Source organism: uncultured Roseibium sp. (assembly GCF_947499295.1).
In the GTDB taxonomy this organism is placed as follows: Bacteria; Pseudomonadota; Alphaproteobacteria; order Rhizobiales; family Stappiaceae; genus Roseibium.
Map to the genome: position 1 here is coordinate 1 of NZ_CANMNP010000012.1, position 57,200 is coordinate 57,200.

General features: G+C 54.4%; 53 protein-coding genes and 1 tRNA gene (1 of these 54 running past the window's edge). 28 read left to right on the forward strand and 26 right to left on the reverse strand.

The window, feature by feature from the left end:
* Positions 1–64 precede the first annotated feature (64 nt).
* Positions 65–409 carry a c-type cytochrome gene (locus Q0835_RS17945; protein ID WP_298963543.1) on the reverse strand — a complete coding sequence of 115 codons (345 nt, stop codon included), beginning with the start codon at positions 407–409 and terminating at the stop codon, positions 65–67.
* 179 nt (positions 410–588) lie between these two features.
* Here Q0835_RS17945 and ggt point away from each other — a divergent pair, with 179 nt between their 5' ends.
* Positions 589–2,334 carry a gamma-glutamyltransferase gene (ggt, locus tag Q0835_RS17950; protein ID WP_298963545.1) on the forward strand — a complete coding sequence of 582 codons (1,746 nt, stop codon included), beginning with the start codon at positions 589–591 and terminating at the stop codon, positions 2,332–2,334.
* On the opposite strand, the gene Q0835_RS17955 is transcribed toward ggt, so the two are convergent.
* The 3 genes from Q0835_RS17955 to Q0835_RS17965 form a co-directional block, all read right to left on the reverse strand.
* Positions 2,328–2,837 (reverse strand): hypothetical protein, encoded by a 510-nt coding sequence (locus Q0835_RS17955; protein ID WP_298817415.1) that lies wholly within the window; start codon positions 2,835–2,837, stop codon positions 2,328–2,330. The genes ggt and Q0835_RS17955 overlap by 7 nt on opposite strands.
* Positions 2,838–2,965: 128 nt before the next feature.
* A complete protein-coding gene (locus Q0835_RS17960) occupies positions 2,966–3,535 on the reverse strand; it encodes a TetR/AcrR family transcriptional regulator (RefSeq protein ID WP_298817413.1) in 570 nt (189 codons plus the stop codon).
* Between the two features lie 122 nt (positions 3,536–3,657).
* Positions 3,658–4,032 (reverse strand): hypothetical protein, encoded by a 375-nt coding sequence (locus Q0835_RS17965; RefSeq protein ID WP_298963547.1) that lies wholly within the window; start codon positions 4,030–4,032, stop codon positions 3,658–3,660.
* 223 nt (positions 4,033–4,255) lie between these two features.
* On the opposite strand from Q0835_RS17965, the gene Q0835_RS17970 reads away from it, so the two are divergent.
* Complete coding sequence (locus Q0835_RS17970; RefSeq protein WP_298817407.1) at positions 4,256–5,041, forward strand: ThuA domain-containing protein; 786 nt, start codon at positions 4,256–4,258, stop codon at positions 5,039–5,041.
* Between the two features lie 66 nt (positions 5,042–5,107).
* The gene (locus Q0835_RS17975; protein ID WP_298963549.1) at positions 5,108–6,181 is read left to right on the forward strand and encodes a Gfo/Idh/MocA family oxidoreductase; all 1,074 of its coding nucleotides are present in this window, start codon (positions 5,108–5,110) and stop codon (positions 6,179–6,181) included.
* 739 nt (positions 6,182–6,920) lie between these two features.
* On the opposite strand, the gene Q0835_RS17980 is transcribed toward Q0835_RS17975, so the two are convergent.
* The 6 genes from Q0835_RS17980 to Q0835_RS18005 all read right to left on the reverse strand — a co-directional run bounded on the left by Q0835_RS17980 (position 6,921) and on the right by Q0835_RS18005 (position 11,121).
* Positions 6,921–7,679: a GIY-YIG nuclease family protein gene (locus Q0835_RS17980; RefSeq protein WP_298963551.1), complete on the reverse strand. Its 759-nt coding sequence runs from the start codon at positions 7,677–7,679 to the stop codon at positions 6,921–6,923.
* A gap of 198 nt (positions 7,680–7,877) precedes the next feature.
* The gene (locus Q0835_RS17985) at positions 7,878–8,390 is read right to left on the reverse strand and encodes a hypothetical protein (RefSeq protein WP_298963553.1); all 513 of its coding nucleotides are present in this window, start codon (positions 8,388–8,390) and stop codon (positions 7,878–7,880) included.
* Positions 8,387–8,839, reverse strand: coding sequence for a hypothetical protein (locus Q0835_RS17990; RefSeq protein ID WP_298963555.1), 453 nt, complete (start codon positions 8,837–8,839; stop codon positions 8,387–8,389). Before Q0835_RS17990 ends, Q0835_RS17985 begins: the two co-directional genes overlap by 4 nt.
* Before the next feature lie 143 nt (positions 8,840–8,982).
* Positions 8,983–9,156, reverse strand: a complete 174-nt coding sequence (locus Q0835_RS17995; RefSeq protein ID WP_298963557.1) for a hypothetical protein — start codon at positions 9,154–9,156, stop codon at positions 8,983–8,985.
* 129 nt (positions 9,157–9,285) lie between these two features.
* Entirely contained in the window at positions 9,286–9,792 is a 507-nt protein-coding gene (locus tag Q0835_RS18000) for a hypothetical protein (protein ID WP_298963559.1), read from the reverse strand.
* 324 nt (positions 9,793–10,116) lie between these two features.
* A complete protein-coding gene (locus Q0835_RS18005; protein WP_298963561.1) occupies positions 10,117–11,121 on the reverse strand; it encodes a YaaC family protein in 1,005 nt (334 codons plus the stop codon).
* Between the two features lie 299 nt (positions 11,122–11,420).
* On the opposite strand from Q0835_RS18005, the gene Q0835_RS18010 reads away from it, so the two are divergent.
* The 8 genes from Q0835_RS18010 (at position 11,421) to Q0835_RS18045 (ending at position 24,310) form a co-directional block, all read left to right on the forward strand.
* Positions 11,421–14,309, forward strand: a complete 2,889-nt coding sequence (locus Q0835_RS18010) for an ATP-dependent DNA helicase (protein ID WP_298963563.1) — start codon at positions 11,421–11,423, stop codon at positions 14,307–14,309.
* Between the two features lie 22 nt (positions 14,310–14,331).
* On the forward strand, positions 14,332–16,251 hold the full coding sequence (locus Q0835_RS18015) for a site-specific DNA-methyltransferase (RefSeq protein WP_298963565.1): 1,920 nt from the start codon (positions 14,332–14,334) through the stop codon (positions 16,249–16,251).
* Entirely contained in the window at positions 16,244–18,913 is a 2,670-nt protein-coding gene (locus Q0835_RS18020; protein ID WP_298963566.1) for a DEAD/DEAH box helicase family protein, read from the forward strand. Before Q0835_RS18015 ends, Q0835_RS18020 begins: the two co-directional genes overlap by 8 nt.
* Before the next feature lie 399 nt (positions 18,914–19,312).
* Entirely contained in the window at positions 19,313–19,546 is a 234-nt protein-coding gene (locus Q0835_RS18025; protein ID WP_298963567.1) for a hypothetical protein, read from the forward strand.
* Positions 19,546–21,930 (forward strand): bifunctional DNA primase/polymerase, encoded by a 2,385-nt coding sequence (locus Q0835_RS18030; RefSeq protein ID WP_298963729.1) that lies wholly within the window; start codon positions 19,546–19,548, stop codon positions 21,928–21,930. Before Q0835_RS18025 ends, Q0835_RS18030 begins: the two co-directional genes overlap by 1 nt.
* A 404-nt stretch (positions 21,931–22,334) precedes the next feature.
* Positions 22,335–23,582, forward strand: coding sequence for a site-specific integrase (locus tag Q0835_RS18035; RefSeq protein WP_298963568.1), 1,248 nt, complete (start codon positions 22,335–22,337; stop codon positions 23,580–23,582).
* Positions 23,583–23,594: 12 nt separating this feature from the next.
* Positions 23,595–23,909, forward strand: a complete 315-nt coding sequence (locus Q0835_RS18040) for a DUF3223 domain-containing protein (RefSeq protein WP_298963569.1) — start codon at positions 23,595–23,597, stop codon at positions 23,907–23,909.
* A 236-nt stretch (positions 23,910–24,145) separates the two neighbouring features.
* Complete coding sequence (locus Q0835_RS18045; protein ID WP_298963570.1) at positions 24,146–24,310, forward strand: hypothetical protein; 165 nt, start codon at positions 24,146–24,148, stop codon at positions 24,308–24,310.
* A 197-nt stretch (positions 24,311–24,507) separates the two neighbouring features.
* Here the strand turns inward: Q0835_RS18045 and Q0835_RS18050 are convergent, their stop codons facing one another.
* Positions 24,508–24,927 (reverse strand): hypothetical protein, encoded by a 420-nt coding sequence (locus Q0835_RS18050; protein WP_298963571.1) that lies wholly within the window; start codon positions 24,925–24,927, stop codon positions 24,508–24,510.
* Positions 24,928–25,119: 192 nt separating this feature from the next.
* Positions 25,120–25,839, reverse strand: a complete 720-nt coding sequence (locus Q0835_RS18055) for a hypothetical protein (RefSeq protein ID WP_298963573.1) — start codon at positions 25,837–25,839, stop codon at positions 25,120–25,122.
* A 141-nt stretch (positions 25,840–25,980) separates the two neighbouring features.
* Between Q0835_RS18055 and Q0835_RS18060 the strand changes: the two genes are divergently transcribed.
* The gene (locus Q0835_RS18060; protein ID WP_298963730.1) at positions 25,981–26,187 is read left to right on the forward strand and encodes a helix-turn-helix transcriptional regulator; all 207 of its coding nucleotides are present in this window, start codon (positions 25,981–25,983) and stop codon (positions 26,185–26,187) included.
* Positions 26,188–26,391: 204 nt separating this feature from the next.
* Here Q0835_RS18060 and Q0835_RS18065 read toward each other — a convergent pair.
* A tRNA-Gly gene (locus tag Q0835_RS18065) sits at positions 26,392–26,466 on the reverse strand.
* A 240-nt stretch (positions 26,467–26,706) separates the two neighbouring features.
* On the opposite strand from Q0835_RS18065, the gene Q0835_RS18070 reads away from it, so the two are divergent.
* The 4 genes from Q0835_RS18070 to Q0835_RS18085 all read left to right on the forward strand — a co-directional run bounded on the left by Q0835_RS18070 (position 26,707) and on the right by Q0835_RS18085 (position 29,338).
* A complete protein-coding gene (locus tag Q0835_RS18070; RefSeq protein WP_298963574.1) occupies positions 26,707–27,228 on the forward strand; it encodes a prolyl-tRNA synthetase associated domain-containing protein in 522 nt (173 codons plus the stop codon).
* A 128-nt stretch (positions 27,229–27,356) separates the two neighbouring features.
* Positions 27,357–28,352 (forward strand): thioredoxin, encoded by a 996-nt coding sequence (trxA, locus tag Q0835_RS18075; RefSeq protein ID WP_298963575.1) that lies wholly within the window; start codon positions 27,357–27,359, stop codon positions 28,350–28,352.
* Positions 28,353–28,434: 82 nt separating this feature from the next.
* Entirely contained in the window at positions 28,435–29,112 is a 678-nt protein-coding gene (locus tag Q0835_RS18080; RefSeq protein WP_298817399.1) for an LON peptidase substrate-binding domain-containing protein, read from the forward strand.
* Between the two features lie 34 nt (positions 29,113–29,146).
* Positions 29,147–29,338 carry a Trm112 family protein gene (locus Q0835_RS18085; RefSeq protein ID WP_298817397.1) on the forward strand — a complete coding sequence of 64 codons (192 nt, stop codon included), beginning with the start codon at positions 29,147–29,149 and terminating at the stop codon, positions 29,336–29,338.
* 69 nt (positions 29,339–29,407) lie between these two features.
* On the opposite strand, the gene Q0835_RS18090 is transcribed toward Q0835_RS18085, so the two are convergent.
* A complete protein-coding gene (locus tag Q0835_RS18090) occupies positions 29,408–29,704 on the reverse strand; it encodes a YggT family protein (RefSeq protein WP_265679725.1) in 297 nt (98 codons plus the stop codon).
* Positions 29,705–29,924: 220 nt separating this feature from the next.
* On the opposite strand from Q0835_RS18090, the gene Q0835_RS18095 reads away from it, so the two are divergent.
* From Q0835_RS18095 to Q0835_RS18105, 3 genes are all read left to right on the forward strand, one after another.
* A complete protein-coding gene (locus Q0835_RS18095) occupies positions 29,925–30,728 on the forward strand; it encodes a MipA/OmpV family protein (protein ID WP_298817390.1) in 804 nt (267 codons plus the stop codon).
* A 294-nt stretch (positions 30,729–31,022) separates the two neighbouring features.
* Positions 31,023–32,771, forward strand: coding sequence for a sigma-54-dependent Fis family transcriptional regulator (locus Q0835_RS18100; RefSeq protein WP_298963576.1), 1,749 nt, complete (start codon positions 31,023–31,025; stop codon positions 32,769–32,771).
* A gap of 150 nt (positions 32,772–32,921) precedes the next feature.
* On the forward strand, positions 32,922–34,721 hold the full coding sequence (locus tag Q0835_RS18105; RefSeq protein WP_298963577.1) for an NAD(P)/FAD-dependent oxidoreductase: 1,800 nt from the start codon (positions 32,922–32,924) through the stop codon (positions 34,719–34,721).
* A 153-nt stretch (positions 34,722–34,874) separates the two neighbouring features.
* Here Q0835_RS18105 and Q0835_RS18110 read toward each other — a convergent pair whose 3' ends face one another.
* The 5 genes from Q0835_RS18110 to Q0835_RS18130 form a co-directional block, all read right to left on the reverse strand.
* On the reverse strand, positions 34,875–35,705 hold the full coding sequence (locus Q0835_RS18110) for a pentapeptide repeat-containing protein (RefSeq protein WP_298817382.1): 831 nt from the start codon (positions 35,703–35,705) through the stop codon (positions 34,875–34,877).
* A 429-nt stretch (positions 35,706–36,134) separates the two neighbouring features.
* Positions 36,135–37,148: a patatin-like phospholipase family protein gene (locus tag Q0835_RS18115; RefSeq protein WP_298817379.1), complete on the reverse strand. Its 1,014-nt coding sequence runs from the start codon at positions 37,146–37,148 to the stop codon at positions 36,135–36,137.
* 40 nt (positions 37,149–37,188) lie between these two features.
* Positions 37,189–37,971, reverse strand: coding sequence for a 3-hydroxybutyrate dehydrogenase (locus Q0835_RS18120; RefSeq protein WP_298817376.1), 783 nt, complete (start codon positions 37,969–37,971; stop codon positions 37,189–37,191).
* Positions 37,972–38,107: 136 nt separating this feature from the next.
* Positions 38,108–38,995 carry a 4-hydroxy-3-methylbut-2-en-1-yl diphosphate synthase gene (locus Q0835_RS18125; protein WP_298963578.1) on the reverse strand — a complete coding sequence of 296 codons (888 nt, stop codon included), beginning with the start codon at positions 38,993–38,995 and terminating at the stop codon, positions 38,108–38,110.
* 78 nt (positions 38,996–39,073) lie between these two features.
* On the reverse strand, positions 39,074–39,865 hold the full coding sequence (locus Q0835_RS18130) for a hypothetical protein (RefSeq protein WP_298963580.1): 792 nt from the start codon (positions 39,863–39,865) through the stop codon (positions 39,074–39,076).
* Between the two features lie 215 nt (positions 39,866–40,080).
* Between Q0835_RS18130 and ispG the strand changes: the two genes are divergently transcribed.
* From ispG to Q0835_RS18145, 3 genes are read left to right on the forward strand one after another with little or no spacing between them, the layout of a single operon-like run.
* Positions 40,081–41,340, forward strand: a complete 1,260-nt coding sequence (gene ispG, locus Q0835_RS18135; RefSeq protein ID WP_298963582.1) for a flavodoxin-dependent (E)-4-hydroxy-3-methylbut-2-enyl-diphosphate synthase — start codon at positions 40,081–40,083, stop codon at positions 41,338–41,340.
* 59 nt (positions 41,341–41,399) lie between these two features.
* On the forward strand, positions 41,400–42,296 hold the full coding sequence (gene pdxY / locus Q0835_RS18140; RefSeq protein WP_298963584.1) for a pyridoxal kinase: 897 nt from the start codon (positions 41,400–41,402) through the stop codon (positions 42,294–42,296).
* Positions 42,289–43,026: a DUF429 domain-containing protein gene (locus tag Q0835_RS18145; RefSeq protein WP_298963586.1), complete on the forward strand. Its 738-nt coding sequence runs from the start codon at positions 42,289–42,291 to the stop codon at positions 43,024–43,026. The genes pdxY and Q0835_RS18145 overlap by 8 nt, the downstream gene beginning before the upstream one ends.
* Before the next feature lie 39 nt (positions 43,027–43,065).
* Here Q0835_RS18145 and Q0835_RS18150 read toward each other — a convergent pair whose 3' ends face one another.
* Positions 43,066–43,713: a hypothetical protein gene (locus Q0835_RS18150; RefSeq protein WP_298963588.1), complete on the reverse strand. Its 648-nt coding sequence runs from the start codon at positions 43,711–43,713 to the stop codon at positions 43,066–43,068.
* On the reverse strand, positions 43,710–44,306 hold the full coding sequence (locus Q0835_RS18155) for a TetR/AcrR family transcriptional regulator (protein ID WP_298963589.1): 597 nt from the start codon (positions 44,304–44,306) through the stop codon (positions 43,710–43,712). Before Q0835_RS18155 ends, Q0835_RS18150 begins: the two co-directional genes overlap by 4 nt.
* A gap of 209 nt (positions 44,307–44,515) precedes the next feature.
* Here Q0835_RS18155 and queF point away from each other — a divergent pair, with 209 nt between their 5' ends.
* Positions 44,516–44,983 carry a preQ(1) synthase gene (gene queF, locus Q0835_RS18160; RefSeq protein ID WP_298963591.1) on the forward strand — a complete coding sequence of 156 codons (468 nt, stop codon included), beginning with the start codon at positions 44,516–44,518 and terminating at the stop codon, positions 44,981–44,983.
* Positions 44,984–45,019: 36 nt separating this feature from the next.
* On the opposite strand, the gene Q0835_RS18165 is transcribed toward queF, so the two are convergent.
* Complete coding sequence (locus tag Q0835_RS18165; protein ID WP_298963593.1) at positions 45,020–45,613, reverse strand: hypothetical protein; 594 nt, start codon at positions 45,611–45,613, stop codon at positions 45,020–45,022.
* A gap of 108 nt (positions 45,614–45,721) precedes the next feature.
* Positions 45,722–46,690 carry a hypothetical protein gene (locus tag Q0835_RS18170; protein WP_298963595.1) on the reverse strand — a complete coding sequence of 323 codons (969 nt, stop codon included), beginning with the start codon at positions 46,688–46,690 and terminating at the stop codon, positions 45,722–45,724.
* Between the two features lie 39 nt (positions 46,691–46,729).
* On the opposite strand from Q0835_RS18170, the gene Q0835_RS18175 reads away from it, so the two are divergent.
* Positions 46,730–46,891, forward strand: a complete 162-nt coding sequence (locus tag Q0835_RS18175) for a hypothetical protein (protein ID WP_298963597.1) — start codon at positions 46,730–46,732, stop codon at positions 46,889–46,891.
* Between the two features lie 7 nt (positions 46,892–46,898).
* Here the strand turns inward: Q0835_RS18175 and Q0835_RS18180 are convergent, their stop codons facing one another.
* Positions 46,899–47,288 carry a VOC family protein gene (locus Q0835_RS18180; protein WP_298963600.1) on the reverse strand — a complete coding sequence of 130 codons (390 nt, stop codon included), beginning with the start codon at positions 47,286–47,288 and terminating at the stop codon, positions 46,899–46,901.
* Positions 47,289–47,712: 424 nt separating this feature from the next.
* Between Q0835_RS18180 and Q0835_RS18185 the strand changes: the two genes are divergently transcribed.
* The gene (locus tag Q0835_RS18185) at positions 47,713–48,312 is read left to right on the forward strand and encodes a hypothetical protein (protein ID WP_298963602.1); all 600 of its coding nucleotides are present in this window, start codon (positions 47,713–47,715) and stop codon (positions 48,310–48,312) included.
* A gap of 4 nt (positions 48,313–48,316) precedes the next feature.
* Positions 48,317–48,979 carry a hypothetical protein gene (locus Q0835_RS18190; protein ID WP_298817345.1) on the forward strand — a complete coding sequence of 221 codons (663 nt, stop codon included), beginning with the start codon at positions 48,317–48,319 and terminating at the stop codon, positions 48,977–48,979.
* Between the two features lie 103 nt (positions 48,980–49,082).
* Here the strand turns inward: Q0835_RS18190 and acnA are convergent, their stop codons facing one another.
* A complete protein-coding gene (gene acnA / locus Q0835_RS18195) occupies positions 49,083–51,758 on the reverse strand; it encodes an aconitate hydratase AcnA (protein ID WP_298963604.1) in 2,676 nt (891 codons plus the stop codon).
* 449 nt (positions 51,759–52,207) lie between these two features.
* Here acnA and Q0835_RS18200 point away from each other — a divergent pair, with 449 nt between their 5' ends.
* Entirely contained in the window at positions 52,208–55,000 is a 2,793-nt protein-coding gene (locus Q0835_RS18200) for a bifunctional aconitate hydratase 2/2-methylisocitrate dehydratase (protein ID WP_298963606.1), read from the forward strand.
* A 124-nt stretch (positions 55,001–55,124) separates the two neighbouring features.
* On the opposite strand, the gene typA is transcribed toward Q0835_RS18200, so the two are convergent.
* A complete protein-coding gene (gene typA / locus Q0835_RS18205; protein WP_298817339.1) occupies positions 55,125–56,948 on the reverse strand; it encodes a translational GTPase TypA in 1,824 nt (607 codons plus the stop codon).
* 206 nt (positions 56,949–57,154) lie between these two features.
* On the opposite strand from typA, the gene Q0835_RS18210 reads away from it, so the two are divergent.
* Positions 57,155–57,200, forward strand: the 5' portion of a protein-coding gene (locus Q0835_RS18210) for a MarR family winged helix-turn-helix transcriptional regulator (protein WP_298817337.1). The gene runs 416 nt beyond the window's last position; only the first 46 of its 462 coding nucleotides appear in the window; the start codon lies at positions 57,155–57,157; its stop codon lies beyond the right edge, outside the window.

Below are 57,200 nucleotides of genomic sequence, written 5' to 3' on the forward strand. Positions count from 1 at the left end.
TAAAACCTGTCCCATAGTGCATCCTTCCATTCGGGAGAAAAGACTGCACCATCAAAATCTGGGATCAAACAGCTAGGTCGGCGATTTCCCGTGTCTGCAAAGACATGTTCGGCATTTTCGGGTGCGGATCGGCAAGGAATGTCGTGAGGGTTTCTTCCGTCCAGCCCGGGTCCCCGGCCATGTCGTAAAAGCTGGGAAGAGATACGCTCGAGGCGGTCTTCTGATCTTCTGCGACGAGATGACAGGACGAGCACCATTGCAGCGCCAAGGTCTTTCCTGCAGCCGCGTCGGCTGCCTGCGCTGTTGTGGATGAAGCTGAAAGTCCCAAAACAGCTGCTGCGACAACAGGTAGAGCAAGACATGCATTTCGATATGCGGTTGCCAGGTTACGAACTGAATTGCCGGTCATGCATCCTCCTTGTTTTCGCCAGTCATCGTCATAGCTTCCTACTGACAGACTGAAGATGACCTCCAAACAGTCCATACGCCTTGCGGTGGATCAATCCCTCAACCACAGCGCGTTTTTGAATTGCTACTCGCGTTATCCTCAGCCACAGTGGGTGTTGGTTATTTGTTCCGGAGACGACTATGCCTATGAGTTTCAAGTCAGTCCTGTCAGTGTTTGGCGTTGCGTCCGCACTCGTCGCCTTGCCCGTGCAGCACATTGCGGCACAAGAGACGCCGATTTATTCACTCACTGACCGGTTTCATTCGGTAACGGCGCAAAGCGGAATGGTTGCCAGCCAGGAAGCCGTTGCGACGCAGGTCGGTGTCGATATCCTGAAACAGGGCGGAAATGCTGTCGATGCGGCAATTGCGACAGGTTTTGCCCTTGCGGTGACGTTGCCACGCGCGGGAAATCTGGGCGGCGGCGGATTCATGATGATCCATATGTCTGCCAGCGATGAGACCAAGGCACTGGACTATCGGGAAAAAGCGCCGGCCGCGGCATTCAAGGATATGTTTCTTGGCGATGACGGTGAGCCGGACAAGGACAAGTCAAGATATTCCGGTCTCGCGGTTGGTGTGCCGGGGACCGTCGCCGGATTTGCCGAAGCTTTTGACAAACATGGCAGCGGAAACCTCAGTTGGGCCGATCTTGTTGCGCCGGCCATCAAGCTTGCAGACGAAGGCATCACTGTAACTCCGGGCCTGTCGGGTGCTCTTGCGGCAAGAGTTGAGCGGCTGACGAAAGATCCGGCAACGGCTGAGATTTTCTACAAGGACGGAGGAGTGCCCTATCTGCCGGGTGAAACTCTGGTCCAGAGCGATCTGGCGAACACTTTGCGGATGATTGCCGACAAGGGCGCGGTAGGATTCTACCAAGGGCAAACCGCTGAACGGATTGCAGCAAAGGTCCAACAGGCTGGCGGTGGCATGACCGTTGAAGATCTTGCCGGCTACGAACCGGTCTGGCGCGATGCAGTCACCGGCACCTATCGCGGATATGAAATTGCGTCCATGCCGCCGCCATCTTCCGGCGGTGTTCATATTGTCGAGATTCTCAATATGCTCGAAGCCTTCCCGATTGCGGAGTTCGGTCCGAATTCTGCCGATACGATCCACGTCATGGCGGAAGCCATGCGGCGGGCCTATGCCGACAGGTCGAAGTATCTGGGCGATCCCGATTATGTGGATGTTCCGGTCAAGGGCCTGACGTCACCGGCTTATGCAGCAGAGCTTGTCAAAACAATCGATCTGGAAGTGGCAACACCGTCCGAGCAAATCAAACCGGCTGACCCACTTCCCTATGAGAGCAATGAGACCACGCATTTTTCAGTTGTCGACAAGGACGGGAATGCGGTTTCCAACACCTATACGCTCAACTTTTCCTACGGCGTGGGGATGACGGCCGATGGGACAGGTGTGCTGCTTAACAACGAGCTCGACGACTTTTCGGCAAAACCGGGTGTTCCAAATGCCTATGGATTGATTGGCGGTACCGCCAACGCCGTTGAGGGCGGCAAGCGTCCTTTGTCGTCGATGAGCCCGACACTTGTCTTTAAGGATGGGACGTTTTTTCTGGCGACGGGCTCACCCGGAGGGAGCCGTATCATTACAACCACTCTTCAGATCATCATGAACATTATTGACCACAAGATGAGCATTGCTGAAGCCACTGCTGCCCCACGTATTCACAATCAATGGCTGCCGGACGAAATCAGGATCGAAGAAGGCTTGTCGCCTGATACGATCAAGCTTCTTGAAGCCAGGGGGCACAAAGTCGCGGTCAAGAATGCGATGGGTTCGACCCAGTCGATCATGAAAGTGGGCGATGTTCTCGCCGGAGCCTCTGACCCGAGACGTCCGGGCGCCTTGACGGCCGGCTATTGAGCCTTTGGCGGAAAGTGACGGTTGATCGTGCTCGGGCTGTCCAGGTCACGCAGATGCCGGAAGAAACTTTCCGCCGACACGGCCAGGAACGACATCAGGAGAACACCGATATAGGTCGAGTGCTCAAGCAGTTCGGCCCGGTCACCAACCACGACGTCGAAGATGGTGAAGCCAAGGAACACAACAATTGAGACCGTGATGGCAACGTCTGTGCGGTAAGCAACGCCGGGCTTGTCCTGAACCAGTCTGACCCCGGCCACCACAAAAAATGCCGCGGCAGCAAATTCTACCACGCCAGCAAAGACAAGCGTCGCCTGGATAAAGGCAGGGTCGAGCGAAAGCCTGTCAAAATACATGGTGAACTTTTCGACCCGGTGGTTTCCCCACCAGCGCAGCAAGCCGATGTCCTGACGGGCAAAGAACTTGTCGAGCCCGTTCAGCAACCAAAAACTGAACCAGAAAATGATTACAACGGCGGTGATGGGCTGACGGAGCGCGTGCATTTTGGTCACCTGGCATCTCGATTTGTAGATGCGGATTGCTTAGCGCCAGGTCCTTGCCATTCAGTTACATTCGGTGGGTGGGGGGCGTTTCAGTTTCGAAGCTGGTTAATTAATGGTGAAACGCGACTTCACTCTTTCGTGTTCTTGCCGTCCGCATATTCGTTCGTGACAAGCTTTGCGAATTTGCGGTCAAGTGCCATGCGATCCTGAGCCGGCATGTCGGGCCAGATGATTTGTGCGCCGACAAAGGCCGCATACTCAATCTGAGCGATCTGCATTGCTTCTTCTGCAGGCAGGCCGCTGTCACAATAGAGGCCAGCAACGAAATCGGTTCTCAGCTTGTCGACATCCTCCAGCACCTCGCGTGACGCTTTGTTCGACTGCGCGAACTGACGAACCTTTCGTTCCAGATCATGATCCAGATGATTGGCCAGATCGGACAGTTTCTGACGCCTGTCCTTGACCGCCGGGCCGAGTGTTTGGTCTGCGACATCCAGCGTGTTTTGTTGCTTCCAAGCCTGCATCATTTCCAGGATGAAGGTGCCATGGTCCTGGAAGTGGTGATAAAACGAACCGCGCGTGCGCTCGGCCGCACTACAAAGCGCCTCCACAGTCAGTCCGGCAGGGCCATCTGATTTCAATTGGGAAAGCCCCAGTGACAACCAGTCGGATTTCCCGAAACGCTTGCGTTTAGTCATCCTGTCCGGCTGCTCTTTTCATTTGTCTTCAACCCTGCCCGAGCTCCGATCCGGAGCATTCGGTCTTGCCACGCGATGGCTTTTCAAATGTGACGCCGTGCTCGGCTTCCCGAGACCCTGGCCTAAAGTCCGACCGAGCCCAGAAAGCCAAGTATGAGTATCGGCAAGAACAGCCAGCCTTGCGGCATGTCCTTGTATTTCTGCTTCTTAATCGGTGGAACTGCAAGACCGAGAAGGCAGAATGAAGCTGTAAGGGCGGTCGCGACCCAGGCTAGCTCCAGGCTTTGGGGCCGGAAACCGGCAATAACAAACAAAACCGCAAGCATGGCAAGAACGATCGTGACGATGTGCCAGCAGAAATAGGTCACGTATTTCGGAACCGGATGCAGATCCTGAGCCTCTAAAAGTGGAACGGCAATGGCGCGTCCGCCGGCAAATGTGTGAAGCAGACAGACCAGAAACGAAAGAAAGCTGGCGAAAAGCAGAAGAGAATTCATAGGACCATCCTTACAAACCATAACAAATGGTATGTTATTTTGATTTCAGAACCGTTGCCAATGTGGCGTCCGGTCACAGGCGGGGGGATGCACTTTTTTTGCCTAGAGCGATTGTCTGTTTGACACCTGCAAAAGCCAGTGATAGCCCTATCCAAAGCGCTTTGGAGTTTGGTGATTGCCGAAGTCCGCTCATCCACAAAACCGCACAAACCGGGAGGGCAAGATGCCGATCAGAACCGTTGTCTGGGGCGAAAACGTCCACGAACAGCACAATAAAATCGTTGCGGACACCTACCCGAAAGGGATGCATGAGTGCATTGCGGAAGCTTTGAACGAAGACCCCGAAATCAGCGCCACAACGGCAACACTTCAGGAACCCGAGCATGGTCTGACTGAGGAACGGTTGCGTGAAACCGATGTTCTGTTGTGGTGGGGCCATGCCGCCCATGGCGACGTTTCCGACGTGGTTGTCGATCGGGTCTGTGAAGCTGTCTGGTCAGGCATGGGCATGTTGTTTCTCCATTCCGCTCATTTCGCCAAACCGTTCAAGCGGCTTATGGGTGGGCCTTGCAATCTGACCTGGCGCGAGGCCGGTGAACGCGAAAGGCTTTGGGTAACCAGCCGCAATCACCCGATAACCAAAGATCTGCCGGATAGTTTCGAGCTGGAAATGGAAGAGATGTATGGGGAGCCGTTCGGTGTGCCGGAGCCTCTGGAAACGGTTTTCATCAGCTGGTTCCAGGGCGGCGAGGTGTTCCGGTCGGGTCTGACCTACAAGCGCGGCGCAGGCAGCATCTTTTATTTTAGGCCGGGGCACGAAACCTACCCGACCTACTACAACGACCACGTTCGTCAGGTGTTGAAGAACGGCGTCAAGTGGGCCTTCAACCCGATGGCCCGGCTGACCGACCCGAATGCAGCTCCGAATGTGCCGGTTGATGCGGCACCGGAGAAAATCGAGGAACGCGGCCCGAAACTTCACGCCGAAGGCGAAGAAGGGTATCGCTAGTATTCATTCCTTTTCAAAACCGCAGGTGTGGCCGTGTGTTCGGCCTTCCTGCGGATGGAGAAATTCATGACGACTTCTGAAAAACCGGTCCGGATTCTTGTCCTGGGGACGGGAAATATGGCACGCGTTCATACCGAAGCTTTCCAGAAGATAACTGGCGTCGAGGTTGTTGCCGGCGTCGACAAGCGAGCGGAAGTTCTGGCTGAATTTTGCGATGGATTTGCAATTCCTCACCGGTTTTCGGATCTGGATGAAGCGATTTCCTGGGGCGAATTCGATGCTGTGACCAATGTGACGCCTGACGGCGCGCACCACCCCACGACGATGTCCTTGCTGAAAGCGGGCAAACACGTTCTTTGCGAAAAACCGTTGGCCACCAACGCCCGGCATGCCGACGAAATGGCAGCGCTCGCCCGCACCGCAGGGCTAGTCGGTATGGTCAACCTGTCCTATCGCAACGTGGCCGTCCTTCAGGAGGCGGCCAAGCTGGTCGCAGAGGGTGCAATTGGCTCTCCCCGGCATTTCGAGGCGTCCTACCTGCAGAGTTGGCTGACGCAACCTGCATGGGGCGAGTGGCGCACGGAAAGCCAGTGGCTTTGGCGCCTTTCAACCGAACGTGGTTCGAAAGGCGTGCTCGGCGACGTCGGAATTCACATCATCGATTTCGTGACTTTTGCCGCCGGAAGCCAGGTTCGCGATCTCTCCTGCCGCCTGAAGACCTTTGACAAGGCGGAGGGTGGACGTATTGGCGACTATACCCTTGATGCAAACGACAGTTTCACATTACAGGCCGAGCTGGAGAACGGAGCGCTCGGAACCATCAGTGCGACCCGCTTCGCATCGGGCCATCTGAACGATCTTCGCCTGCGTCTTTATGGCGACAAGGGAGGGTTGGAAGTTCTTTTCGAACAGCGTTCCGAAAGTCTGTGCATCTGCCGCGAACCCGATCTTCAAACTGCCGAATGGCACGAGATTACAGTTCCTCCGGTGACTACAATCTACGAGCGGTTCGTTTCAGCTATCAGAGGTGAAGGCAAGGCCGAGCCGGACTTCGACCATGGTGCGCGGTTGCAACACGCGCTCGACGCTGCCGAGCGTTCTCATGCCGAGGGCAGCTGCTTCCTGAGGCTCTTCGACTAGACGTTCCATAAGAGCTGCAGCGGAGCTTTTGAAATGAGAAGCTCCGCTGCAGAAGTGGGTACTAGAGGCAGGGCAACAACGCGGGATCGATCGCCACAGCGACAGGCTCTTCCGGAAATTGCATTTTCTCTTTTAAAGGTCAGGCCCTGATACTTCGTTCAGAGCCAGCGACAGGTTTTTCTCAATTTTTAGACGAAACGGGTTTTATCCGGCAAAACCGGCGAAAACTCGGGGCGAAACGCACAAAAACTTAGAAGCAAAAATTTAGCATTCTTTAGAAAAACAGGTGCTTGAGTCCTCCGCCTGGAAGCGGATCGGACAAAGTTGCTGGTTGTTGGTCCAGAAACGGCTCAGCAGTTACTGCGCAGAGTGTGAAGGATGCTGAATGTCGAAACCAGGCACGAAAAAAGCCGCCAGATGACGGCTTTTTCAACTCACTGGGGTAAGTGAGGAAAATTTGGAGCGGGCGATGGGATTCGAACCCACGACCCCAACCTTGGCAAGCGAGAAATTATTGTGTTGTAACAATCACATAAATTACCTCCTAGTTCATCTTAGTGCCCAAGACTGGCAGCTAATCCGGCCTCACCAAATGGGCATAATTTGAACCTTGAGACACTCGAGTTTACGTCTGTGGCAGGCAAAGAAATGGGGAGATGGTAACCGCGTTGTAACCTTCTCAAGTCCACGCGGTATTTCTTCGCTGGTTCCCTCCCGATGCACTCCGCAACTGAGTATTTTAGTTATCATTCAGACCGAACGGCGCACGCGTGTGCAATCGGTCTTTCCAAGATGACTCGAGCCGAATGACTTCGTCGGCATCCATATCTGGAGAAACGCGTTGAAGGATCGTGAAACGGAAACTTTTTGGATCACGTGGTCGAAGCAACCGGTTTCCTCCATGTCCAGTCGCCGCGTAATTTTGCCAACGTGCGAGCAGGTTCCCTGTTCCATACGCTGAGCCAACGTAACTCTTGCCATCGGCCTCATCAAAAATGAGATAGATGCCTCGCCATTGAGACAAAGCTTGACGCCATCTGGTGGGGAGGATTGAAAGTTCATCCCAGGTCACATCTAGTTCGTCCCAATCCGGCATGGCTGCATCGAGCAAGTTTTCCTCGTGCACCACTAGGATTGGCATTTCATTTTTGTGAGACCGTCGCCACCATGACCGCTCCGGAGGTGGCCAACCTATGACAAGTTTCCCTTTCCAATCGGCGCAAGCATCCATTGGAAGAAGATCAAACCAACGTATGATTGCTCTACCGTCATCAGCGGTGAACCCTCTTATCCCATATGCCCCCAACTCTTGATACGCTGGGACTTGCCAGTATTGGTCTACAGTCAAAGGTCGTGATGAGGCGATTTTGTAAAGACCGACGAACAGTGCCGCCCCAGCCTCGTGACCTATAAAGGACGCAACATATCCCTCGCTTTCGAGGGCGCTCATAGACTTTTCTAGCTTCGCACCCTGAGTTTGCTGGTAGGCGTTGAACACCTCCGGCTTCTCGGCGGCAATCTAAGGCAGTACCTTTGCGAGTTCGGGCTCGAAAGGTCGGTGACGCATGACAATGGTTTTAGCGGGATCAAGCCTTTGCTTGAGAAGCAGATCATTGAATGTGAGCCATGGTGTCACAACTCGGGTTCTCCAGGTTTTTCATCGCACTTCGCGTCGCGCTCAAAAAACAGAAGTGATCTATTGAAACTTAATGTCGCGTCCGTACGCCAAGTCAGCAACCTTTGAGAGTGCACTTAGTGCTCTGATTAGATCCCTTCGACCAATATTTTTGCTAATCCACCATCCCGAGTTCGTCCTCATGGTCGGCAATTGACTATTACCTGGGTGAATGGCATTCGGATCTCGACTTACATAGCGCCTCTTTCGCGGACTGATGTGTGACAGTTCGTCAAGAACTTCCGGCGCGACTTCAGCGGTCATGTCCACGAACCGCGCAAAAATCTCAGGTAGAGTGTTTTCAGAAAATGAGACCCGCAGGAAAACCGCCGTGTATTTTCCACGTGGTCGTGTCACTGTCTTGTCTGGTTGATGCTCAGAAATTCCGTTTGAGGAGTCAACGCACTTATCAAGCGTCGTTTGAAGGTAGGAAGCAAGGCCTCTGCTTAGGGTCTTATCCAGATCAAGCAATTCGTTGACAAATGTTACTGGCAATGAAACGAATACCGTCGGTTCGCTCATGTTGTAATTCACGATTCCCTCCCAAGTTTCCGGCATTCTTCTCGCATGTCCTGGAGCGAACGCCATTGTGTTTCACCTGAAAAACGTGCCTTCCAATAGAGCCATCCGTTGAGGCTGGGACGTTTCCCGTCCTTCGTTACCGCTACAGCTTTAGCTGCGGACGAAAGAGATGGATATTCTTTGCCGTTCACAACCAGCATGCCGTCCAGGAACGATCCTTCGTAGACCTGTTTTCCGCGCTGATATTCCATCCTGGCTTCAGATCCATGCGGGATTGTCACGCCATCTTCGACGAATGGTCGACCTGTTTCCGGCGCTTGCTTGACTTCCGCTTGCTTAGTTAGTGCAGGCAAGCCAAGTAACCGCCGGAGGGCAATATAAGGCGGCTCATCGAAGCTCTGTCTTTCAGCTTCGATTCTCTGGTGAATATCGAAGTCGATGTCGATTGTACGCAACTGCATATCAGCTCTCCGCGGTCAGGGGCGACAGTTAGAGAATGATAACAATGAACTCAAAGCAGTTAAAGGAGTAATTGGAGTTTTTTAAGGATCCATGCTGAAACCGATGCGTTCGGTGGCTCAATAGTGCACACTATGAAAACCCGCTATTCTCCACGAACGATTTCCAGCGACCGGCGGAATTCAGCGTCTTCTGAATCGCTTTTCCACTTGTTGATGAACCGCGCCACCACCTGAAGGTTTCCAAGCTCGTAGTGACCGTTACTGTCAATGCGGTCCAGAGAAGGGCGCAGTTGATCGTCCGAGCCGTCGAATTGCAAAAGCAAACCTGAGATAGCGCAACAATCCCCTGTTTCCTGGAGCAGCTCTTTCAGGTGCGCAATGAGCGCCTCTTTTGAAAGTCTAATGTCCTTGTTTTTAACAGTACGATCGACAGTTTGGCCATTTGACTACCTAGCTGTCTGCTCCGCCTGATCCGCCATGCTCCAAATCGCCTTAAACCTAGCATCTTTGTAGTGGCCAGTATTTTCTCGTTCCAGCTTGCTCTCCCACCACAGGGCATCCAGGGTCCACAGATGTATGTTCAAATCCGCGGCCAGAGTGAGCAATACAGAATTTACGATTTCATATTTTTCGCCACTTGATGCACCGTGTGGAAACGTCGGCCAAAGTCCGCGATCACGCATCTCCGGTTCACTGGTACCGTTCCAAACACCGTATCGATCAGGAAAAGCGACAAGCAATATATGCGTTAAAGTGGCTGGACCGACTCCACTGAGCATTGACAACGCGCGGTCGAAACGACTCGACAGTGGAATACTTTCGTCCACAAGGATGGTCACAGCACTTTTTAGATTGTTGATGTCGTTTGCGGCAGAACAGCCAAGGCGTTCCAACCCCGTCCAATGGTGATTGTGCTTAATACTCAAAAAGTCGAGATAGTCCTGTTTTGTCAAGACCGTAGGGTCGCGAAACAATGGCCCGAAACGCGCCAGAACTTCTTAACGTTTGGCTTCAAAATGACGGATCTGAGGTAGACTGAGTGCTTTTTCCCGATCAAAGGTCATGGCTCAAACCTGCAAAAACAAGCGCGTTTTATCCACTACGGCTTCTGAAGCTATCCATAAATTTACAGCAATTGCATTTGTCATAATGGAGCTTATGCGAATAATGGCTTCCCTGATGAACTCTAAAAGCTGGACAGCGAACGCAACAACGACAAAAGACAAACAGATTCGACCGAAGAGATCTAACACGCCCCACCACAAAGGTCGTTTCGTTCATGTTCTCATTTTAGGCGGCCAAAATTGAAATCCAGTAATTTCTGTAGCTACTTGATCGATATATTGGTCCATTGCGTGGTTTACAAACTCAACAAGAAGCCAGTTGGCCTGGCTATTGAGATGACGCTCAAGACCTTTGGGGTCATACCTGGCAAGCTCGCTTAACCGGTGCATTGCAGCAAAAATTAAGCAAATTGTGTGTCGGTAACCTACCTTATTCGAAGATAAGTCCTTCTTGATGTACCAAAGGTCGCGATCACCAGCGATGTTGCATATGATACGACGTGTAGATGCATGGTAGCTATTCAGTCGACTTAAAGCGTCCAATTTTTCATCAGCACTGCATCTTCCGTGATACCAGCGAAAACGTCTCTTTCTCCTCACGAATATCTTGTCATTTTCATCCCAAATTTCAAAAGAACCTGGTAGTTTCGTGAGAATTCGACCATCGGAGTATCTTGGAATGATCTTGGCCTGAAACCACGCCTCTCTATTACTATCGTGCTTAACGTAGCGTGCACTTTCTAACGGCACGAACAGTTCCGGTGACGAAGTGAATGATAAACAAAAAGCTCTGTGGATGAACGGAATGTTCCAGAGTATTTCTTTCAGGGAATACTCATCATTCCGACTGACACTCTCATTAAAGTAAGCGCACAAGGCAGGCAAAACGCCACCACTTTGAAACCTTACCCGCTCATTTGAGAGAGATGTCCGAGCATTCTCAGGTCGATCTCCGGCGACGCCGTGCCGGTCTACATGGCGAACTGCCTTGTGCGAAAGCAGCGCCTTTGCGGCGTTGAGAAAACAATAATAGAGCGTCAATGGCGCCGCCTCAGGACCCAGGTTTAGACTCGCATCACTAAAACGTCTGGCCTGAAGCCAATAAGCTAAGGCGTCTGTGGAGCCAGCTCGCTTGAGGTAAAGCTCCACATAGGCCCAAGGATCATTGCTCAATACGTGTAGGGCACTGAAATCAGGATCAATGACCCCTTTGTGCATCCAAACTCGCCGAGAACTAATGGTCAATTGAGTAGGCACGTCTCTCCCGTAACAGCCTCTAACATTACGGCGAGAACTTACTCCTAGTTGCATGAATCAGTCAATTGACTGTAAGTTCATATGGTTACGGGTGTGGTGCCGCAACAATAAAAGCGTCAGCAGGTGGCGCGCCAAGAATCACCTAGCTTCAGCTATTAACGACTGACCGGAAGGCAAGCTTTGACATCGTAGCCCAAATTCAATTTCGTTAAATCCCAAAATCTTTGGACCTACGTCACCAGCCCCGGAAAGACCCTCATTTGATTTCCGCCCCAAACAAATCTCAGTCTGAAGTCATCTCTTGCCTGAATGGGCCGCTGCTTGTCGTCGCCGGGCCGGGTTCCGGAAAGACCTTCTGCCTGGTGGAAAGGGTCGCCAATATACTGCTATCCAAAGAGATTGAGCCTGAGCGCATACTGGTGTCCACCTTCACCGAGAAGGCCGCGAAGGAGCTGGTCACCCGGATCACCCAACGGCTCGGCGGTATTGAAGCGATCGGGAACCCGCTGGATCTTACCGTCGGCACGCTGCATTCGATATTCCTGAAACTGCTGGAAGAATTCAGGGCGCATACGCGTATCCAAAAAAATTACACGGTCCTGGACCAGTTCGATCAGCAGTACTTCATTTTTCAGCAGATCGGTGAGTTTCAAAAGATCGACGGGCTTGATGCCGCGCTCGGACTGAATGGTCCGCAGTCCTCGTGGCGACGAGCCGGATCGCTGACCACCTGGCTCAACAAAATCAGCGAGGAAGGCATTCCCGGCGAAGATCTATTATCCAGTTCGACCCCTGAAATGGTTGCCTCCGGCCAAGCCTATTTGACCTACCAGCGCCTCCTTGGCGAATACAACTATCTGGATTTCTCCACCATTCAGGTCGAAATGCTGCGCCTTCTAGACACTCCTGAAGTATGCGCCGAACTCCAGAAACGTTTCGACTTTTTGATGATCGATGAGTATCAGGACACAAATACGATCCAGGAAAAAATCCTCCTGAAGCTCGCCGAAGAGCATAAGAACATCTGCGTTGTAGGCGACGACGATCAGGCGCTTTATCGGTTCCGGGGCGCATCCATTCGAAACATCCTCGAATTCCCTGAACGATTTCCGGCGGGAGAATGTCACCAGGTACGATTGACGCAGAACTATCGATCCGAACCACCCACTATCGATTTCTACAACAACTGGATGGACACGACGGAATGGGAACAGGATGGAACCACCTTCCGTTTTGATAAAACCATTCAGCCTGCCTCCTCAAAGCCACCCCATTATACGACCGTCTTCAAGGTTTCCGGAGACGACGGCGCCGACAACTGGGCCGAAGAGACGGTCGCGTTTTTGAAGGACCTGAGGTCCAAGGGCATCGTCAAAGACTGGAACCAGGTCGCCTTTCTCTTCCGGTCTGTCCGGAACCCGAAGGTGGTGACCTTCGCGAACAAGTTGGAAGCGGCTGGCATTCCCATCTACGCGCCCCGTTCCAACATGTTCTTTGAACGGACTGAAGTCCGATTGTTGCTTGGAGCCCTACTGTTCCTGTTTCCCCAGTATGGAACCATCCGCCAAACACGGGAGGGAATGAACCTCGACGTTTGGACATACTATGACGACTGTCTCCGGACATTCATTGACCATCTCAAGAGCGGAACTGATCCTCAGATCGCCGCCTGGGCAACCGCAAAGGCAAAACAGCACCTCACATTGACGGAAAACACCAATTATCAGTTTTCCGGTCTGTTTTATGACCTGCTGCAATTTCCGACCTTCAGCGGCTTCCTGGACGAAGGCGTCGCCCATGGCGGGGTCCGCGACAGCCGGGCAGCCCGGAACCTTTCAAAGATCTCCCGGCTCTTGAACAAATATGAGTACCTCTACAACGTCATCGTCATCCGGCCCGACCGGTTGGAACGGGACCTGTTGATGCTCTTCAATTACTTCCTGCGCTTCCTATGGGACGGCGGCATTGAGGAATATGAAGACGAAAGCGAATACGCCCCTTCCGGATGCGTATCTTTCATGACGATCCACCAGTCCAAGGGGCTGGAGTTTCCGATCGTGATTGTCGGCTCGCTGGATGCGGTCCCGCGCAAGCAAGTGACGGATATGGGGGTCCTTCTCGAACAGGAGTTTGGCGGGCGGGCACCGTTCGAACCGCTCGACCGGATCAAGACGTTCGATTTTTGGCGACTGTTTTATACCGCCTTTTCCCGAGCGCAGAACATGCTGGTGTTGACCTGTCAGGAAAACACGCCAAAAGGCCGCGGGCAGCGCAATGTTCCTTCCGCCTATTTCCGGCCGGTCTATCGGGACTTGAAGCCCTGGCGGGAGTTGACCTTTGACGCCGGCGCTATCGAACTGGCCGAAGTCAAAGAGGTCGACATTAAACAGAGCTATTCCTTCACATCGGACGTGCTCGTGTTTGAGGCCTGTCCACAGCAATATCGTCTGTTCAAGGACCTGGAGTTTGCGCCGGTACGGACGAACGCGATCCTGTTCGGTACTCTGGTGCACCAGACCATCGAAGACATCCACAAGGCGGTCTTGAGTGGCGAGGAAAGCAAGGTGACAGGAGATCAGATCGACCGTTGGTTTGATCTCAACTACAACAACCTGACGAAGAAAGAGCGGGTTTATCTGGCAGACCCGGTTTTGAAGATCGCCAAGCGCCATGTGACCAGCTATGTCGACCGGGAACGGGCGCACTGGCATCGGCTCCGGGACGCCGAGGTGGAGCTGTCATTGTTGAAAGAGGACTACATTCTGACCGGAACAGTCGATCTCGTTCAGGCAGATGACGGGTCCTACGAGATCATCGATTTCAAGTCCGAGAAAAAGCCGGACTTGATTGACGATGCGGACAAACTCAGCCGCTATCGTCGCCAGCTCCAAATCTACGCCCATCTTCTGGAGGGAAAACGAGGCGTCGATGTCAGCCGGATGACTCTATACTACACCGGTGAAGAAGCCGGAAACCCTCGGATCACCTTCAATCGTGAGACCACCGACGTCGAGGGCACAATTGCCAAGGTCGACGGTGTCATTCACAAGATCGTCGAGAAAAACTACGCCCTGTCTGAACGCCCAGAAAAGCTCTGCAAGAACTGCGACTTTCAGGCGTTTTGCGATATGACATTCTGCAAAGCTTGAACACGAGCCAAAAGAGCAAATAATGAGTGAAAAACACGATTCTTTTGAAACATTTGATTTTGACCTTCAGCCGATCCGAGGCTTTCCAGAACTTCGGTGGACAGGCAAAAGGCCTTTTACTTCTACACAGTTCTTTCCCGCCCAACGAAAAGAAGCCTATGGCGATGCCAAAGATGGCTGGCTCAATCAAATATTTTGGGGCGACAACTTACAGGTAATGTCCCATCTTTTGAGAAATTTCCGAGGGAAAGTTGACCTCATTTATATAGATCCTCCATTCGATTCAAAAGCAAACTACTCCAGAAAAATAAAATTAAAAGGAAAATCCGTTGACGCCTCGAGATCCTCCTTTGAGGAGGCGCAATATCACGACATGTGGAATAATGACGGTTATTTACAATTCATGTACGAGCGCCTGGTTCTGTGTCGCGAATTACTTTCGAATACGGGAAGTATTTATCTTCACTGTGATTACAGAAGGTCTCATTATTTAAAAATAATAATGGACGAAGTCTTTGGGTTAGATCAATTCATTAACGAAATTGTATGGGTGCGGACGAATGCACACAACATGAAGTCGAAAGGATACACAAGATCAAACGATCATATTCTTTTCTACACAAAGACTTCTGAGTATACATTTAACGAACAATTCAATCCAATATCAGAGGAACAGCTGTCGCGGTATAAGAAAGATGCAGATGGCCGTCTATATACTGGACAGGACTTAACTTTTTCCTCTGAAAGTGAGACGCGACGCGACACTTGGCGAGGTACCACGCCCTCTCCAGGGCGAGCTTGGGGTGCATCGATCGAACAACGGGAAGAATGGTGGGAACAAGGACTGATACTAAAAAAGCGAGACGGCACTCCGCGCCTCGACGGTTTAAAAGTCTACTTGGATGATGCAAAGGGGACTGCACTAAGTACCATGTGGGACGATGTCTCTCGTGTCGGCAATACTTCAAGTGAGCGTCTAGGATATCCCACACAAAAGCCCGAGGCTTTGCTGGATCGTGTCATTGAGGTTTCTTCGAACCCTGGTGATCTCGTTTTTGATTTCTTTATGGGCTCGGGAACGACCCAAACCGTTGCAATGCGAAAAGGACGGCGCTTTCTAGGAGCAGATATCAATCTTGGCTCTGTCGAAATAACTGTTCAGCGGCTGTTAAACGAAGCGAGAACTATTGTAGATGAAGAAAATTCCCTGCTGGGTCCTAGTGATGCGTCCTTAAAACGCTTTACAGGCTTCGAACTCCACAATGTCAACAACTATGACATATTCCGAAACCCGGTTGAGGCCAAGGAGCTGATCAAGGAAGCCATGGAGCTTCAGCCGTTGCCGACGAGTAGCGTCTTCGATGGTCAACGTGACCATTATCTAGTGAAAGTCATGCCCGTGAACCGTATTGCCACGCGAGCGGATCTGAATGAGGTCATCAACGGGATGGACTTCAAAGCCTTTGAACACCGTCAGGCCGAAGCCCCGTCCAAGATCGTCGAACGGATCATGCTGGTCTGTATGGGCCATGAGCCTGACCTCGGGCCAGAGCTTGTTAAGGCTGCCAAACCTTTCAACATCGAAGTTGAAGTCGTCGACCTGATCCGCGACAAGTCCAATCTGCACTTCAAGCGCCAGTCCGACGCGAAGCTGGCGAGCAAGGACGGGTATCTTGAGATCGTCGGTTTCTATCCGCTCAATCTGCTCCAGAAGCTGTCTATGGACGCCGACACGGTCGAGGATTGGCGACAGCTTGTGGAAACCATTAAAATCGACTGGAACTATGACGGCGCCGTCCTCAGTCCGGAACTCATCGACGCTCCGGGCAAGGATGAGCTGGTTTCCGGTCGATATCCTATCCCGAAAGACGCGGCCACGATCCGCGTGAAAATCACCGATCTCCTCTCGGAATCCTGGGAGGGTGAAATCGAAAATGCCTAAGAAAAAGACGATCAATCAGGACTTCGCCTTTTTCACCGCGCTGTACTTTTTCGTGCAGACCAACAAGGCGAAGATTAGAACCCGGTTCCGGAAACTGTCAAAGCATCTTCTCGACTTCAACGATCCGGATTTGAATGCTAACGCCTATCTGCGGCGCCCACAATTTGAGGCGCTGGAGATGTACGTTTTCCTGAAGGAATTTGGCGAGAACCGTCACGTCCATGAGCTTTTCAAGGAGTGGGCGAAAAACGAAGGCGTCTTTTACGGCTACCAGACGACGGGAGCGGACAAGACTGGTCAGGGAACCCTCCTCGGCTTCCTGGACCTTGAAGGTGATGATCAGTACGAGGCGATTTTCGCCAAGATGAGCGAACGCTCGCGCAGCTATCCCAACTACATTTTCGCGCTGACCATGGGCCTGGGCAAAACCATCCTCATGGCGACTTGCATTTTCTATGAGTTTCTGCTGGCGAACAAATTCGGCAAGGACACAAAATATTGCCGGAATGCGCTCGTGTTTGCCCCCGACAAAACCGTGCTTCAGTCACTTCGGGAGATCCAGACATTCGATCTTGCTCAGGTCGTCCCTCCGGAATACGCAAACTTCCTCCGGACGAACCTGAAATTCCACTTTCTTGATGACACTGCATCGACGATTGGCGCGCAGGACGGCTCATCCTTCAACATCATCATCTCGAACACCCAGAAAATCATTCTGAAGCGGAAGCAAGCTCGGCCGACGGCCACCGACAAGCTTTTTGCGGAGAAGACTGGAACCCTGTCCGAGGTCTATGGCGATCTTTATGACATGATCGGTGCGGACGCTCCGGAAACAGATGCTGACCTCGCGGTCAATGCCCGCTTTCAACGCATCGCCCGGCTGCCCCAGCTCGGTATCTACGTCGACGAGGCACACCATTCCATGGGTGCCTCGCTGGAAAAGGATCTTGGTCAGGCTAAACAAAGCTCGGCTCTCAGAACCACAATCGACGAACTGGCGAAAGCTCTGGAAGCCAGAAAAACAAGCGTTGTCGGCTGCTATAATTTCACCGGCACGCCATATGTCAAAGACCGGATCATGCCGGAGGTGGTCTACGCCTATGGGCTCAAGGCCGCCATCGACAACAAGTACCTCAAGCAACCCGAATTTCTGACCTACACGGGCAACATCAAGTCAGAGGACTTTGTCAGGGAGGTCATTACAAGTTTCTGGAATGACGTTGGCGAAATGCGTCATGAGGGGATGCTTCCGAAGCTCGCCCTCTTCGCCGCCACGATTGACGACCTTCAGCACGACCTCCGGCCGGCAATCGAAAAGGTACTGGACGAACTCGGCATCGCGACCAGCCGCATACTGGTCAATGTCGGCGACGAAAAACTCACGACCAACGAGGATATTCGTGAGTTCAACCGACTGGACACGCCTGAATCGGAAAAGCAATTCATCCTGCTCGTCGGCAAGGGCGGCGAAGGCTGGAATTGTCGCTCCCTCTTTGGCGTTGCGCTCTACCGCAAGCCGAAGTCCCGGATTTTCGTTCTCCAATCGACAATGCGCTGCCTCCGATCCATAGGTCCGGATCAGGAAACGGGGTTCATCTATCTGTCCCGGGAAAACCAGGACATCCTGGACGACGAGTTGCAGCAGAACTTCCGCGTAACGACTGAAGAAATTGGCCCGAAGAAAACGGACACCTCGTCCACGGTGGAAATCACTGCCGTTCCTCCCCCAGTAATCATCAAGATGAAACGACATCAGGAGCTTTATCGGACGGTCAAAAAAGACAACCCGGAGCCGGTTGCCGTGGATCTATCCGACCATGCGATGGAACAGTTCCGCGTCACTCTGGAGCGCAGAATCCATCTCCGTGACAGACCTACGTCTGTGGAAGACATTACTGACCGCCAGTCGCACAAGACCTATAGTCGCCTCACCTTGGTCGGTGAACTGGCGAGATACTTCTCAGGGGACGGCATATCGCCATTCGACATCGAGGAAGCCCTTGAAGAGATCGACGGCGGCTTGGATGCCCTCGTTGAAGCCGTGAACAAGTACAACGACGTCATCTATGACATCCTTGTACCCCGGCTGTTCCATGCGTTTTTTGAGGTAGAGAAATTCCAACGGTCCGTCGACGAAGAGGTCGAGCTGATCCGCGGATACAACGCGTCTTCGAACAAGTTACCGACCTTCACGATGAAAGCGCAAGAACACCTCGTTGCCCGTCGCGATTATCCGGAGTTCGACGGGCTACGCGCCAAATCCTTCCACCTCGATGCCTATTGCTTCGACAGCAATCCGGAAGTCGACTTTTTCAAGCGTGTCCTGAAGGACGGGAAGACCGAGAAGATCTATTTCACCGGGATGCTTGTTCATGGGCAGTCCGGGTTTCAGGTCTATTACATCCACCCTGAGTCCCACACCGTGTGCAGCTATCATCCGGACTTCCTAGTCTATCGCGACGACGGCAAAGCCCATCTCATTGAGATCAAGGCAAACTGGAAAAAGGAAGATCCGGTCGTCCTGGCCAAGAAAGAGGCCGCCGAACGGCTAGCTGAGGGGAACATCTTCGAATACGCGCTCGTGACGGCCGAACAATTCGACGGCTTTTTGAGTGAAAGTGGTTGGGAGCAGTTTGAGCCAGAGAAAACTCTGACAATTTAGACAGCGACGTACCCTATACGTCATAAGGCCTGACGTTGCCATGTACCCCAGCCGTCCGCGGCGGCGCAGCTACGCGGGCAGGTGCATGACGGCAGTGCCTCAGCGCTATCACTGACCACAAAACGTGAACAAAATCACTTCTTTACACCGGACGTCTATCGGCGCTAATCTACCCGAGCTACTGATGAAGTTGTGCCTACGAGCCGCGATTTTGCCTTCATGATGTAGCGCTTCAGACAAAACGACCAACGCGCATGCTGGTAGAAGGCCGATTCGCAAGGTTGAGAAGCTCTGCAGAGCGCTGCCAGTTGCATTTTAGCCCAGAATTCAATGGGCAGGGATGCACTGTGCTTGCTCGCTAGCGATGCCATCATGTCTGCCCTCATAAGGAAAGATATGATGGAATCGATTTTCCACTTACCTAGTCTGAACGCTGCGCCTGGAACAACGGCCGAGCGCCTGCTTAATTTGAAGGAGGCTGCCGAAGCCATTGGCGCGCATTACTGGCAGCTTCAACGCGCGGTAAAACGTGGCGACATTCCCAGCTACACGCCCTTCAACTCACGGAAACTCGTCAAGCTTTCTGAAGTGATCGCTTACATCGATTCCTGCCGTCAGGGAGGTGTCGAGTGATGGATAATATCGATGAGCTTTTCGAGGACGCCGAGAACATTTTCCGGAACTACGACCCGCTCTATGATGGCCTTGGATTTTCATGCACCCCTGTTGAACGTGGCGACAAAAAACCCCTAGTAAAGGGTTGGACGAAGAAAAAGAATATGGCCGCCAGTGAGCGGGAAGAGCTCCGCCAGAAATATCCGAATGCTAGTATCGGGGTTCTCGCAGATACCCCCTTGCCGAACGGCAATGTATTTGGCTTCGTCGACGTTGATCATCCGGGATTTACCGAATTCAGTCGCCGTCTCACAAGTCCAGTCTCCAGTAAGATCGGACAGAAGGGCATCACCACATTCTGTCAGTTTAAGGTAGGTACGAAGAGTAAGAAAGTTCGACAGAAAGGGGCGAACGCACCGACAATTGAGCTTATGGCATCGTCGGGGATGACGGTGCTTCCGCCGTCAAGGCATCCATATGGTGTAAGATATCGCTGGGAAGGCAAGCCGCTTTATGAAGTCGATCCATGTGACCTGCCGGTGTTAGGTGACACGCAAATTGAGTTGTTGGCCAAAGTCGGCTCCCACCCTGCCGCTCTTGCGATTGCCGAGGGCGGACCAGACCTAAAAGCGCACGACTTGATGCTGGCACTTACATCGTCCGGCATTGCTATACTCGGCCTAGACCTTAAATGGATGGCGCATTGCTTGAATGGGCTCCTTCCCGAAGGATATCGCGGGAATACTGCCGACGAAACACTTGGGATGCTGGAGAGCGCTCGGGCAAAGCAACTGGGCGGTGGTGATGCGAAAAATCCGGCATACGATCCGGGTGAATTGGGTCCGATCCCTTTGGGCTATCTTTCAGACGGTCGCTTCGTGCTCTTTGAACAAACCCGTCATTTGGTGATCGTCGAAACAAGCACCAGACTGATGAGCGTTGGCACGTTACTGAATCTTGCACCCGCTGAATTCTGGCAGAAAAGCTTCCCAGCAAAGAAAGGGATCGATGTACCGGGAGCGGCCATCACGCTAATCTCAGCTGGCCGCGCCAAGGGCGGTTTTGATGAGAGCACAGTTCGCGGACGCGGCGTCTATGTCGAAAATGGTCAAGTTATCCGAAACTTCGGTGGTAATATTCCGAGTAGCGCGAACTACACTTACGTTTGCCCAATCCCACTAAGGATTGAAGCCGACGGTAAGCAGGTTGGTCCGGCTGCCGTCCTCAGGTTTCTCCAGCTATTCAACTTCGCATCACCTAGTGCGGCCTATCTCTTGTTCGGTTGGCTCGCATCCGCCGTTATCTGTGGGGCTCTTGATTGGCGAACTCATGTCTTCATTACGGGGGCCAAAAATACGGGCAAAACGACACTCGTGAACGCCCTACGCAACCTTATTGATAAAATCGTTGTCGCGCTGGACGGCCAGAGCACCGAAGCGGGCATCCGCCAGAAGCTAGGACCCGACAGCCGCCCCGTAATGTTAGATGAGTTCGAGAGCGATCAGAACCTTGGAAGAATGCGGGCGGTCATCAAACTGATCCGCAGTGCGTCATCAGGGAATCTTGCGATTGCACGCGGCACTCCTGAGGGGAAGGCGCTGGAGTTCAACATCCGAGCTAGTTTCCTTCTTGCTGCCATAAACCCAATGGCGGTTACTGCTGCCGACCGTTCACGTATTGTGAACCTTGCCCTCAAAAAGCACGACAACGACACGTCGCGTGCACGCCAGATTGCCGAGTTGAGTCAGCAGTTCGAGGATACAAGCGCAAACTGGTGCCTAGGGGCGATGGACCTTACGGCGGAAATTCTAGCCAGTATTAAAACGCTGCAACGCGTCTTCCCGCCTTGTGACAGCCGTCATGCCCTTAACATGTCCACCTTACTTGGCGCTGCTTGGACCATGTTGAACAATCGCGAAATCGATGAACAGGCTGCAGAGGCGCTCATTCAAGAACATTTCCCGATTATCGACGAGCTTGCGGAGGCCCATGAACAGGATGACGCCATCGAGTGTTGGAATGCTTTGCTTGAATACGCGCCGCAAAGTGGTGGTGAGGTCCAACTCCTTGGCGAAGTATTGGCCGAGATTAAGAAACTGTCGAAACCCAACCGCGACCGCCACAATGATGGAAATAGCCTACAGTCCCTTACGATTTTTATAGAACGCCTTGGAATGAAATGGGAGGGCAACGGGCTCATCGTCGCCAACTCACATCGCGCTCTCAAGGACGTATATCGGGGAACGCAGTGGGAAGCCGGAAATTGGGCTGACTCTTTGCGACGGTTGCCGGGCGCTGAAGCCACGAAACAGAAGCGCTTTTCGGAGAAGGTGCGTTCCCTCGGAACCTTCATTCCAGCTGAACAAATCCCCGATTGGGATAAACCCGAGCTCAAATTCTAGCCTGTCACGCCGTCACGTCACGTCACGCCACCTGCGTAGGCCTACCGGCAGTGGCGCAGGCAGCCGCAATTTGGAATCGAAACTATTTAATCCCTCATGCGTGAGTAATTGGAAAGATAACCAAGGGTGACGGGGCCACGGCTACAGTGCAGCCGTGCGTGGTATGCCCATGACGTGACGTGACGCGTGACATGGAAGTGCGATTTCAACCTAGTTGAGCGTGGAATCCGAAATCCAGAAGGCCGCGACCTTTTGCGGCCTCTCCAATCAAACCGCGGCAGAGGTTACCGGTGCGGTTACCGCTGTGGTCGTTTCGTGCGCCTTCTGAGGTCTTCGGCGATTACTTGTGCGGGTTACGCCGCCGTGTTTTCCTCGTCGTTTTTTCATTTGGAAAGAGCAAGATCATGAAAAGTTTCAATGTTTCAATCACTTCAACTACGCGGCGTCGGAAACTGAAAGACGGAACCATTGCCGCCTATCCAAGATGGAACTGCGACTATCGGGATCCCAATACAAACCAGCGACATCGACCTGCTTTTAAGCTGAAAAAGGACGCAGAAGCATATAGGAACGCGCTGCTGCTTAAAGTCGCGGAAGGAAACTTCTTCGACGAACGCAAAGCTCCAACTGTCGCAGAAGCTATCGATCATTGGCTTGGTACGAAAGACGGCAGCGTCAAAGCATCGACGCTGAAGGGCTACAAGGTCGTGGCGAACGGCGCGATCCGTGGGCCTCTGCTTATCGGTACCAAGCAAGAACGTGCGGACTACACCGAGAATGGTATTGCCCCTAAAGGTGCTCGCTTCATCAAACTTCTCGGGCACCTGAAGCTGACGGACCTGAACACGGCCATGATCCGCGCGTGGCACAAGACTGTCTCCGAGCAGTGCGGGGCTTATACGGCGAACAGGGCCAAATCTCACCTAGAGTCAATCTTGGCGTTGGCCGAGGAAGACTTCGGCGTCCGCGCGCCTTCTATGCCGACTGGCCTCCCGCGTGCACGACATAAGCAGAAGAAGGTCATCCTAACCCCTGAACATATCGCCAAGCTGGTAGCTGCGGCCAAGGACGATCCTGAACACGGCGTCTACTACGCCTTCGCTTTCCTCGCCGGAACCAGGCCGTCCGAGCAACTGGGTCTCTTGTGGAGCGAAGTGGATTTCGAGCGCGGTGTCATTCGCATTCGCCGAATTCAGGAGCGCGACGGCTCGCTAACGGAAATGACGAAGACGGAAGCCGGGACACGGGACGTCCCCATGAGCGCTGTTCTGCGTGATATGTTGCTTGATTGGCGCGTTCGTTGCCCGAGGAACGGCAAGGAGCTTCACCGCGTCTTTCCTGGCCCTGGAAGGCTGCAGGAGTGGCCGAAGCCGCGTCTTGGAGGCGGTGGACCTCTGCTCTACCAGAATTTCCGGAAACGCTATTGGGCTCCCGCCTTTAAAAAGCTTGGCCTACCCTACGTGACGCCGCACTCCGCACGCCACTCCTTCATTTCAACCCTGCAAGCGCAGGGAATTGAGGTCGGACTGGTCGCGCAGATCGCCGGTCATGCCAATCCAACCGTGACGCTTAGTCACTACACACAAGCCGTTCGAAACGGCAGCGCTGCTATTGAGGCGCTGGATAGGGCCTACGGAACTCAAACAAATTAGGAGTTAATGGTTATGGGAATCGTTGTTGAAATCGGTGGGATGTCGTTTCCCTCAAAAAAGGCACTAAAACTCAAATGCCGAGAAATATTGCGCAAAGATGAGCAGGGAACTGAAATTACAGGTGATGACGCCAAAATCGTCGATGCAATACTGAAGGGACGCCCCGATAAGCTAGCTGAAATCGGTTCTAAAAAAGTGGTTCGCTACCTTCGAATAAAACACCCGCACAACACTCCGTGCTTCTCTGCTGAACTGGATGACGGTTCAATCATCCACTTCAGTTTCATGAAATTCATCACTGCCTATCCGGAAGCCACGGTAGCGTAGGCGGTGCGGGGCACAGGTATATACGCTGCGCCCTGTCCGCCGTACGTACGCTGGTGGGGTCAGCTTCCTGCGGCCCCTGCTACCGCCCAGTTACAGTGGCCGCCCCTACGCGCTGCCGCCACGGGAACGCCATGTGGAATGCCTGCAAAACCTAGCTTAATTATCTGATATTATGCAGATAATTGCGCCAGAATTCTTGCCGTGTTTTCCTGTCCTGTTCAGCACAGGAGATCGCCATGAAGGTCTTGGTTAGAGACAAGCGCACCAACAAAGAGAAATGGCTTCCTTTGGAAAAGGCAGCGGAACTGATGCGCCTCGCCGCTGTGGAACTTGAGTGGGCGTTTGAAGAATTCGGGCAATGTGAGTGCGAAGACCACATTGCCATCGACCAGAAATGGTAGGCTGACGCAGGACAGCTAGTCCAACAAAGCGCGGACGTCAGCAACACTGGCGCTCGCGCAATTGTATGCGCCCGCTTTCCGGGGGAATTGGGTCGACCCTCTCCCCATGTTCGATGGGACCCGCGAACGCTGCCGGAGGACCCGTTCAGACCTGGGACGCTCGTCACACCATATGCTTAAGTACGTCAAAGCCGAATTCACTCAATGCGGTAGTCGACTGAACTGGCTCCAACATCAACAACTCGCAGCGCCCTGCCGGACACCTTCATGCTTTGCCCCTTGCCGAGACTGAACTGGATTGGGCGTGACTGCGTAGCGTATTGCGACGATCCGCGCGCCGGAATGAATTTGTAAGAGGTTGACGTGGCCGTCCCCGAAACCGGCACTGTTCCAACGGTTCCGCTGATGTTTGTATGAGTAGTGCTCGGATGTACGACAGGTGTTTCAGTCATGGTGGTTGCGTCGCTTGTGACGGCGACATCCGTTCGCTCGAACACCGCTTTTCCTCCGCGCGTACCTACATAGCGAACGGTCGTTCCGCCTGCGCTAGTGGTGCGTCCGAATACATCGGCTTGGCCAAAAGCGTTTGGAAGTGAGCGCCGAGATTGGAACTTCATGACGACGTCACCTGGGCCCGCTGTCTTTGTAGCTTGGGTAACTGGCGTTACAAGCTTGGTCTTGGTTTCCACTGAATTGCAGGCAGTGAGCCCAAACGCAATTAGCGCGACGCTGATAGCAAGTTTGTTAGGCATTTCTTTCCCTAAGCGATTGAAGAAAAACAAAAATCGAAACACGTGGAAAAATCACCGTCAATTATTGGCTGTAGAGATATGCTCACCATGCACAAACGCAGGTTCCCAGTGTGCGCTGGCTTCAAGCGCAGCAATAACAAGTCGCGCGGGGCTCTCGGGATGAATGACCAGGAAGAACACCACATGTGCGGTGGTGAAAGCCCAAATAGCGCAATCCTTTGCTGCTGAGCGGAGCTGTTTAGTTCTATGGGCTATGAACGTCGAGCGCTCAATGCGGGGAAAGTGCTGGTAGACAAGGACCGACTTGCCGTCGTCGTAGAACCCAGCCACCTCATCAAAATAAAGGTATTTAGACGAGTTCTTTCGCCCTTTTGGCAACGTAACTTCCAGCCCATTGTCTGGATCGAAAAATATGAGATCAGCGCTGCGAAACTGCGCCGAACAGCGTTCCATGAATTCCGCACGGGCAATACGATCATCAGCCAGCATTTCGTTGAAATAACTTGCACCGGTTACCGTGTCGCTTTCTTCAATGGCCTGCAATCGCCGCCGATCCGGTTCAGCGGATGCATGACCCAGAATATCGAACAGGGCTGGGTCGAACTGGCGATAGCGATCTGCCTGTTGAAGGTATGCGAGCTTCCCGCCGTCGGAGCTTCCGTCCGATGGCGTCAGCATCCAACAAACGCCGATGCTGTTGATTCCTTCTGCCGATAATGCTCGTAGGAGCGCATATTTTCGATAGTCGTTGATGTCTCCGACATATTGGTGCTTCACGTCATTTGCTCCGAATCTGAATTGGAGCAAGCATGTCAGAATACCCTAATTTGGGGTACTTTAATTTAGGGTATTATTGGAGCGCTGGTCCTTGCACTGGCGTTTCCATTGTCTTCACTTCGTTCCGAACTCTATCAGCGAATGATCACCCTGCTTGTGCAGGCGAGGAAAGATGCTGGACTGACACAGGTCGAGTTGGGGAAGCGGCTTGGTCAGCGACAAACATTTGTTTCTAAGTTTGAGCTTGGAGAACGGCGTCTCGACGTGGCTGAGTTCATAGAGATTTGCCGAGCGATTGGGGCCGACCCACACGACATAATCCGAATGGCAGAATCCAGCGCCTCCTGAGAGCATCGGTCGATACAAACCTAGAATGCTCTTTTCCGGAGATTAATGCACTGCGGCGACAGTGCGATTTCACACTGCGTCGAACCAAGAATCTTGTAACCGCGTGGTAACCCTGGCCATCTGGACGTTGTTGAATGCGAAAGGAAACTGAGGCCAAAAACAACAAAAGCCGCGGAGAGCCGCGGCTTTTGTTTATTTCGAATTTGGAGCGGGCGATGGGATTCGAACCCACGACCCCAACCTTGGCAAGGTTGTGCTCTACCCCTGAGCTACACCCGCATAATGTTCCGGCACCCGGCGAAGTCCGCCCCGGCATCGGTGGCGCAGTATATGGACTAAGCTGAAGCGGAATGCAACACCGAATTTGCAGAAATTTTATTGGCTGTCGTTCTGTGGAGTTTGTGCGGCTTCTTCGTTTCAAACTCGCAGAATTCCGCCGCTTTTTTGCATTCTTTTTTCTTGTCGCCACCTTCCGAATTGCGTTAGACAGCGCTGAAAGCGATAATTTCAGGAAAAAACATGCCCGCATCCCGTGACGACCTCATGACCTTCTTCAAGGATCTGGAAATCGAGGTTACGACGACTGACCACGACCCGGTGTTCACAGTGGCCGAATCCGGCGATCTGCACGACAGGATCCCGGGCGGACACACCAAAAACCTGTTCGTCAAGGACAAGAAGGGCCGTCTGTTTCTGATCGTGCTGCTTCATGATGCTGAGGTCGATCTCAAGAAGGTTCACCAAATCATTGGCGGACAGGGGCGTGTCTCCTTTGGCAACGCGGACCTGCTGATGGAGGTGCTGGGCGTCGAACCGGGCTCGGTTACACCTTTCTCTCTTATCAACGACCGGGAGAGCCAGCGGGTCACGCCCGTTTTCGATGCGGCCATGATGCAGCATGAAGTGCTGAATTATCATCCGCTTAAAAATGATGCGACAACGTCGATCGCAAAAAGCGACCTTTTGAAATTTGCCGAGGCGTGCGGACACAGCGCTGCGGTTCTGGCCGTGAGCGAAGAAGCAAAAGCGGCCGGTCTTTGACCGGCTGATTTCAGGATTTGTAATTCGGTCGCTGCGGAGCCATGTTAGGGGCCAATTCAACCGAATATGATGATTTGATTCCAGACGGTCCGCGGCAAGCGGAGCCGTCGAAGTTTAAGAGGCGGCACATGAGCAACGGCAACTACAATATTGGCGGCCAGGTCGGCGGTGGTTTCGGCGCCAGCATGGGTGGCGATTACGGTAGCCAGGGTGGTGGTTTTGGAGGCGACGGTGGCGGTGATGGTCCGACCGGTGGCGATCTCATTTTTGATGTGACCACGCAGACCTTCATGGCCGATGTTATGGAAGCCTCCCGGCAGCAACCCGTTCTGGTGGATTTCTGGGCACCCTGGTGTGGTCCCTGCAAACAGCTGACCCCAATCATCGAGGCAGCTGTCAAAGCAGCCGGCGGTACCGTCAAGCTGGCCAAGATGAACATTGAAGACCACCCGGAAATCGCCGGGCAAATGGGCATTCAGTCCATTCCGGCCGTTGTTGCCTTCAAGGACGGTCAGCCGGTTGACGGTTTCATGGGAGCTCAGCAGGAGAGCCAGGTGAAGGAATTCATCGAAAAGCTTGCTGGTCCAGCGCCCGTGAATCAGGCTGATGCCTTTTTGGAACAAGCCGAGCAGCTGCTTGTTGAAAAGGACTTTGGTCAGGCGGCGCAGCTCTTCGGTGCTGTCATGCAGATGGATCCGGACAATGTGAAGGCCATTTGCGGTCTGGCACAGTGTTATCTTGGTGCGGATGAGCTTGAGCGCGCCGCGCAGGCACTGGAAATGGTGCCGGAAGACAAGCGCTCGGAAGAGGCCTATACGGCGGCAAAGGCAGCGCTCGACCTTGCTGAGCAAGCAGCCTCGCTTGGCGACCTTGCCGGGTTTCATGAACGGATTGAAAAGGACCCGCAGGACCTGCAGGCGCGGTTCGATCTGGCGCTCGGTCTCAACGGCAAGGGCGACAAGAACGGTGCGGTCGACCAACTGATTGAAATCGTGCGCACCGACAGGGAATGGAACGAAGACGGCGCGCGCAAGCAGCTGCTGCAATTCTTTGAGGCCTGGGGCTTCAAGGATCCGGCAAGCGCTTATGGCCGCCGGAAACTTTCCGCCGTTCTGTTTTCTTGACGATTGCAGCAAGTGACACACATTTAGGGAAGCATCATGCTGGCGATATTGCGAAAATAACGAAAACAATGAAGGCGCTGTAATGCAGGCAGGAAACGCCATTTACGAGACGATTGCGGACTTGCCTCCGGCTTTGCCGGTATTCCCGCTTTCAGGTGCCCTGTTGCTTCCCAGGACGCAATTGCCGCTCAATATTTTCGAGCAACGATATATCGACATGGTGGACGCCGCGCTTGCAGGCAATCGGCTGATCGGCATGGTCCAACCCTTGCCAGAGCGCCTGGCCGGAGATCCGGATACCCTGGATCTGGCAAGTGTCGGCTGTGTTGGACGTTTGACGAGTTTTCAGGAAACTGGAGATGGACGTTACCTGATCACCCTTCAGGGTATAACCCGGTTCTCGCTTGGCAATGAGCGCAAGAACTACAGCCGTTTCCGTGAAGTCGAATGTGATTTTGCCGCCTTTGCAAATGATTTGAGGTGCGGCGAGGGCGAAGACGACGTCGACCGGAATGGTCTTTTGAAAACTCTGCGCAGTTATCTGGATGCGAACAATCTGGAGGCGGATTGGCAGAGCGTTTCGGAAGCTGAGACGGAAGTGCTTGTCAACGCCTTGTGCATGATGTGTCCTTACGGCCCTCAGGAAAAGCAAGCTTTGCTTGAAGCGCGGGATCTCAGAACCCGAGCGGAGACTTTGATTGCGATCACCGAGATGGATCTGGCAAGATCACAGAATGACGGTGGTTCGACGCTGCAGTGAAACCAGGCCGGCGCTTTTGAGAGACTGAACAATTATGAGCGAAACAAGTGAACGCACCGTAGACCGCAAGCTGTTGGAGTTGCTGGTCTGTCCGGTGACAAAATCCACGCTGGAATATGATGCGGAAGCGCAGGAGCTGATTTCTCGCTCCGCCAAGCTGGCCTATCCGATCCGAAACGGTATACCGATCATGCTGCCCGATGAGGCGCGCGCATTGGAAGATTGAGACGGAGTAGCTGACAAACATAAAAAGCCCGGGCCGTTGCCCGGGCTTTTTTCGTTTCTGTGAACCGGGTCAGTACCCTCGGAACATTGGCATCAAGTTCAAGATAATGATCTGCCGCAGGAAGATAATCCCGAGCAGCAAGATGACCGGAGAAATGTCAATGCCACCAAGATTCGGCAGAAACCTCCGAATAGGCCTCAATGCAGGCTCGGTCAGATTGTAGAGTGCCCTGCCGATCGAATTGATGATCTGGTTGTTGGAATTGATGATGTTGAAGGCATAGAGCCAGGAGAAAATTGCACTGGCGATAATGATGTAGAAGTAGAGATCCAGTGCAATGAGGATCACGTTGAAGAGTGCGGTCATGGTCTGGTCCGTTGCCGTTCAATATCTGTCTTTGTCATCATGTAGCTTTCCGGCGTGGCCGCTGCAAGGCGAGCCGACATTTAACCGGGTTTTGTTTAATGCCTGCAACCAGCGATGCTAAATTGCAACAGTTGCACAAAACCGGGATTCCTTAGGCTTTGTATAAGCCTTAGTCGTGCTATCTTCCCTGCCAATGGGAATCCCTATGGATGTTATCTGAATGTTGAAGCTGTTTTCGCGCGCTGCGCTTGCCCTTGCCCTGAGCGCCGTGACCGGTAGCGCACTGGCTCAAAGTGGCGATCTTTCCGCTCAGGATGCCAATCGTCAGTTCGTGGTTGACCTGGGTATCGGCGCCATTGCCAAGCCGCGCTACGAAGCGGCAGACTCTTACCTGATCTATCCGTTCCCGATCGTTTCGGTTGGCCGGTTCTATCTGCCGGGACTTGGACAGGTTGTTGATGGCCGGCGTAAAAGCGGAATTTTCTTCTTTCCATCGTTCAACTTTATCGGCGAGCGCAAGGCCAGCGACAGCAATGACCTGCGCGGCACACGAACCATTGACTGGGCAGTTGAACTTGGTCTTGGCGGTGGGTTCCGGACAGAGCATTTCCGTGCTTTTGCCGAACTGCGCCAGGGTATCAATGGCCACACCGGGCAAGTGGGTCAGCTTGGTCTGGACGGTATCGTCTATCCGGCTGAAAAGTGGGAAGTGTCCTTCGGTCCACGCGCCGATTTCGCAACGGATGACTACATGGACACCTATTTTGGTGTGACGAGTTCCGAGGCCGCTGCAAGCGGTGGGCGCCTGACACGGTATGACCCAAGCGGGGGTTTCAAGAGCGTTGGCCTGGCAGCACGTGCCAGCTACGACTGGAACGACGATGTGCGTTTGCATATTCAGGGCGGGTATGACCGTCTGGTTGGCGATGCTGCCGACAGCCCGATCGCCAGAAATGGCAGCAAAGACCAGTTCAGCCTGGGCGTTGGTGTGAGTTACCGTTTCGCATTCGATCTCTTCGATTGAGTTGAAAAAGTAAACGACGATTGGAAAAGGAGGCCTTGAGCCTCCTTTTTTGTGAACGTGAGCACCGCCTGCTGAGCACAGCTCCCAAAAGCCGATCATCCAGGCCGGCCTGCAACGGCAGGCGTCCCGCCGCAACTTTGTCCGGTATTGACCTTTTAAAGAAGAAAATCGCAACCCCGATCCAGACGGCTTGCAGGCGCTCTGACTCCGTGCGCGCAGCCTGAGCAGGCGCGGGTGTATTGCGCTCCTGTGACTTGTGACAGTATCGTAGTGGCAATGCCGAGGGAGGAAGGCATGCGCGATCATGATCATGTGAGCGAGATCGACCGGGTTCTCAATGGCATTGAAACCGGCCGGGACGGGCTTGTCTCTCAAAGCTGGCGCCGCTGCGTTGAAACCTACGGCATGGACCCGACGCGCCCGGAGCCGGCGCATATCGTAACGGCCGATCAGCTTCGCGAACACCAGGAACAGTCGGAACGTCTGATTGCGACAGCCCGGTCTGGCCTTCAAAGCCTATTCAAACAGGTTGCCGGCCAGAATTACGTCCTCTTGCTGGCGGACGCAAAAGGCATTTGTGTCGACTTCTTCGGTGATCCACGGTTTGAAGATGAGCTGCGGCAGGCTGGTCTCTATCTGGGATCTGACTGGTCTGAAGAACTTGCGGGAACGTGTGGTGTTGGCTCTTGTCTTGTGACCGGCGAGGCCGTGACGATCCATCAAAGTGATCACTTCGGGCTCGCGCATACGCCATTGTCCTGCACGTCTGCGCCGATCTATGACACAAGCGGCAAACTTGCAGCCGTTCTCGATATTTCGTTGCTGCGGTCCCCCTCACCGAAGTCGAGCCAGAACCTTGCGATGAACCTTGTCAGGGCATCAGCACGGCGGGTTGAAATGGCCAACCTCATGGCCATGACGCGCCGGGACTGGGTTTTGCGGTTTTCGACTTCGGCTGAATTCCTGGAGGTTGACCCCGAGGCTGCTGTTGCGCTTGACGATAACGGCACGATTATCGGTATGACCCACGGAGCCAGGAAATGTCTGGCCCCTGATGGCCGAACCGACCTGGTCGGCACCCGGATCGACATGCATATGGATCTGGATGTCGATGCGTTGCCGGACCTAATGCGCGGCCGGCCAACGGAGGAACGGGTCCTGCGGCTTCGCGATGGGCGAGGCCTCTTCGGGCACGCTATCGCGCCACAGTCAGCACGCCTCCCACCTCATCACGAAACCGGCTCGGTCACGGGCCCCTTGCGCAGTTTTTGCGGTCCTGATCCTTTGCTGCGGCAACTCATGTCGAAGGTCGCGCGCCTTGCCCCGACACAGGTCCCATTGCTGCTCTTGGGTGAAACGGGAACCGGCAAGGAGTATCTCGCGCGGGCAATTCACGTGCTTGGCCCTGCGGACAGGTCGTTCCATCTCGTGACATGTGCGGGATTGGACAAGCCACAGATCGACGGCTTGCGCACCGCAGGTGCGGGAACCCTTTTCCTCAAAGGCATTGAAGATCTGGATGCCGACGGCCAGGGCGCTGTTCTGGCATTGTTGGAGACAAGGGACGATTTGCGTGTGATCGCTTCCACGCGTCAGGACCCCGCAGGACCACAGGTTGCCCAACTGATTCGGCCGGAACTCTATTTCCGATTGGCTGGGGCTGTACTGCCAGTCTCTCCGTTGCGTCATCGCCAGGATTTTGAGTGGCTGGTCGACCGCCTCCTGAGGCGATCTCCCCGGAATTTCCGACTTTCTCCGGCGGCACTTGCCGAACTTCGCGGGCGGGAATGGCAAGGCAATATTCGAGAGCTTGCAACTGCGCTCGATATTGCAATGGCGCTTTCGGAAGGGTCCGTAATCGATCTCCCGGATCTGCCTCCTCCTCCTCTTGCCAGGCACATTGAGACAGATCCGACGGAGGATCTGGAGTCGCTGCTTGACGCGTGTAACTGGAACATGGCCGTGACCGCACGGCGTCTCGGCGTAAACCGCTCGACGGTTCTGCGCCGTGTGCGCAAGGCGGGTCTGTTGCGCAAGATCTGACGCAACTGTTGCGCGTTGTTGCGCACGCAACGCCGCGACCACATTCGGGCATCTAAATCGCTCAAAGTGCGGCCGCTCGATGGCAAGTCGATGCCACCCTCTGCAATGCTCTCGCATCTGAACAAAGAGCGGAACTGCGGGAGGAATGCAATGCTCGACACACCTTTGATCCACCAGACCGAAACGTTTCTAAAGACGTTTGGCGATGCCCTTGAAGCGGGAAAGATCGATGAAGCGGTGGAAATGTTCCAGGACGATTGCTACTGGCGGGATCTGGTCGCTTTTACCTGGAATATCAAGACAGTCGAAGGCAAAGAGCAGGTCAAAGACTTGCTCTCGCATCAACTGGCTTCAACCGCACCCAGGAACTGGCAACTGGCCGACGGCGAGGTGCCCACCGAAGAGGGTGGTGTTGTGACAGCCTGGATCCAGTTCGAAACCGCACTTGCCCGTGGCTACGGCCTGCTCAGGCTCAAGGACGGCAAGATCTGGACCCTTCTGACAACGATGGTTGAACTCAAGGGGCACGAAGAGCCCAAAGGGTTTGACCGGCCTCTGGGTGCCAAACACGGCGCGGCAAAACATTGCGCGACCTGGAAAGAGGAGCGAGAGGCCGAAGCGACGGAGCTTGGCTATTCAAAGCAACCTTACTGCGTGATCATAGGCGGCGGACAGGGCGGAATTGCACTTGGCGCCCGGCTCCGTCAACTCGGTGTTCCGACCATCATCGTTGAAAAGAACGAACGCCCCGGGGACAGTTGGCGCAACCGGTACAAGTCGCTCTGCCTTCATGACCCTGTCTGGTACGACCATCTTCCCTATATCAAATTCCCTGAAAACTGGCCTGTTTTCAGTCCGAAAGACAAGATCGGCGACTGGCTGGAAATGTACACAAAAGTGATGGAGCTGAACTACTGGACGCGCTCGGTCGCCAAGTCAGCCAGGTATGACGATGCAACAAAGGAATGGACTATCGTCGTGGATCGGGATGGTGAAGAAGTCGTCTTGCGGCCGAAGCAACTTGTCATGGCAACCGGCATGTCGGGCAAAGCCAATATTCCTGTGTTACCCGGGATGGATAGCTTCAAGGGAGACCAGCAACATTCGTCCAAGCATCCGGGCCCTGATGCTTATCGCGGCAAGAAAGCTGTTGTCGTCGGCTCCAACAATTCAGCACATGACATTTGTGCGGCCCTCTGGGAAGGGGATGTCGATGTCACCATGGTCCAGCGCTCGTCAACCCACATTGTGCGATCAGATACGCTTATGGAAGTCGGTCTTGGCGCACTCTATTCCGAAGAGGCCGTGCGCGCGGGTGTAACGACCGAGAAGGCCGATCTCATATTCGCATCATTACCCTACAGGATCCTGCATGAATTCCAGATCCCGGCTTATGCGGAGATGAAGAAACGCGATGCCGATTTCTACGATGGTCTTGAAAAAGCGGGGTTCTGGCTTGATTGGGGCGACGACGACAGCGGTCTCTTCATGAAATACCTGCGCCGCGGCTCCGGGTACTACATCGATATCGGTGCCAGCCAGCTCATCATCGACGGTGAAATCAAGTTGAAGCGTGGTCAGGTGACTGAAGTCGTTGAAGACGGGGTGCTACTGGACGACGGGTCCAAACTGGAGGCGGATCTGATTGTTTATGCGACCGGATATGGGTCCATGAACGGCTGGGTTGCCGATTTGATGGGACAGGACATGGCCGACAAAGTCGGCAAGGTTTGGGGACTTGGTTCGAGCACGACCAAAGATCCAGGCCCCTGGGAAGGCGAGCAACGAAACATGTGGAAGCCGACCCAGCAGGATGCGCTGTGGTTCCATGGTGGCAATCTTCACCAGTCCCGCCACTATTCTCAGTTTCTGGCGCTGCAGCTGAAAGCACGGATGGAAGGTTTGCCCACCTCGGTCTACGGGCTCCAGGATGTCCATCATCTGTCTTGACTAAAAAAGCGGCCCGCACAACAAGGCGGGCCGCAATCAACTAGAACTCAGCAGTGGCCTTTGAAGGACAAGAAGCGTGCTTTTTCTGGTCGCAAGAAAAATCAAGTGGGACAAACCTTTCCTATCGCTTCAGGTTCCGGTCGGCATCCGGACCTAATAGGAACATTTGATCAGCTTGATACCGCTCGGCAGTTTGGTGTTTTCGTCTCCACAAGCGCCAAGAATACGGCTGGGATCAAGATTGCTGGCACCCGTCAGATCCGCGCCGACAAGGCGTGTTCTCCTGAGCAGCGCGCCATCAAAATCGACGCCCGTCAAATTGGCGCCCGTCAGATCCGCACTGACGAGGCGGACGCCGCTGAAATCCGCATCCGCGAAATTGGCATTGTGAGCCTTGATGCGGTCGAGCTTTGCCTGACGAAGCCGGGCATTTTCAAAATTGGCGTTGCTCAGGTCGACGCGCTCCAGGTTGACCTCGTCCATTTTTGCGCCTTTGAAGGACGCGTTTTCAGCAACGGATCTGATGAAAGAGGCATTTCTGATGTCCGAACCATCGAACACAGCGCCGGTCAGGATGGTCGTGTTCAGGTCGGCTTCGCGAAGGTCGGTGTCCTCAAATTTGGCGTTGCTCAAGTTTGCTTTTTCCAGATCGACGGAGCGCATGGTGGCGTCTGTAAAGTCACTGCCGGAAAAGTCCGCACGCTCAGCTTCCGCTCTGCGAAAATCCGCTCTTTGAAAATTCGCATTGGGTAGGATCGCCTCCTTGAGATCAACTTCCCGAAGATTGGCGCGGCTGAAGTCGGCATTTTCGACATTTAAGAACCTGAGTTCAGCCAGGCGCAGATCGCAGCGCGGGCATCCCCCCTTTTCCTTGATCTCCGCCATGCGTTCCAGGTCACTATCGGCGATTGCGCTGCCGGAAACGGCAAATAGCGCAAAGGCGCCGAGGCAGCCTGCCAGAATTTGGAATACCTTGTCGCCCATTGCTCATCCCTTTTTGAATGCTTCTATAGAAATAGGTCTCCAAAACGGCAGTTTAAGGACCGTTGCGCCCTACTAGACCGGAAAATATGAAAAAGAAATGAGATGGACGTCAAGAAGTGCTGATTACACCGAGCGCCTTCAAAGGAATTGCAGTGGGGAAATGACTGGCCGGGAAGGGGCGGAAGGAAGAAGCGGGCGGGGTCGCAGATGCCCGCTTCTTCCATCACAAAAGCGCTGACGACGCACAACCTGACAATCAGCGTACCATTCCATTCGCAAAAGCCTTGCCAGTTTGAAATTGCCAGTAATGTATCAAGATCTGGCCACGCGGTGCTCCCGCAGCACTAGATGCTGATTTCATTTAGAATTGCTTCACCATTCGTGCATTGCAATTTGCAAGGCTGCCTGCAAGATACGGTTAGCAAAGCGTTAAGAGATTTCCGACTGCAGGTCGATGGTCGACCGTTTGCCGATGTCTTCGTAGTGTGTGTCCAGCCACACTTTGGCGGTTTCGCGCCCAAGATCCCGCAATTCGGTCAGGAAGCTCCATTCGGCATTGAGTTTGGACGATGCCTGCAGCGGTTTCAGTTCGCTGGCGAATATCCGGTGCATGTGCACCTTGGTGTATTCTTCATCAGACAGCTTGCCGTCCTCAATAAGCCGCGTAACGAAATCGATCGCGCGCAGTTCCCGAAGCAGCGTTGAGTTGAAAGTGATCTCGTTCAGTCTATTGACGATTTCTCGCGCCGTTTTGGGCACTTGTCTGCGCTCTAGCGGATTGATCTGGATAAGGACAACATCCGGAGTATCCGTGTTGTAGAACAGCGGATAAAGGGGCGGATTGCCCATGAAACCCCCATCCCAATAAGGCTCGCCGTCAATCTCGACGGCCTGGAACAGTTGCGGCAGACAGGCTGAGGCCATCACCGCATCGATCGTGACTTCCTTTTCGCTGAAGATCCGAATTTTGCCCGAAAAAACATTGGTTGCGGCAATGAACAACTTTAACCCCGAACAACAGTGCACTTTCTCGAAGTCGACGATGTCGTCGACGACGTCCCTGAGCGGATTCATGTTCAGCGGATTGAACTCATAAGGAGAGGCGAAGCGCGACATGACGTCGAAATAAAGATAGCTCGGCGAATGGTCGAGGCTCCATTCTCCCAGCAGAATGTCGAGCGGCGAGCGTTGTATCGGGCTGAACTGGGCGCGTGCGCTGACTTCGCGCCAGAAAGCTTCAAGGCTGGCTCTGGCTCCGTCTTCTCCGCCTGCTTCCATACCACTGGCCATAACAACAGCATTCATGGCACCGGCGGATGTCCCAGTGATGGCATCTATGGCAAAGCGGCTGTCTTCCAGGAACCAGTCGAGCACACCCCAGGTGAAGGCGCCGTGAGCACCGCCACCTTGAAGAGCGAGATTTATTTTCTTGGGCGAGGCCACGACAGCCCTCCGTGATCAGCTGTCATCAGCCTGACAGGCGTTATTGTGCGGTCCAGCCGCCGTCGATCGGCAGGATCGAACCTGTAATTGACGCAGCATCGTCTGAGCACAGGAATGCGGCATAGGCGGCGACCTGCTCGATGGTTACGAATTGTTTGGTCGGCTGGGCCTTCAGCAGAACGTCTTTCTTGACCTCTTCTTCGGTCATGTTGCGCGCTTTCATGGTGTCGGGGATCTGCCGCTCCACCAAGGGCGTCCAAACGTAACCGGGGCAGATCGCATTGACCGTAATGCCTTGTTCGGCAACTTCCAGGGCAACGGTTTTTGTCAGGCCGGCAATTCCGTGCTTCGCAGCCACATAAGCGGATTTATACGGCGAGGCGACTAACGCGTGCGCCGAGGCAGTGTTTATGACCCGGCCCCAACCACGCTTTTTCATACCCGGCAAGGCCGCGCGAACAGCATGGAAGGCAGAAGACAGGTTGATGGCGATGATCGCGTCCCACTTGTCGACCGGGAATTCGTCGACGGGAGAAACATGTTGGATGCCCGCATTGTTTACAAGGATATCGACGGATCCGAATTCCTTCTCCGCGTCGGAGATCATGGCGGCGATTTCATCACCGCTCAGCATGTTTGCACCTGAATAGGTGCAGCGCACACCAAAATCGGTTTCAACGGCCGCGCGGGTCTTCTCGATCTCGTCTGCATCACCGAGGCCGTTGATCACCACATTGGCACCCTTTGCCGCAAATGCTCTGGCACACCCAAGGCCGATGCCGGATGTGGAGCCAGTTACGACGGCGGTTTTGTTGGCAAGCATTCAAGATCTCCCAATGAGAAAAACAGTTGGCCAACATTCGACCAGTTCTCGCCGCGCTGCAACATCGGAATGCTGAAAAGTGATTGACGCGTCACAAATGCTCGACATTGGTCCGATGCGAGTTTTCCAAAGTTGACTAGCGCCGATCCATCTTGTGGGCTCCGGCCAAGGCTTTGCGTGCTTTGGCGCGCGCGGCGGATTTTATTTCGTCCGCCATTGTGTAGTCCTCGGTCCTCAACCCTAGCTTCTCAGCAAAACGCTCGCGGATTAGCCCGTAAAACGTGGCATGGAGGCTGGCGAAGATCCAGACGAAGATGAGCATGGTGCCCATCGGGAATATGGCAGACCTGATTTGCGGCCAAAGTTCGCTGGCGGGCAACAAGCCATCGCTGATGCTGAGCAGCAAGCCCCACATCGCGATCAGAAACCCGGCCAGTAGGCTCATGACCAGGGCCGCAAAAGCCATGGCCCAGCCAAGCCCCGACGTTGCCCGCCAGCTTTCTTTCAAGGTGAGGGGGTCGTCGACGGCCGCGGCCGGCAAGACAACCGACAGGCGCTGGACCACCATGAGCGCAATGAAAGGTGCCAGAAAAAGAAGCAGCAGACCGAAACCGGCGGTTACGGCTGCCAGCAGGGAGGCAACTATGACCAGAGGTATCAGCGAAAGCATGCCGATCAACCCCAGGATGATCTGGTTGAGAATGACGCGAATGGTGCGTTTGCCGAACACAATCGGAAAGTCGTTGGCTTCGATCAGAATGCGGCGAACGTAGGCAATCGCAATTGAAAACCCGACCAGCAGGTTGGCGATCGCCGCCAGCGCGCGCAGCGCTCCCTCGTCGGCTTCTGCCACTGGCTCCGTCATGTAGGAAACGGTCTTGAAGCCATTTTCAGGCATCAATGTGCCACCAATCGCAAAATTGAGAGCTATTAGAAGAAGGATATAGGCCCAGCCGGTTCTGAAAAGCGTGCCGACGTTGTGCTGTGCCAAGGAAAACGACCGTTCCAGAACGGTAATGAACATATCCTGCTCCCGGATAGACCGCTGTCATTGCCCAAGGTAGGGATTCTGCTCAAAAAACACCAGATGGGGCCGTCCTGGTCAGTTCAGTTCGGGCTTGTCAGCGGTTTCAGGCTGCTCTGTCGCAATGCGGTATCCGGCTGTAATCACGGAGATGCCGAGCACCGTCACGATGATCTGCAGCAACACGTTCAGAACCAGAACCTTGATCTGAATGAGAACGACCGGCAGGCTGGCTCCGGCAAGCGCCAGAACATATTGAAGGCCCATGCTGACGAGCAGGAAAGGAAGAGACAGGACAATCAGCGACCAGAGCATGCGCCAACCCAGTCCGTTGCCGAGCCTGTGCGCTTCCATGATGCCCATCGGCCTTTCAATCGCAACGGCCGGCAAGGCGAGATTCAGCCGCACCAGATGTGGCATGATCCAGAAGAGCATGAGGCCTGCGGCCAGAAGGGTCCCGACAACCGGCGGCAATGCCATACCCAGCAGCGACACCACGATCATGACCGGTATGAGCACCAGCATTGAAATGAAAAACAGCTGGATCAATTTCCAGACAAACTGCAGCTCAAGGGGGCCAAGTCTGAGGTGAAATGTTGCCGGTTGTTCGCCCAGAAGACCGAATCTGTGCCAGGCAACTGCTATGGAGGCGGACGCTGCCAAGGCAACCACAGCGCTGATCAGGATCAAAAGTATGCCGGTGCCCGACAGATTGCCGACTTCGGCTTCCCCTGAGATATCACCGCCGATCATCAGTACGATCAATGACAAGACGAATTGAAGCGCAAACCAGGCTCCGCATGTTTTGAATACCGTTTCGAGATTGCCGAACACAATGGCGATTGAGTCGGTCAGAAGCCGTTTGAACATGCGGTTTCCCTGAAATGAGCCGGAACGAAAGGTCTAAAACTGTCTCTCGGCCTTGTAATTGCTCGGATTGGCGAATGCAACGAAAGCTGGCAAGCGTGTGGGTCGTACCGGTGTAAATTGTCCTTTTTCGCCGCAGCCTTTAATCCTTCGCTGGAAAGTCGCGCCAAGATGCCTCATATGGTTGGCAAACGTGAAAGGTCCGATTGGTTTCTGTCATGATTGATGATTTCGCAAACCCGCTGCCACGCCGCAATTCCGTCGGTGTGAGCGTTGGCAATGTCATGGTCGGTGGCGGCGCACCGATTGTGGTGCAATCGATGACCAACACAGATACCGCAGATGCGGATTCAACCGTTGCTCAAGTGGCAGCACTGGCTCGTGCCGGGTCGGAAGTCGTGCGGATCACGGTTGACCGGGCAGAGGCCGCCGCCCAGGTGCCGCGAATCAAGGAACGGCTTGATAGAATTGGCGTAGACGTACCGCTGGTCGGCGACTTTCACTATATCGGCCACAAGCTGCTCAATGACTATCCGGACTGTGCCGCCGCTCTCGACAAATACCGGATCAATCCTGGCAATGTCGGCTTCAAGGCGAAGCGTGACACTCAGTTCTCCCAAATCATCGACATTGCGCTCAAATATGACAAGCCGGTGCGGATCGGTGTGAACTGGGGATCGCTTGACCAGGAGCTTTTAACAAAGCTGATGGATGAAAACGCGGAAAGTGTTGCGCCCGTTTCGGCCTCGGCCGTTATGCGCGAGGCGATTATCCAATCCGGGCTTTTGTCAGCCGAGCGTGCCGAAGCTCTTGGAATGGGACGGGACAAGATCATCCTTTCGGCAAAGGTCAGCCAGGTCCAGGATCTGATCGCCGTTTATGCCGATCTGGCACGCCGGTGCGACTACGCCCTGCATCTTGGCCTGACCGAGGCCGGTATGGGCACCAAAGGGATTGTTTCTTCCGCAGCCTCCATGGGGATCCTGCTGCAGCAGGGCATCGGAGACACCATCAGGGTATCGCTGACGCCGGAACCCGGCGGTGACCGCACCAGGGAAGTGCAGGTCGCGCAGGAGCTTTTGCAGGTCATGGGCTTTCGTGCATTCGTGCCGATTGTCGCCGCATGCCCAGGATGCGGGCGGACAACATCGACTGTGTTCCAGGAACTCGCGGGCGATATTCAGGACCACATTCGGGCGTCCATGCCGTCCTGGCGGGAACAATATCCAGGTGTTGAAAATCTCAACGTTGCTGTCATGGGCTGTATCGTCAACGGCCCGGGCGAATCCAAACATGCAGACATTGGCATATCGCTGCCCGGAACCGGTGAGACACCATCAGCGCCGGTATTTGTCGACGGCGAGAAAGTCACGACGCTGCGTGGTGAGGGCATCGCTGACGAGTTCAAGCAAATGGTATTGGAATATATTGAAAAACGGTATGGATCCGATCCTAAATCCAACTCGGATGCCGCTTAAGGAATCCGGACCTTCTGACATCAGTCGATAGTAGCGCTCTTCCAGGGAACACGCAGAATATGACGCATGGTGACCCCGAGCCACAGAAAAAGCCGATCCTCATCATCACGTCGCAGGTGGTACGTGGGGGGATAAGTGGCAGAGGTTTGAGTTTTGCGCTGGAACGGATCGGACACGATGTCTGGTTTCTGCCCACTATACTGCTTCCCTGGCATCCCGGGCATGGCAAAGGAACCCGGATCGTTCCGGCAAGCGCCGATTTCAATTCCATTGCCGCGGACCTTGCGGGCTCGGACAAGATTGGTGAAATCGGAGCTGTGATTTCAGGGTATCTTGGTGAGGCTTCGCAAGCGGAAGCCGTTGCCGGTCTGGTGGAAGCCGTCAAACAAAAGGCGCCCGGCACGCCTTATGTGTGCGATCCGGTCATGGGTGACCATACCTCCGCCTCCGGAGGTGGTCTTTACGTTCCCGAGGCAACGGCGCATGCGATACGTGACAGGCTGGTTCCACTTGCGGACATCGTCACACCCAACACATTTGAGCTCGGTTGGCTGACAGGCCGGACTGTTGAAAGCGAACTTGACGCACTGGCAGCCGCTCGGACCCTTGGCAACGAGCGGGTTCTTGTGACCTCCTCACCAGCGATGCGACGGAATGCGATTGCAAATTTGCTGGCGGGGCCTCGAGGTGCTGTTGCCGCCGAGCATGCGGCCATTGCGAACCCGCCGCACGGAACTGGTGATCTGATTGCGGGACTGTTCTTGAGCAACTCTCTGGAAGGCCTTGATGACGAAGAGGCTCTCAAAAGGGCTTCTGCCTCGGTTTTTGAGCTTGTTGCGCGAAGTGTCAAAAAGGGTGCTGATGAATTGCTGTTTGCTGAAGAACAGCAGTCGGTTGTCCGCGCCATGGCGCTCGTAACCTCAAGGCGGATATTGGAAGCAAAGTCACGTGCCTGAAGACCGGCCGAAATATGTTGCCGGTGTCGACGGTTGCAAGATCGGCTGGGTCGCGGTGCTCCGTAATCTGACCGATCCGGCTGATATTGCCTTGAAAGTGTTTCCAGCGTTTGCAGACATTCTTCAGCATCAGCCCTTCCTCTCGGTCATTGCCGTCGATATGCCGATTGGTTTGCCGGACACGATCGGACCTGGAGGGCGGGGACCGGAAAAAGCCGTCCGTCGGCACCTTGGTGACCGTCAGTCGTCCGTCTTTCAGGTTCCGGCGCGCCCTGCCGTTTATGAAGAGGATTATCGCCTGGCTAGCGAGGTTGCGATGAGAACGTCGCAACCTCCCAAGAAGGTTTCCAAGCAGTGTTTTTATCTCTTTCCGAAAATGCGCGACATTGATGCGGTTATGACACCGGAGCTGGAGGCACGGGTGTTTGAAGTGCACCCCGAACTTGCCTTCTGGCGGCTGAACGGTGAGCAGGCGATGAGCCTTCCGAAAAAGATCAAAAGCCGGGCCAATCCGGATGGACTGGATCAGCGGCGGGATCTGCTCATGTCACACGGAACGCCGCGAGACTTTCTGGACCAGAAACCACCGCGAGGCTGCGGCCGGGATGACCTTCTGGATGCGGCTGCCAATTCTCTCATTGCCGAGCGGATCTTGAAGGGCGAGGCCGAACCCTTTCCGAAGGACTATCGGCGAGACGACCGTGCCTTGCGGATGGCGATCTGGGCGTGATGCAAAATTGGACGCGGTTCAAGGCTCCCGGCTTAGAACTTAAAGCGTTTCAAGCAGACCCAGAATATCGGCCTTAAGATCAGTTCCTCTCGCGATGCCGCCATGGCATGGAATGATCATGTTCGGCGTCTCATGCTCCAAGCACTCTTGAACCCAGGCTGAAAACATCTCTTTGTCAGCAAGGCCGTATTTCGGGAATGTCTTCAGGAAGCCAAGAGCTGGTTCAGGAGTATTCTTGTCCGAAACGCCGCAAAATGCATCTGTGACAACCCAGGCAACGCCGCCATCGCCCTTCACTCGGAGCCAAACCTCGCCGGTTTTCAAACCATCGGGCTCAAGAAGGGTAATATGGTCAGGGAGAGCTTCGGCCAGTGCGGACAATGAACCGAATGGCGTTCCGGTGATTTTTTCAAGTCTTGGCCTGGCATTCTCGGAGCAAACCGGCTTTGCGTGCGGGTACGCTCCAATGTGCTCAGGAACGGCCTTGTTGTGATAGTGGTTGGGTGCCAGCAGGAAGCGGATCGGGGCCGCTTCGGCGGCGACACCGCTGGTCTTTTCAACGGGGCTATAAAGACACGTCCCGCCGCCCTCAAGACCGACGACATTGCATCTGAGATTGCCGCGCTGGACGGTCCAGAGGCTTTCGTGTCCCTCTATCCGGACAAGGGTAGCTGCAGGCTTGCTCATGACGTCTCCATAGCGGTGAGCTGTTCGCACAAAAGGTCGACGAGGTGCCTGCCTGCGTTGTTTTTTCCCTCCAGCCGGTTCTGGGCGTGGACACCCATCACCGCCGACACCAGCCCCTTGGCAAAAGCTTTGATGTCTGTCGAAGTTGAAATTCGTCCAGCATCGAGTGCGTTCTGTAGGCAAGCCTCGAAACAGTTTTCCAGCGCGTCCCAATAGTGTCTGGCCGCCTTGTCCAGGTCGGCGCTGCCGACCCGTGCATTCTCGATACCGGTATTGACGACGAGGCATCCATAAGGGCTCGAAGTCATCGAGCCATCGGTTATCAGGGACCTGAGAAAAGCAATGATTTCGGGGATGCTGCCACTGTCCCTCATGGGCTCCATTGCGATCGAAATTGCCTGTTCGGAATAAAACCGGAGTGCGGCAAGATACAGTCCCTCCTTGCCACCAAATTCACTCCGGAGCGCAAACTGATTGAGCCCGGTCAGGCGCTCCAGCTCACGGACGCCCAGTGCCTGGTAGCCGTGTTGCCAGAAAGCGTAGGTGGCACGCTTCACAACTTCTTCGGGGTCATAACCCTTTGGTCTAGCCATAAGACTGTTTCTCTTCATTTGTATAGAAACTAATTTCTATGCAATTGTAGAGAAATGTCAATGCCAGATTTTTCGTAACGGAAACGATGCGATTCGCCTTGCGTCAGTCCGTGATTTTCTCTTTCAAAGAGAACCTGTTAAAAGGCCGTCCTGCCACAGTCACACCACTGCCGGCCATTTCGGGACATCTCAGGGTTTTGGAAATTCGCATGAGCGACATGAGCATCTATGAAAACCTCACTCAGCTTGGAACATCCACCGGGTTGCCGGAGGATCCGGAGAGGGCCGTCCTGGAAAAGGTGCCAAACCCCCAGGCTGGGACCGGCTATATGGTGCGGTTCGTCGCACCGGAATTTACATCCCTTTGCCCCATTACGGGGGCGCCGGATTTCGCGCATCTGGTGATTGACTATGTCCCCAAGGATTTTCTGGTTGAGAGCAAGTCCTTGAAATTGTTTCTGGGCTCTTTCCGCAACCACGGGGCATTTCATGAGGATTGCACGATCTCAATTGCAAAGCGTCTCGTCGACCTGCTCCAGCCGGACTGGCTGAGGATCGGCGGTTACTGGTATCCGCGGGGCGGAATTCCGATTGATGTTTTTTATCAAACGGGGACCGCGCCGGAAGGTGTCTGGATCCCGGATCAGGGCGTGCCGCCCTATCGCGGCAGAGGATGAGTCTTTCGCAAAGCCAATTGTGAGCGTTCAGGCTGCTTAGGGTGTCGGCAGGGTCAGGCCCGGAGCTTTTTCGATTGTCTGTGTGACCACCATCTCGAAGTTCGGTGCCTTGGTGTCATAGACCGCCTTGACTATAAAACTGTCAGCCCGCCGGACCCAATAGGTGTAGCGGTTCTCCGTGACCATGCCTTGGCTGACTGTGATATCGGCTGCGACTACATCCAGAGTTTCGCCGTCGACTTCTTCTTCTGAACAAGCTGCATTCCGAATGGTTTCCGCGTTCGCCAACTTGTCTGCCCGGGCCTGGTCAGCATTGCCACCCGTGTCCATCTCCCGGATCTTTTGCCAGCTCTTTCCGTCATCTGCGGATTGGTAGAGCACGTTCTCATATCCAAGAACCCAGGGACCTGCCGGCTCGGTTGGAACTGTCAGATAGTGATTCTCGTTCAGATATAAAAATTCATTGGTTGAAGGCGGAGCGCCCTTGAAGGCGTTGATCGCGATCGTTTTTGTTGGAACGCCCTGATCGAGCTGCAGATAAAGCTCGGTGAAGCGGTCCTGGCACGGATCCGCCAGGGCGACTTGTCCTGACAGTCCCAGAAAAAGAACAGCGCTCACAATCGACTTCATGAAAACCCCCGTCGAAATCTGAAACAGAAGATGATTGTCAGGCATGGAACACCGTTTGCGTTCACCTGACAATCTTGTTCCTCCCCAACTCGCGTGGTGAAATCGGCCTTATTCAGCCGGTGCAGCAGTGCCGGTGCTGGATGTGAAGGCCTTTTCCTTGATCTCCTGAAACTTGTCCGACATTTCAGACAGCCGCGCATCCCATTCGGGATTCGGCACCTGGCCGTTGGTCACCTTGAAATAGACCTGCATCATCAGTGTGACGGCCAGCGGCTCCAGCACTGCAGCCTTCACCGCCCAGGCAAAGACAAGGGCAAACACCAGCGCGCCAAAACTCCAGGAGCCGGGCATCAGGTAAACAATCGCCGCAGCCGGCGCGAGCATCACCAGGAACACCACAAAGGCGAGGAGATAAGTGAAAAGTGCGATGAAGGCGGCATTCTTCAACATGGGCTTATAGTTCTGGCCGTAAAGCACCAGCGCTTCACGGGCGGAACCCCAGGCATTGTCCGAGCGGGTCCGGATCGCGTGCGCCAGGATAACCTCGTCCACAAAACCGACTGCAACCTTCAAGAAGGCCCGGAAAAGGGACATCAGTCCGTTCAAGCCCGGGATCGGCAGGATCGAGGCAATGCCTTCGGCAAATCTGCTGATAGACCGGACAACGCCCTTGATCAACTGATCCAGACCGAAAAGGGCGCTGGACTGGACAAAGCGATCTTTTACAACGCTCGCACCGTAAGAAACCTGTCCTTGGCCGTCCGGCAGTTTCTTGCCATCCATCAGTTCCACCAGAACCGCGATGTGACCGGCCTTTACGGTGTAAAGCAGGTATTCGCGCAAGAGGTAAATCGCTGTGGCGGTCAGGCCGAAACCCAGCATTCCGCCCCAGAAAGCGAAGCCGGCCTGGCTGTCAGGCCCACCAATCCAGCCGAGACCATAGCCGACACCGGCACCAAGGCCGGTCACGATCACATAAGCGGCGGCCATGGCGCCATAAACGATCACTCGAAAAATAAGATAAGGCAAAGTCTGCACCATCAGGCCGATGGCGCGTCCGAAATCAAAGTCCCACATATATCGTCTCCGGTATCCGAATAGTTCGGAAGGCGTTCAATGCGGGTTACCTTAGGTCAGTGCTCAAGAGTGCGATGTGATGACAATCACGGGACAGCGGTTGCGGGCTTCCTGCATCACGCGCAACCAAAAACCGCCCGGGAAGCGCTTGTCTCTCTCGATCAGGCCGGTGACGAAGTTGGAAAGTCTGACCAGACTTGAAGCCGGTTCAATCGGTCATCCGGCTGAGGTGTTCACCAAATATCAGTGCGTTGCCGTCCGGGTCCTTTGTTTCGAACTCACGCATCTCCCAAGGCTGGTCGCCAATGTCCTCAGTGATGTTGGCTCCGGCCTTTCTTGCCAGTGCGTAGTAGTCGTCGATGCCTTCGACGAAGCAATAGGCCGTCCTTGGGTGAAGCGCGTCGCCCCCTGTAAGGTGGAGCTCAATCTTGTCTCTGCCGAGAATGGCATAACGCGCAGGCTCTCCTTCGCTATCCGCCCATTCGAAACGAACCTCGAACAGCAACTTGTCGCGGTAATAGGCGACAGCGGTGGCCACGTCACTAACGGGAAACACCGGCGCGATGAGGGAAAGTTGGGATGAATTTGGATCTGACATGGAAATCTCCCAGAGAACGCCGCAGGAACTTCGCGGTAGACTGTGAGCCGAAGTATTTCTCCGCTGGGCAGCGTCTTATTATCAGGCCCTCAACAAAGTCAGAGGTCTCGGAGCAGTCGCAATCAGGTGTCCGAAAGCAGGTTGGCTTTTTGGAAAATCTCACCTTAAGATAGAATAGCAGGTTAGGGGTTTTGGGGAAAATTTTATGTTCGGCTCTAGCTTAATCAAGCCGCTCTTCGCTTTATTTACTGCGTTTTCCTGGTCTACCGCAGCGATAAGCAGTGAATATATTTCATGTCCTGCTGATTTCGCGAGTTTTCACGAGAATTCCGGTGTTGGTGAAGGTGTTTACTATAAGTATAAATCGAGACATTCCGACGATGAATGGCGTCCAGCAAGCATTCGCAGGGTGAACAGTCTTCTGGTGTCAGAATTTGAGAGCGAAGTTCCGGTCGAAGCGATCTATTACACGACTGCACCAAAGCGCGAGAATTATTACCTCGTCAAAAGCGGAAAACTGTCGGAGACCATTGAATACAGGAAGAGCGCACTTGTCGGGTATGGTGACAATCTCAAAAGGGCACTTAGAGCTGATTTCGACAAAAGATTTTCCCGTCCTCCGTTCAACGCTAATCTTGTCGCAGACGTCGACCTGGACGTTTACCAGGATGTCCACCTCAGTGCATTGCCATCCGGATCGTCACTGGTCTCAAGGGCTCGATACCTGTTCGACAAAAAGAAGGGTTGGCACCTCACCTTCAATGATGGCACCGATACGTTTAGCGATGTTACCAAACGAAGTAACTTTGCGTTCCCTGGCAACATGAACTTGTCGGGGGACACTTTGAACCACATCCTGGAAGTGGTGATGCAAAGATATGGCGGGCCCGGTAAGGTATGTGTGAGAATATACAGGACCTTAAGAGCCGATCATGTCGGCCTTTACTTGGCCTTCAATGATATATTTTTAAACTCGACGCCAACATCGGTGAATTTCACTCTCAAATTTTTCGAAGAAAACTGAAGAAATGGCAGAGGTGTCAGAAGAGTACGACAAGACGCTGGTTCAGATTTGGCGCACCAACTACATCACCGTGTTCGAGACCAAAGACGTCGGCTGGCAGGAGCTTGTTGCGGTCGCGTCGCTGCTTGCATTGCTGAGCGTCTATTGTGCTCCTTTCCTGGGGCTTCAAGAAAAGCTTGCGACTGTCGCATTTCAAACCAGCTTCATTTTGCTTTTGATCATCGTACTTTCGCTCGTTACGGCCATGGCGAGAATTCTATTCCAAATAGAAAGCATCCAACCCCGAAGGGTCTTTATGCTTCTCGCCGGCCATTACACCGTAACGCTGGTAACCGTTCTTACTGCCGTTTTCATTTGGGGCGATGCATTCCCCCTTTATAACGACATCGAAAGTCTCTCATTGGCCTACCCAGCGCTTGCGGCCGCCTTTTTCGTGCTGATGACATTCTCCGACGTCTTGTCGCTCAAGAAGAACGATGATGGCGGGCGGGTTTCCGGCTTTGTTAAAAAGCCGCGATTCCGGGATATGGCTGCAGCAATTTCCGTGTTTGTGGTCGTAAATTACTGCAACTACAAAATTTTCAGCGATTTCGTGGACTCAGGCTCAACGCAGAGTATCTTTTATCAAGTGATACAGTCGGCCTCGGGCACCCTTTCTGGAAACTGATAGCCTTCCAAGCACGCGGAAAGAGCAATGGGCTTACCAGGCTTGGCGTCATCAAGGCCGCTGGTTAAGCGGCCCTGAACTTGTCGTTCGTGCGTAATTCGCCTTAGCCCGTCACAAGGTTCCGGAGCACATAGTGCAGAATGCCACCGGCCTTGATGTATTCCAGCTCATCCTCGGTATCGACACGGCACAGGCACTCGATGGTTTTGGTGGTGCCGTCCTCATAGGTGACTTCCATATCCATCATCTGGCGCGGCTGAATGTCGGCGATGCCCTTGATGGTGACGCGCTCCTTGCCGGTTATGTTGTGCGACTGCCAGCTTTCGCCCTCCTTGAAGGTGAGCGGAATGACGCCCATACCGACCAGGTTAGAGCGGTGAATACGCTCGAAAGACTGGGCGATCACGGCCCGCACACCAAGCAGATTGGTGCCTTTGGCCGCCCAGTCACGGGACGACCCTGTGCCGTATTCCTTGCCCGCAAAGACGACCAGCGGCGTGCCGGCTTCCTTGAATTCCATGCAGGCGTCGTAGATCCATTCCTTCTTGCCATCTTTCATGGTGACGCCGCCTTCAACGCCCGGAACCATCTGGTTCTTGATGCGGATGTTGGCGAATGTGCCGCGCATCATGACTTCGTGGTTGCCACGGCGCGAACCGTAGGAATTGAAGTCCTTTTGAGCGACCTGATGCTCAGAGAGATATTTCCCTGCCGGGCTGTCGAGTTTGATCGCACCGGCCGGTGAAATGTGGTCGGTGGTGATGCTGTCCAGGAAAAGGCCCATGACCGCGGCGTCGTTGATGTCCTGAAGCGGCTTCGGCTCCATGGTCATGCCTTCGAAGTAAGGCGGGTTCTGGACATAGGTCGATGACACCGGCCAGGTGTAGGTGAGGCCGCCCTCCACCTTGATTGCCTGCCAATGCGCGTCGCCCTTGAAGACGTCGGAATAGCGCGTGCGGAACATGTCCTCATTGATGGAGGAGCGGATCAGATCGCTGATCTGTTCCGTCGTCGGCCAGATGTCCTTCAGATAGACAGGGTTGCCGTCCTTGTCATTCCCAAGAGGGTCCTCGGTAATATTGATGTTGAGATTGCCGGCAATTGCATAGGCGACAACCAGCGGCGGAGAGGCCAGATAGTTGGCGCGCACATCCGGGTTGACGCGGCCTTCGAAGTTGCGGTTGCCCGACAATACGGAACAGGCAATCAGGTCGTTGTCGTTGATTGCTTTTGAAATTGCCGGGTCCAGTGGACCGGAGTTGCCGATACAGGTCGTGCAGCCATAACCGGCAAGATCAAAGCCAAGTGCATCGAGGTCGCCCTGCAGGCCCGCTTTTTCCAGGTAGTCGGTCACCACCTGGGAACCCGGAGCCAGTGAGGTTTTCACCCAGGGTTTGACGTCCAGTCCTTTTGCCAGGGCGTTGCGGGCCACAAGCCCGGCGCCGATCAGAACGGAGGGATTGGATGTGTTGGTGCAGGATGTGATCGCTGCGATGACGACGTCACCGTTGCCCAGGTCGTGGCCCTTGCCGTCAACGGTGACACGTTTGTCGAGTTCGCCCGCTTTCTTGAACTCTTCCGCCATGGTCGTGGCAAAGCCGGATGCGGCATCGGAGAGGTTGATACGGTCTTGCGGACGCTTCGGACCGGAAATGGCCGGTACGACGGTGGAAATGTCGAGTTCCAGCGTGTCGGTGAATTCAGGCTCTTCGCCGCCGGTGCGGAACATGCCCTGGGCCTTGGAATACTCTTCGACCAGTGCAACACGGTCCTTGTCGCGCCCAGTAGCTTCCAGGTACTTCAGTGTTTCCTTGTCGACCGGGAAAAAGCCGCATGTCGCGCCGTATTCGGGTGCCATGTTGGCGATCGTGGCTGCATCCTCAAGGCTGAGATTGTCGAGGCCCGGACCAAAGAATTCAACGAATTTGCCGACAACACCCTTCTGGCGCAGCATTTCAACCACGCGCAGCACAAGGTCGGTGGCGGTGATGCCTTCGTTCAGCTTTCCGGTCAGCTTGAAGCCGATGACTTCCGGTATCAGCATGGATATCGGCTGGCCGAGCATGGCTGCTTCCGCTTCGATACCGCCGACACCCCAGCCGAGAACGGCAAGACCATTGACCATGGTGGTGTGGCTGTCGGTGCCAACAAGCGTATCAGGATAGGCGATTGTCTCGCTGCCCTCTTCCCGGGTCCAGACGGTCTGGGCCAGATACTCAAGGTTCACCTGGTGGCAAATACCGGTTCCAGGGGGGACCGCACGGAAGTTGTCGAAGGCAGACTGACCCCAGCGCAGAAACTCATACCGTTCCTGGTTGCGTTCGTATTCCAGATCGACGTTTTTCTTGAACGCGTCTTTGGTGCCGAAAAAGTCGATCATGACAGAGTGGTCGATGACAAGATCGACCGGAACCTGAGGGTTCACCTTCTTCGGATCGCCGCCAAGCTTCACGGCCGCGTCGCGCATGGCGGCCAGGTCCACCACGGCCGGCACACCGGTGAAATCCTGCATCAGGACTCGGGCCGGGCGATAGGAAATTTCATGTGTGGACTTTTTCGTCTTGAGCCATTCCGCACAAGCAACAATGTCTTCTTTGGTTACGGAGCGCCCGTCTTCGAACCGCAGAAGGTTTTCAAGGACAACTTTCAGCGAAAACGGCAGTTTGGAGACGCCCTCAAGGCCGTTCTTTTCCGCTTCCGGGATCGAGAAATAGGAATAGGTCTTGCCGTCTGCGGTCAGCGTTTTCTTACACTTGAAGCTGTCGAGGGACTGGGTCACGACGTGCAATCTCCTTCATTTTGCAAAGGCCCGGCTGCGTTTGTTCCAGTGCCCGGCATACTCTCTCAAAGCGCTGGCCTGGAGCAGGACAACTCCATCGACAAGCGCAGTTTCGCGGGGTGCGGTAGAGAGCCTCTCCCTCTTTCGCCGCCGCAATTCTGTGATGCGCTCCTATAGCAATCTTTGGCGATGTTCACCAGACGGGGCTCAGATGCACGAAGCTTATTTAAGGTCGCTGACTGATCGCTTGAAGTGGTGATCACGCGCTTTTTGAGGAGCTGGGCGTAAGGCGGCCGCGGCGTGAAAAATCCCTTATTTATCGAATGGAAAGATATTGCATACCATTGTATACTGAATTAAAACCGCGCTCAGCCAGCTTCTCCCGGCTCGCCAGACAAACTGCGATCCGGTGGTCAAGCTTCAAACAACACCAGGACGCCGGGACCATCATGAGCTTGTATCAAGACTACCTGAAAGAGATCGACACGCGCAAAGAACAAGGCTTGCATCCAAAGCCGATAGAAGACGGCGCCTTGTTGGAGGAAATCGTTGCCCAGATCAAAGATCAGGGAAACGAGCACAGGGAAGCGTCTGTCAAGTTCTTCATCTATAACACCTTGCCTGGTACAACGAGCGCTGCCGGTGTCAAAGCCAAGTTTCTGAAAGAGATCATTCTTGGCCAGGCTGATGTTGCCGAGATCTCCCCATCCTTTGCCCTTGAGCTGCTTTCACACATGAAGGGCGGTCCTTCGGTGGAGGTTCTGCTCGACCTGGCCCTCGGCGAGGATCAGGCCATTGCAGCCGATGCAGCCGACGTCCTGAAAACGCAGGTGTTTCTTTATGAGGCGGATACGAACCGCCTGAAAGAGGCTTTGGCCAGTAGCAGCGCGATTGCCAAAGACATCATCGAGAGTTACGCGAAGGCGGAATTCTTCACGAGACTTCCGGAGATCGACGAAGAAATCAAGGTCGTGACCTATATCGCCGCCGAAGGCGATATTTCCACCGACCTTCTGTCACCGGGCAACCAGGCCCATTCCCGCGCCGATCGGGAACTGCACGGCAAGTGCATGATCTCCGAGCGTGCGCAGGAGGAAATTCAGGCGCTGAAACTGCAGCACCCGGACAAGCAGGTGATGCTGATCGCAGAGAAGGGCACCATGGGTGTGGGCTCCTCGCGCATGTCCGGCGTCAACAATGTTGCGCTCTGGACCGGCAAGCAGGCGAGCCCCTATGTGCCTTTCGTGAACTTCGCGCCTATCGTGGCCGGCACCAATGGCATCTCTCCCATTTTCCTGACAACCGTTGGTGTGACCGGCGGCATCGGCATCGACCTCAAAAACTGGGTCAAGAAGCTGGATTCCGACGGCAACCCGATCCTCAACAACGACGGCAATCCGGTTCTGGAACAGAAATATTCGGTTGAGACCGGCACTGTTCTAACCATCAACACCAAGAAGAAGAAGCTCTACAACGAAGGCGGCGATGAAGAACTTGTCGATGTCGGCTCTTCGTTCAATCCGCAAAAGCTCGAATTCATGAAGGCAGGCGGGTCCTACGCGATCGTTTTCGGCAAGAAGCTTCAGAGCTTTGCCTGCGAGACGCTCGGTGTCGAACTGAAATCCGCTTTCGCTCCTTCCAAGGAAGTGTCTCATGAAGGCCAGGGCCTGACCGCGGTCGAAAAAATCTTCAACAGGAATGCGGTCGGTGTCACGCCGGGCAAGGTTCTGCATGCGGGCTCCGACGTTCGCGTCAAGGTGAACATCGTCGGTTCACAGGACACCACCGGCCTGATGACTTCTCAAGAGCTTGAGGCCATGGCGGCTACAGTTCTTTCGCCGACTGTTGACGGTGCCTACCAGTCCGGTTGCCATACCGCATCGGTCTGGGATTTGAAGGCTCAGGCAAATACGCCGAAACTGATGGCGTTCATGCACAGGTTTGGGCTGATCACCGCACGCGACCCGAAAGGCGTCTATCATTCCATGACGGACGTGATCCACAAGGTCTTGAACGACATCACTGTGGATGACTGGGCGATCATTATCGGCGGCGATTCCCATACCAGAATGTCCAAGGGGGTCGCATTCGGTGCCGATTCGGGAACGGTGGCTCTTGCGCTCGCGACCGGCGAAGCAACCATGCCGATCCCTGAATCGGTCAAGGTGACTTTCAAAGGGCAAATGGCCGATCACATGGACTTCCGAGACGTTGTTCATGCAACCCAGTCGCAGATGCTCAAGCAGTTCGGAGACAACGTTTTCCAGGGCCGGATCATCGAAGTACACATTGGAACGCTGCTTGCGGACCAGGCCTTCACTTTCACCGACTGGACGGCGGAAATGAAGGCCAAGGCGTCGATCTGCATTTCTGAAGACGCGACGCTGATTGAATCGCTCGAGATTGCGAAGAGCCGTATTCAGGTCATGATCGACAAGGGCATGGACAATGAAGTTCAAATGCTTCAGGGCCTGGTCGACATCGCCGACAAGCGTATCGCGGAAATCAAGTCCGGAGAAAAGCCGGCTCTGACACCAGATGCCAACGCCAAGTATTTCGCGGAAGTCGTCGTCGATCTTGATGAGATCAATGAACCGATGATTGCCGACCCGGATGTGAACAACGCTGATGTTTCCAAGCGCTATACCCACGACACGATCCGGCCAATTTCCTACTACGGTGCGGAAAAGAAGGTCGATCTTGGTTTTGTCGGGTCCTGCATGGTGCACAAGGGCGATGTGAAAATCGTCGCCCAGATGCTGCGTAATCTGGAAAAGGAAAAAGGCAGCGTCGAGTTCAAGGCTCCATTGGTTCTTGCCGCACCGACCTACAACATCATCGATGAGTTGAAGGACGAGGGCGACTGGGAAGTGCTGCAGAAGTACTCCGGCTTTGAGTTTGATGACACTTCGCCCAAAAACACTGCCCGGACCGAATACGAGAACATCCTCTATCTGGAGCGGCCTGGCTGTAACCTGTGCATGGGCAACCAGGAGAAGGCTGCAAAGGGCGATACGGTTCTGGCGACGTCAACACGTCTCTTCAAGGGGCGAGTGGTCGAGGACGCCGGCGACAAGAAAGGTGAGTCCCTGCTTGCTTCAACGCCAGTCGTAGTGCTGTCAGCAATCCTCGGCAGAACGCCGACAGTGGATGAGTACAAGACGGCCGTTGAGGGTATCGACCTGACCAAGTTCGCTCCGCCGCTTCAAAAGCCGCTGGATGCCAAGTCGGTGCACTTCTAAGACGACCGGCAGCGGCGGCAAGCCGTCGCTGCCTCAGGTTTGACCGTCATTCGAAACACCATCGGGTGACAGGCATAAAAAAGCCCGGGTCCTGCCCGGGCTTTTGTCTTTCGTTCCTGATGTATCAGGCAGATGCCTTATTCGCCGCACGCTCAGCACGCTTGCGCTCATGCGGGTCGAGCATCGCTTTGCGCAGCCGGATGGAACTTGGTGTGACTTCCACCAGTTCATCGTCCGAGATATAGGACAGTGCAGCCTCCAGCGTCAGTTTCATCGGCGTTGTCAGCTTGACCGCGTCATCCTTGCCGGCAGAGCGGATGTTGGTGAGCTGCTTGCCTTTCAGAACATTTACTTCCAGATCGTTGCCGCGCGTGTGCTCGCCAACAATCATGCCCGGATAAACCTTGGTTCCAGGCTCTATCATCATCGGGCCCCGGTCTTCCAGGTTGAAAAGAGCATATGCGACAGCTTCGCCGGTTCCGTTGGAAAGAAGAACGCCGGTGTGACGGCCCTGGATCGGCCCTTTGTAAGGCTCATATCCATGGAACAGGCGGTTGAAGATCGCCGTGCCACGCGTATCCGACAAGAGTTCTGCCTGGTACCCGATCAGTCCACGCGTTGGTGCGTGGAAGACCAGTCGCGTCCGGCCACCACCGGACGGTTTCATTTCAAGCAGATCCGCTTTTCGCTCCTGAAGTTTCTGAACGACGATGCCTGAATGCTCTTCGTCGACGTCAATGATGACTTCTTCGATCGGCTCAAGCCGGTTGTTGGCATCGTCATATTGATAGACGACGCGCGGTCGGCCGACACCAAGCTCAAAGCCTTCGCGGCGCATGTTTTCAATCAGGATCGCCAGAAGCAATTCGCCGCGGCCCGACACGATGAAGGCATCCGGTTCGTCCGTGTCTTCCACCTTCAGGGCAACGTTGCCTTCGGCTTCCTTCTTAAGGCGCTCGCGGATAACACGGGACTGAACCTTCGAGCCTTCTGTGCCCGCAAGCGGACTGTCATTGACGCGGAAGGTCATTGAAAGCGTCGGTGGGTCAATCGGCTGCGCCTGGAGTGGCTCGTCAACACCCGGTGCGCAAAGCGTGTCGGCAACCGTTGCCTTTGTCAGGCCGGCTATGGCAACGATGTCGCCTGCTTCGCCCTTTTCGATCGGCTGGCGCTCCAGTCCGCGGAAAGCGAGAATTTTTGAAACACGCCCGGTTTCGACAGCGCCACCGTCGCGGGACAACGCCTTGAGGGGCATGTTCGGCAGGGCCGTGCCGGAGGCGATGCGGCCGGTGAGAATGCGGCCAAGGAACGGGTCGGATTCAATTGTTGTTGCCAGCATGCGGAATTCGCCCGGCTCCGCAGCAGGAGCCGCGACCTTGTCGAGCACCATATCGAAGAGCGGATCCATATTGTCCTGCGGGCCTTCCGGCTCCAGCGCCATCCATTCCTGCTTGGCCGATCCGTAAAGAACCGGGAAATCCAGCTGGTCTTCATTGGCATCAAGGGCTGCGAACAGATCGAACACTTCGTCGAGGACTTCTTCTGCGCGCTGTTCCGGCTTGTCGATCTTGTTGATGGCGACAATCGGCTTGAGGCCGAGCTTGAGTGCCTTGCCGAGCACGAATTTGGTCTGCGGCATGGGGCCTTCTGCTGCATCAACCAGAAGGATAACGCCGTCGACCATGTGCAGAATACGCTCCACTTCTCCGCCAAAGTCGGCGTGGCCGGGAGTGTCGACAATGTTGATCCGCGTGTCTTTCCAGACCAGCGAGGTTACTTTCGCCAGGATGGTAATGCCGCGTTCGCGCTCAATGTCATTGGAATCCATCATGCGCTCTTCGGTGCGCTGATTGTCCCGGAATGCGCCCGATTGTTTCAAAAGGACGTCAATGAGCGTTGTTTTGCCATGGTCAACGTGCGCGATGATGGCAATATTACGAAGGTTCATGTGTGGGCTCCAAAAGACAGAGCGGGCCCCCGCGGACCCGCACACATTGTCTCGAATTCAGGTAATTTCGGATCGGCACTCGGCCGAATTTGGCGCCTTTATACGTGCGGCGCGTGAATTGTGCAATGCGATGTCCATTCGTTGCATTGACTTGGTGAAGATTCACCCCTAGTTCGTAAGGTAACCTTACTAAAAAAGGGGCGGGAATGGGTCTTCCGGAACCGAATGTCGGCGTCACCATGCTGGTCGTGG

What these genes read in the sequence shown, in the direction of transcription:
- Q0835_RS18070 (WP_298963574.1), top strand. Translation starts at nt 26,707, where the DNA reads ATGCCCGCATCCCGTGACGACCTCATGACCTTCTTCAAGGATCTGGAA.
- Q0835_RS18155 (WP_298963589.1), bottom strand. Translation starts at nt 44,306, where the DNA reads ATGGCTAGACCAAAGGGTTATGACCCCGAAGAAGTTGTGAAGCGTGCC.
- Q0835_RS17990 (WP_298963555.1), bottom strand. Translation starts at nt 8,839, where the DNA reads ATGCAGTTGCGTACAATCGACATCGACTTCGATATTCACCAGAGAATC.
- queF (WP_298963591.1), top strand. Translation starts at nt 44,516, where the DNA reads ATGAGCGACATGAGCATCTATGAAAACCTCACTCAGCTTGGAACATCC.
- Q0835_RS18170 (WP_298963595.1), bottom strand. Translation starts at nt 46,690, where the DNA reads ATGTGGGACTTTGATTTCGGACGCGCCATCGGCCTGATGGTGCAGACT.
- Q0835_RS18025 (WP_298963567.1), top strand. Translation starts at nt 19,313, where the DNA reads ATGGAATCGATTTTCCACTTACCTAGTCTGAACGCTGCGCCTGGAACA.
- Q0835_RS18050 (WP_298963571.1), bottom strand. Translation starts at nt 24,927, where the DNA reads ATGAAGTTCCAATCTCGGCGCTCACTTCCAAACGCTTTTGGCCAAGCC.
- Q0835_RS18150 (WP_298963588.1), bottom strand. Translation starts at nt 43,713, where the DNA reads ATGAGCAAGCCTGCAGCTACCCTTGTCCGGATAGAGGGACACGAAAGC.
- Q0835_RS18040 (WP_298963569.1), top strand. Translation starts at nt 23,595, where the DNA reads ATGGGAATCGTTGTTGAAATCGGTGGGATGTCGTTTCCCTCAAAAAAG.
- Q0835_RS18100 (WP_298963576.1), top strand. Translation starts at nt 31,023, where the DNA reads ATGCGCGATCATGATCATGTGAGCGAGATCGACCGGGTTCTCAATGGC.
- Q0835_RS18085 (WP_298817397.1), top strand. Translation starts at nt 29,147, where the DNA reads ATGAGCGAAACAAGTGAACGCACCGTAGACCGCAAGCTGTTGGAGTTG.
- Q0835_RS17955 (WP_298817415.1), bottom strand. Translation starts at nt 2,837, where the DNA reads ATGCACGCGCTCCGTCAGCCCATCACCGCCGTTGTAATCATTTTCTGG.
- Q0835_RS18165 (WP_298963593.1), bottom strand. Translation starts at nt 45,613, where the DNA reads ATGAAGTCGATTGTGAGCGCTGTTCTTTTTCTGGGACTGTCAGGACAA.
- ispG (WP_298963582.1), top strand. Translation starts at nt 40,081, where the DNA reads ATGATTGATGATTTCGCAAACCCGCTGCCACGCCGCAATTCCGTCGGT.
- ggt (WP_298963545.1), top strand. Translation starts at nt 589, where the DNA reads ATGCCTATGAGTTTCAAGTCAGTCCTGTCAGTGTTTGGCGTTGCGTCC.
- Q0835_RS18045 (WP_298963570.1), top strand. Translation starts at nt 24,146, where the DNA reads ATGAAGGTCTTGGTTAGAGACAAGCGCACCAACAAAGAGAAATGGCTT.
- trxA (WP_298963575.1), top strand. Translation starts at nt 27,357, where the DNA reads ATGAGCAACGGCAACTACAATATTGGCGGCCAGGTCGGCGGTGGTTTC.
- typA (WP_298817339.1), bottom strand. Translation starts at nt 56,948, where the DNA reads ATGAACCTTCGTAATATTGCCATCATCGCGCACGTTGACCATGGCAAA.
- Q0835_RS18005 (WP_298963561.1), bottom strand. Translation starts at nt 11,121, where the DNA reads ATGCACAAAGGGGTCATTGATCCTGATTTCAGTGCCCTACACGTATTG.
- pdxY (WP_298963584.1), top strand. Translation starts at nt 41,400, where the DNA reads ATGACGCATGGTGACCCCGAGCCACAGAAAAAGCCGATCCTCATCATC.
- Q0835_RS18110 (WP_298817382.1), bottom strand. Translation starts at nt 35,705, where the DNA reads ATGGGCGACAAGGTATTCCAAATTCTGGCAGGCTGCCTCGGCGCCTTT.
- Q0835_RS17970 (WP_298817407.1), top strand. Translation starts at nt 4,256, where the DNA reads ATGCCGATCAGAACCGTTGTCTGGGGCGAAAACGTCCACGAACAGCAC.
- Q0835_RS18190 (WP_298817345.1), top strand. Translation starts at nt 48,317, where the DNA reads ATGGCAGAGGTGTCAGAAGAGTACGACAAGACGCTGGTTCAGATTTGG.
- Q0835_RS18030 (WP_298963729.1), top strand. Translation starts at nt 19,546, where the DNA reads ATGGATAATATCGATGAGCTTTTCGAGGACGCCGAGAACATTTTCCGG.
- Q0835_RS17945 (WP_298963543.1), bottom strand. Translation starts at nt 409, where the DNA reads ATGACCGGCAATTCAGTTCGTAACCTGGCAACCGCATATCGAAATGCA.
- Q0835_RS18060 (WP_298963730.1), top strand. Translation starts at nt 25,981, where the DNA reads ATGATCACCCTGCTTGTGCAGGCGAGGAAAGATGCTGGACTGACACAG.
- Q0835_RS17960 (WP_298817413.1), bottom strand. Translation starts at nt 3,535, where the DNA reads ATGACTAAACGCAAGCGTTTCGGGAAATCCGACTGGTTGTCACTGGGG.
- Q0835_RS18125 (WP_298963578.1), bottom strand. Translation starts at nt 38,995, where the DNA reads ATGTTCATTACCGTTCTGGAACGGTCGTTTTCCTTGGCACAGCACAAC.
- Q0835_RS18015 (WP_298963565.1), top strand. Translation starts at nt 14,332, where the DNA reads ATGAGTGAAAAACACGATTCTTTTGAAACATTTGATTTTGACCTTCAG.
- Q0835_RS18020 (WP_298963566.1), top strand. Translation starts at nt 16,244, where the DNA reads ATGCCTAAGAAAAAGACGATCAATCAGGACTTCGCCTTTTTCACCGCG.
- Q0835_RS18095 (WP_298817390.1), top strand. Translation starts at nt 29,925, where the DNA reads ATGTTGAAGCTGTTTTCGCGCGCTGCGCTTGCCCTTGCCCTGAGCGCC.
- Q0835_RS18105 (WP_298963577.1), top strand. Translation starts at nt 32,922, where the DNA reads ATGCTCGACACACCTTTGATCCACCAGACCGAAACGTTTCTAAAGACG.
- Q0835_RS18175 (WP_298963597.1), top strand. Translation starts at nt 46,730, where the DNA reads ATGCGGGTTACCTTAGGTCAGTGCTCAAGAGTGCGATGTGATGACAAT.
- Q0835_RS18130 (WP_298963580.1), bottom strand. Translation starts at nt 39,865, where the DNA reads ATGTTCAAACGGCTTCTGACCGACTCAATCGCCATTGTGTTCGGCAAT.
- Q0835_RS18200 (WP_298963606.1), top strand. Translation starts at nt 52,208, where the DNA reads ATGAGCTTGTATCAAGACTACCTGAAAGAGATCGACACGCGCAAAGAA.
- Q0835_RS17975 (WP_298963549.1), top strand. Translation starts at nt 5,108, where the DNA reads ATGACGACTTCTGAAAAACCGGTCCGGATTCTTGTCCTGGGGACGGGA.
- Q0835_RS18035 (WP_298963568.1), top strand. Translation starts at nt 22,335, where the DNA reads ATGAAAAGTTTCAATGTTTCAATCACTTCAACTACGCGGCGTCGGAAA.
- Q0835_RS18090 (WP_265679725.1), bottom strand. Translation starts at nt 29,704, where the DNA reads ATGACCGCACTCTTCAACGTGATCCTCATTGCACTGGATCTCTACTTC.
- Q0835_RS17965 (WP_298963547.1), bottom strand. Translation starts at nt 4,032, where the DNA reads ATGAATTCTCTTCTGCTTTTCGCCAGCTTTCTTTCGTTTCTGGTCTGT.
- Q0835_RS18120 (WP_298817376.1), bottom strand. Translation starts at nt 37,971, where the DNA reads ATGCTTGCCAACAAAACCGCCGTCGTAACTGGCTCCACATCCGGCATC.
- Q0835_RS18180 (WP_298963600.1), bottom strand. Translation starts at nt 47,288, where the DNA reads ATGTCAGATCCAAATTCATCCCAACTTTCCCTCATCGCGCCGGTGTTT.
- Q0835_RS18080 (WP_298817399.1), top strand. Translation starts at nt 28,435, where the DNA reads ATGCAGGCAGGAAACGCCATTTACGAGACGATTGCGGACTTGCCTCCG.